Below are 57,671 nucleotides of genomic sequence, written 5' to 3'. Positions count from 1 at the left end.
CCGGACGAGTCGTCCGACCCGGGGCCGGAGGAGCGGTTACTGGCCGATTGCCGCGCTGCGCGGCTCAGCGACGCGATTCTGAAGCTGGGTTACAAGTACCGGGAAGCGATCGTATTGCATTATTTCAACGGATGGAAAGTGGCCGACATCGCGGCGCAGCTCGGCTGCAGCGACAACACGGTCAAGTCGCGGCTGGCCCGCGGGCGAGCGATGCTGCGTGAACTGCTGGAGGAGGATGAAGAGGATGGGTTCGGATCGGGAGCGGATTAACGAAAAGCTGCGCCAAGAGCTGGAGCCTTTGCGGTTCGAGCGGGCGGAGCAAGTGCTGGAGCGGACGCATCCGCGCACATGGAAAGCCCGACTCGCCGCGCTGTGGAACAAAGAGCTGGACATTGCGCTCGTGCCGGTCGGCGCCGTCGTGTCAGTCGTCGCCATCGCGCTTATGGCTGTTTTGCGGCTCGGCCAGCCCGATGCCGGCATCGGCTGGAACGACGCGGGAAACTCGGACGACCGGCGGTCGAAGCTTGTGGAGGCGGGCGGAAATACGTATTGGAAGGAAGATTACGAGAGGGCGGTGGCCAAACTTGAAGCGGACGATCAACATCAAGGTTAAGCATCTCGTCGTCGGGCTGCTCGCCGCATCGGCCGTCGTATGGCTGTACGCCGGGCTCGTACAGCCGAAGGCAAGCACACATCTGGCCGAATACCGGTACCGCCAAGGCGGCGGCGACGCCAAGCCCGCGCTGTTTCGGGCGATCGACGAAGCACCGGCGGCGGAGCGGTGGCGGCTTATCCGCGAATATATGATCGAACCGGGCGCGGATACACCGTTGGGGGTTTACAACGTCGTCGTCGGCCTCGGGTCGACCTATACGACGTATCGGACAGACGACTCCGGTCCGCCCGCGTTTACCGTGGAAGAAAAGCTGCCGTACTTGACCGATTACGTGCGGCGGGCTCCTGTTGACGGTTATATGCGGCGCGCCGCCGTGCAGCAGGCGGTGTGCTACCTTGGGCTCGGTGACCCGAAAGCGGCGTTGGAGGAACTGGCGTCAGCAGAACGGCGACTGAGCAAGAACGAGGCCAAGTCGCTGAAAATGATGCGCGCCACACTGCTGGCCGATCGGGGGGAAGATGAGCAGGCGCTGGCGCTGCTGGAGGAGCTGTCGGCCGATTTAAGCACGAACGACGCGGACTTGAACGGCCAAATCGCCGCCTTGAAGGCGAAGCTGCTCGTCCGGCAAGGCGATGTCGCGTCCGCTCGCGAGGAAGTTGCGCGGCAGCGGAAGGCGCATGAGGAGCAGTGGGAACAGCTGCGCCAACAGCACCCGAACGGATCCGGGATGCGGTCGGTCATGCTGGAGCAGCTTGGACGACTCGACGAACTGTTGCGGCAAACAGCCGCCGTGGGCGAGCCGGCTGCCGTATCCGGCACAGTCGTTCGCGGCGACGGTTCGCCGATGGTCGGCGTTGGCGTCTTTTTGCGCCATCGGGACGATGTGTATCACAGCGTTTTGGAAAACGAGCCGTACCAGACAATCACGGACGCCAGCGGGCAATTTCGATTCGACGGCGTGCTGCCCGGCAGCTACGCGCTGTACCTCGGCTTTACGTTCGAGCAGATCGACGGCTGGACGTGGCCGGTCGGCGGCAATGACTGGATCGATGTCGCCGCGGGCAAGCAGTTGACGCGGCAAGTGACATTAAGAAAGCTGATGGACATCGTATCCCCGGTCGATTCCGAGGCGGTGACCGGCGATGAGATCCGCTTTCGGTGGGAGCCGGTCGACGGAGCCGCGACGTATCGAATTGGCGTTCATATCCCGCTCGGAGAAGGAGGCACGGCCGGCATGACGCTGCGCGAAGGAGTGCGGGAGACAGAATTGACCGTCCCGATCGAAGAGCTGTACGACGAAGCGTCTCTCCTCGCCTTCACGGAGAAGGACGGCAAGGATATGCCGAGCCCGCTATCGCTGCTCGGTTTGGCGAACCCGGACAACCGTTTCTACTGGAACGTTGAAGCGTTGGACGCCGACGGCCGGCCGATCACCCGCAGCAACGGCTACCGGCTGGACGAGAGCACGATCGGGCGCTTTCCGTTTTTTTACGTAAAAGCGCGCGAGCTTGCCCCGGAAGACCGGCTGCTGTTGGACGGCAGGCTGGACGAAGCGCTGGCCGGATACAAGGCGGCTTTCGCGGCGAACGAGGCGGACCGCCACAGCTTGCGCATGATCGTGCGCGTGTACCAGGGGCTGGCGGCGGTTTCGGACGATCCTCGTCCGCTGGAGGACGAGGCGCTGCCGTACTTGCTGCGCATGGCGGAGCTGTATCCTACCAAGTCTGCCTGGTCCCGGGTGTTTGACTATTATTACAGTCGGGAAAAATGGGAGGAGACGAACCGGGCATACGCGGAGCTGGCGAGGCTGGAAGGAGGCGTGAACGGATACACGTCGTCCGTCTACGCTACCTCCCTGCTGCACCAAGGGCGGCTGCGGGAGGCGGAGGAGCTGTTCGCGAAAGCGATGGAGCTGGACGATTCGCACCGCTTTGTCGGCAGCTACATCGCCGTTCACCTGTACCGGCACGGTTCGATCGATCGGGCGGCGGAACTGGCGCGCCGCTATCCGGAGCGCGAACTGAACCCGGGCGGTCCGGTATGGGCGGAGCTGATGGCCGCGCTTGCCGACGAACAGGCGCAAGCCGCCGCACCCGACGCGTATTGGCGGGAGCTGCGAGAGCAACTGGAGTGGGTGTTCGCCGGAGAGAGCGAATCCGTCCGGGAATGGTCTGCGACGACCGGCTATACCGGAATGAAGCGGTTCGTGGAGGCGCTGTTGCAAGTGGATTGAAACGCGAGGGACGAGTGCAGGCAAGAAGGCGCCCGTCCCTCTTTTTGCGGCTCTTTGTTTCTTCTACTGCCAATAGGAAGTCCCGAGTTCCCATCTGATGGACAGGAGGGGGGCTTAACGATGCAGTTCTTTGGCGGATTTAGCACCCTGGTTGCGCAACCACTGAACCACTTCGCCGGCAGCGCTTCGTTGTGCCGCATCCAAAGGGGTCAGTCCGTCCCATACGGAAATCCAGTTCAGTTCGACCCCTCGTTCGAGCAAATGCTCGGCACAGTGCCGCTGTCCGCCGTGGCAAGCGCACCAGAAGGCGACGGTAACTTCATCCGGGGGTGGATTGTGGCTGGCTCCCCACGGATATCGCCGTGAAAGTGTTCTCCCGGCAAAGTGGGCTTCCATATCATCCAACAGTCCAAGCGCGGCCGCGTGCCAGAGCGTGAACTCTGCACCGCGCTCAACTAACCGGTGTGCGGCCTTCCACTGCCCAAACGCCACTGCATCGTCCAGCGGCGTTCCACCGGCGATGACCGCACCGGATGCCTCAATATCAGCGCCGACATCGAGAAGCGCGTCGAGCACCTCGATATCATCGCTGCTCGCGGCCCAATGAAGGGGTGTCTCACAATGAGGGCGGCCGGTGATTCGGGCGTTCACCTCAGCTCCAGCTTTGACCAATTCGGCCACCGTCGCCGCACCGTTTGGAAAATGGCCGGGCCAGTCGGTAGCCACATGCAGCAGCGTACGCGACACGTTCCCGTTGCACGTATCGCCTCCGATAATTCTCACCGCAGCAAGTCCAGGGTTCTCGGTGAGCAGTCTCTGCAATCCCAGGACATCGCCGGTGCGGATTGCCTCGACCAAGGTAACCGCAAGAGGCTCGTTTTCGGAAATGACCAATATGTTCATCCCTCCTAAATTTGTTAATTCTAATTATAGCTGAGTACATAGGTAATCTGGAGAACCCAACCACAAATAACTGCAGTTTTTTGGGGAAATCCCTCAGCTCGCCGTTCGGGAAAGGCAAGCGGCTCACCGGCTTTAAGACCGTGGTTCGCCCCCTAAGAGTCGGTAAATTCCATTGCCCTTCTATCCTCCCTTGCGTTCCGAAGCCTTTAAACCCCAAACCGACGAAGTCTGTAAAAGGAATTGCACGATGTGTGTCCATAATGGACATCGCTCTGTTAGCCCGTCTAAGTATGCCCGTCTAAGTATGCCCGTCTAAGTTCGTCCGTCCAAGCTTGCCCGGCCAAGCCGTCCGCCAATTCGTCAGCGCCGTTCGTCTCCCGGCTGTACGTCATGGATTCTCGAACCGAACGATCGGACAGACGCCTTTGTTCATCTTTTCCGGGTAACGGCAGAACAAGAGTCAAACAAAAACAAAAATACATATTCAAAAATAAACAAAAATATATTATACTGAACCCAGTACTGATTTCTTTTGGATAAAAATCAACTGGGGAGAGTGCTGTATGCCTGCGAATTTATGGGATCAAGCGAAAGCCAAAGAATTGAAGCAAGGACTGGACGAACTGGTATACCGCTCCAATCTGCTCGGAACCGACCGCTCCGTTGCGAACTGGGGCGGCGGCAACACGTCGATGAAGACGACGGTAACCGATTTCAGAGGCCGTGAGGTCGAGGTAATGTGGGTCAAGGGAAGCGGTTCTGACCTGGCGACGATGAAAGCCGGCAATTTCACCGGCCTGCGCATGGAGGACATTCGCCCGCTGATCGAGCGCGAAGCGATGACGGACGAGGAGATGGTCGCCTATTTGGCGCACTGCATGATCGACAGCAAGCATCCGCGTGCGTCGATCGAGACGCTGCTGCACGCGTTTTTGCCGTTCAAGCATGTCGACCATACGCATCCGGACGCGATCATCAGCCTGTGCTGCGCGGACAACGGCCGGGAGCTGGCCAAAGAAATTTACGGCGACCGCTTCGTCTGGGTTCCGTACGTGCGCCCGGGCTTCACGCTGTCGAAAATGATCGCCGAAGGCGTCCGCAGCAATCCGAACGCCGAGCTCGTCCTGATGGAGAAGCACGGTCTGGTCACTTGGGGCGAGACGTCGGAGGAATGCTATCGCAAGACGCTGGCCATCATCCAGGAGGCCGAGGACTTCATTGAAGCCCGCGTGAACAACGATACGCTGTACGGCGGTCCGAAGCACGAGGCGCTGCCGGAGGAAGAGCGGCGCGCTTTGCTGGCTCAGCTGTTGCCGATCGTGCGCGGCGAAGTGGGCAAGGAGAAGCGGATGATCGTCACTTACGACGACGCGCCCGACGTGCTGCAATTCGTCGGCAGCCGCGACGCCGCCGAGTTGTCCCAGGTCGGCGCAGCCTGCCCGGACCACCTCGTTCATACGAAGATGAAGCCGCTGTTTGTCGATTGGGACCCGTCTTCCCGCGACGCGGACGCGCTTGTCGAAGCGGTGAAGAACGGCATCGCCGCTTACAAGGAGGACTACCGCGCTTACTTCGAGCGCAACAAGAACGAAGGCGACCAGATGTTCGAAGCGGCTCCGCGCGTCATTCTGATCCCGGGGATCGGCATGATCAACACCGGCAAGTCGCATGCGATGTCCCGCGTCAGCGGCGCCCTGTATCATCGGGCGATTGCCGTTATGCGCGGCGCAACGAGCCTCGGAAAGTTCGTCTCGCTCAGCGAGAACGAGTCCTACAACGTGGAATATTGGCCGCTGGAGCTGTATAAGCTGACGCTCGCTCCGGCGGAAGCGGAGTTTTCCCGTCAGGTCGCCTTCATTACCGGCGGCGCCGGCGGCATCGGCAGCGCGGCCACCCGCCAGCTGCTGAAAGAGGGCGCGCACGTCGTCATCGCCGACCTGAACATCGAGGGCGCGGAGAAGCTGGCGGCTGAATTGAACGCCCAGTACGGCGACAACCGTGTGCTGGCCGTGAAGATCGACGTGACGAGCGAGGAGCAGGTACAGCAGGCGTACAAGGAAACGGTGCTGGCCTACGGCGGCGTCGACATCGTCGTCAACAACGCCGGCCTGGCCACGTCGAGCCCGTTCGACGAGACGTCGCTTAAGGAATGGAACCTGAACATGAACGTGCTCGGAACAGGCTACTTCCTGGTGGCCAGAGAAGCGTTCAAGCTGATGAAGCGGCAAGGCACAGGCGGCAGCATGATTTTCATCGGCTCGAAGAACTCCGTCTATGCCGGCAAGAACGCTTCGGCGTACAGCACCGCCAAGGCGGCCGAGGTGCATCTGGCGCGCTGCATCGCGGCCGAAGGCGGCGAATACGGCATTCGCGTCAACTCCGTGCTGCCGGACGCGATTTTGCAGGGCTCCGCGATCTGGAACTCCAGCTGGCGCAACGAGCGCGCAGCCGCTTACGGCATCGAGCCGGATCAGCTGGAAGAATATTACCGCAAGCGCACGACGCTGCTGGTCAACGTGTTCCCGCAGGATATCGCCGAGGCGATCGCTTTCTTCGCTTCGTCCAAAGCGGCGAAAACGACCGGCTGCATGCTGACCGTGGACGGCGGAGTGCCGGCCGCGTTCACCCGATAAGATAAGCGCGCGTTAATCGCGGTCAGACGGGTGTTGCGCCTGTCTGACCGGCCAGCGCTTCCTAAGTTTATAGCTGCGAGGAGGAACGACCGATGAGCGTAGCGAAAGGACATACATTGTGGTTTATTCCCGACGGGTATATTCCGCCGACCAGCTCGGGGGAGCTGGAAAGTCACGAGTCGATCTGCGTGCTGAACTGCGGGCACGAGGACGCGGCGCTGTCCATCACCGTCTATTTTGAAGATCGCCCGCCGATAGAACGCATCGAAGCGGTTGTCCCCGGCCGGCGCACGATGCATATCCGCACGGCGGGGCTGTCCAAAGACGGCGAGCGCATTCCGAAGGGCGTGCCCTACGCCATGGAGGTCGAGAGCACGGTGCCGGTCATCGTCCAATACAGCCGGCTCGATTCGACCCAGGCAGCCAATGCGCTGATGTCGGTCATGGCCTATCCATATCCAAACGAGACGAAAGGGTGAACGAACATGACATTGTTCGACCGGGCTTATGCGCTGTTCGAGGAGCAGCAGCGGGCGAGAGGCATTGATCTGGAGCAGGTGAAAGCGAAACTGAAAGCGCTCAAAGTGGAGACGCCTTCCTGGGGCTACGGCGATTCCGGCACCCGCTTCAAGGTGTTCCAGCAGGCGGGCGTTCCGCGCAATCCGTTCGAGAAATTCGAGGATGCGGCGCAGGTGCACAAGCTGACGGGGATTTGCCCGTCGGTGGCGATTCATATTCCGTGGGACAAAGTGGACGATTACGCTCAGCTTAAAAAGCATGCGGCCGACCTCGGCGTCAGCATCGGCGCGGTGAATCCTAACCTGTTCCAGGAGGACGAGTACATCTTCGGCAGCGTGACCAATTCGAATCCGGCGGTGCGCCGCAAGGCAACGGAGCATCTGCTCGAATGCGTGGAGATCGCCAAAACCGTCGGCTCCGACGTGCTGAGCCTGTGGTTTGCCGACGGCTCCAATTACCCGGGGCAGGTCGACATCCGCAAGCGCAAGGCGTGGATGTACGAGGCGCTGAGCGAGATGTACCAAGCCATGACGCCGCAAATGCGGATGCTGATCGAATACAAGTTTTTCGAGCCGGCGTTCTATCATACGGATTTGGCGGATTGGGGCATGGCCTTCAACATGGCGAACAAGCTCGGCCCGCAGGCGGAGGTGCTGGTCGATACCGGCCATCACGCGCAGGGGACGAACGTCGAGCATATCGTCGCTTACCTGCTGGATGAGAAGAAGCTTGGCGGCTTCCATTTCAACAGCCGCAAATATGCGGACGACGATATGATCGTAGGCTCCCACAATCCGTACGAGCTTTTCCTGATCTTCTATCAAATTCTCGATGCGGCGGCGGACGAGGACAGCGGCGTCCGGAAGACGGCGGAAAATATCGCCTACATGATCGACCAAAGCCATAACATCGAGCCGAAAATTCCGGCGATGATCCGCTCCGTGCTGAATGTGCAGACCCAGTACGCCAAGGCGCTGCTGATCAACCGCGACCAGGTGCGCGAGGCCCAGGAACGCCAGGACGTGCTGGATGCCGAGAATGCGGTGCGCGAAGCGTACGAGATCGACGTCACGCCGCTCTTGCTCGCCGTCCGCGAGGAAATGGGCGTGCCGGCCGATCCGATGAAGGCATACAAGGAAAGCGGATATGCAGACAGCATTCTGCCCCGCGGCAAGGGCGGTGCCAGCTGGTGAGCAGCCGGACCGCCTGCGTGCTCGCCTTCGATCTCGGAGCGTCCAGCGGACGCGCGATGATCGGCGAGCTGACGGACAGGGAGGGCGGCGCCCTCCCGCGCCTTGAGCTTAAGGAAATTCACCGCTTCCCGAACGATCCGGTGCAGGTCGGCAAGCACTTGCACTGGGATATTTTGCGGCTGCTGCACGAGGTCAAGCAGGGCATTCTGAAAGCCCGTCAGCAGGGCTATGATGTTCAGAGCCTGGCGATCGATTCGTGGGCGGTCGATTTCGGCCTGATCGGCAGAGACGGGCAACTGCTCGGCAATCCGTATCATTACCGCGACCACCATACCGACGGCGTGATGGAACAGGTGACAGGCCGGCTCGGGAAGGAGCGCATTTTCTCTTCCACCGGCATTCAGTTTTTGCCGTTCAATACGATCTATCAGCTGGCGGCGCTGAAGCAAGCCGGTTCGGAGGCGCTGCGGCAGGCCGACAAATTGCTGATGATTCCGGATCTGCTGCGCTATTTTCTGACCGGAGAGATGAAGAGCGAGTACACGAACGCTTCGACGACGCAGCTGCTTCAGGCGACCAGCGGGAAGTGGGACGAGGGGCTGCTGGAGGCGCTCGGCATCCCGGCCGGGCTGCTGCTGCCGCCGACCGCTTCGGGCACGCAGGTCGGAAGATTGACGCCCGAGGTGTGCGCGGAGCTCGGCGTTCCGCCGATTCCCGTCATCGCCGTCGGCGAGCACGATACCGCTTCGGCGGTCGTCGCCGTTCCCGCGTCCGACGCCGATTTCGCCTATCTCAGCTGCGGCACCTGGTCCCTGCTCGGCACCGAGCTTCCACACCCGGTGCTGACGGACCAAGCGCTCACCTGGAACTTTACGAACGAAGGCGGCGTGTACGGCACGTTCCGGCTGCTTAAGAACATCATGGGCTTATGGATCGTTCAGGAATGCCGCAGAGCCTGGGAGAAGGCGGGCCAGGCGGTCACGTTCCCGGAGCTGGTCAAGGCTGCGGAGCAGGCGGAGCCGTTCCGCTCGTTCATCGACCCGGACGACGACCGCTTCCTGAACCCGCAGGACATGCCGGAGCAGGTGCGCGAGTACTGCGCCCGCACCGGGCAGCCGGTACCGGACTCCATGGGCGAGGTCATCCGCTGCGTGCTGGAAAGCCTGGCGCTCAAATACCGCGCCGTGCTGGAGAAGACGGAGCAGCTGGCCGGCAAGCGGTTCGCCGGTCTGCATATGGTCGGAGGCGGCATTCACAACGAGCTGCTCTGCCGCATGACGGCCAGCGCTCTCGGGCGTCCCGTGTGGGCCGGACCGGCGGAGGGTAGTGCGCTCGGCAATGTTGTTGTACAATATATTGCGTTGGGCTTGATCACCGATCTGCGGGAAGCGCGAGCCATTATTCGCGAATCGTTCCCGCTGAACACCTATGAGCCGTCGGCGGCCGCCGAATGGAACGCCGCATACGAACGGTTCAAGACGCTGTTATCGTGAAGCTTTGACAGCGGTCATCGGCATCTAACATGTTGAAATCGAGGCGGGAAAGGAATGGGCTAACGTCATGCTGGCTGCGGAAAGATGGCACAAAATCGTACAGTTAGTCAACGAGCGGGGCAGTATCCGCGTCACCGAGCTTAGCGAGCTGTGCGAGGTAACCGAGGAGACGATCCGAAGGGATCTCGACCGGCTGGAAAGCGAGGGGAAGCTGCTGCGCAGCCACGGCGGCGCAGTCAGCATACAGACGGAGCAAACCGTCGAGACGCCGTATCGGGAGCGGGAGACCGCATATCCTGAAGAGAAGCGGAAGATCGCCAGCGAAGCGGTTCGCTTCATCCAGGAGAACGACCGGATTATTCTCGACGCCAGCTCGACGGCCTGGTATATGGCGCAGCGCATCCCCGACATCCCGCTGACGGTGCTTACGAATTCGATCAAGGTAGCGGTGGAGCTCAGCGCGAAGGAGAAGATCCAGGTCATCTCCACCGGCGGTCTGCTGTCTCCCCGGTCGCTATCGTATGTCGGCCCGCTGGCGGAGCGGTCGCTCAGCACGTATCACGTCGATAAAGCGTTCCTCTCCTGCAAAGGGCTGCATGCGGACAAAGGACTCAGCGAGTCCAACGAGCTGCAGGCCTTGATCAAGCAGGCGATGATCGGCATCTCCGACGAGGTGTTCGTGCTGGCCGACTCCAGCAAGGTCGGGCAGCAATCGTTCGCCCGGGTCACCGGGTGGGAGCGGGTGAACTGCCTGATTACGGACGATAAAGCGGACCGCGAAGCGCTGGCGGCCATCCGCGAGCGTGCGGTGCAAGTGATCCAGGTTTGATGAAACAGATTGGCAGCCATTAAAGCGAGCGATTCTTCGTCTTCTGCGGGAGCGGGGAATCGCTTTTTTAACGTTGCTAGAAAGTTTAACTTCGCTAAAGCATTAAAGCGAAGTGCGACTTTCTGTACCAAGAAAAACTACCTCTAAATCGCGGTCGCTCATCCTTGAAAGGACGTCGATAGTCGTTTTTCTTATCGTGCCGCGCGGAGCGAAATCATCCCGCGTCCCATTTGACCGGCTCCACATCGCCCGTCTAGCGCAAGGAACGGAGGGCAGGGAGCATGCTCCCCGCCCTCCGTCACCGTGGCGATGGAGGCTTATTTTGTGCGCTGGCGCGGCCCTGATAGCTCATCGGCTGCCCGAGCAAGCCGTTTGGCCGAAGCTTCCTCATGCCGGCTTAAAGCTGCTGGCAGCGGGGGCCCATGGCGGCCAAAGCCTCGGGCAGCGGGGGCCCATGGCGGCCAAAGCCTCGGGCAGCAGGGGCCCGTGGCGGCCAAAGCCTCGGGCAGCGGCAGTCTCCTGCAGCTTAAGCCGCTGGAGCGGCGGCCTTGGTCGGCTTAAAGCCGCTGGGCCGCTGGCTACTGGCGGCCTATGGCGGCGCAAATCCGACGCCGCTGCCGCGCGCTTAAGGTCGCAGGCAGCGGCAGCCGCTACTGCACCGGGTTGCCTCCGGTAGTCTGCAGCCACTGCTCCCGGCTCCATTGCAGTTGGCCGGCTCCGGCTCCTTCGCCGGAGGTGAGTCTTGCGGACAGCGTTTCCGGCTGGGCGACGGCATAGCTGTAAGGCAGGGTCGCAAAGCCGTTCCAGGAGAACGGCAGGGCCGGCGCCGGTCCAGGGGAAAGCGGGCTTCCGGGCGAATCGCTGCTGCCCTTGAAGCTGCTTCCGTCCATGGAATAGAGCGTGTTCACGGCTTTGATCTTCCCGGTATATTGAGACTTGGACGGGTCCTTCTGATTGTTGCGCAGCGGGTACTTGATATCGACAAAGCTGGAGCCCTCGATCAGCACCGCGCCGTTCTCGGTCGAGATCGCCCCGTTGCTGGTGACGCCGAATTTGTAGCCCTTGGCGGAGAGCGCGCTCTTCATGCTCGGCGTCAGGAGAGCGGCGGCGGCATGGGCCTGCGAGCTGTCGGCAACGATATTGTACACATGGGCATTGCCCCCGCGCAGGCGCGGCAGACGGTCCATCACATCCTTGTAATAGTTATGGTGCAGCGTAATCGTCAGCTCGCTGTTATCGGCGGCCAGCTCGTTTGCGCCGACCAGATGCCCTTTCTTCTGCCCGGCGGATATGGCGATAATATCCTGCGTTGTCAGCCCCAGCCCGCGCAGGTAATTGTACATCGGGTAGGCGCTGCGGTTGGCCTCAAGGGCATGAATCTGCTGCGCCACCCAGCCGTCCGCGCTGCCGTCGTCGCCGCGGAACAGCGACCAGGAGATCGTCACTCCCTTCGTTCCCTTCTTGGAGTCCACCACGCCGTCGTACGCCTTATTGAAGGTGCAGTGGTCGATCCAGATGTTGCTGGATGATTCCAGCGTAATATAGTCCCAATCCTTCTCGTCGTAATCGCCCTTGGACAGCTCATCCCATTCCCACAGCTCGTCGAATTCGAGGTTGCGGATGATGATATTATTGCTGCGCTTGATGACAAAAGCGGCATGCTTGATCTTGGCGCCATGGCGCGAGAAAATCGTCAGCCCGTCAAAGCCGTCCAGCTCAATTTTGCTGACGCCGCTGGCAAGCAGTACGGGATGGGAGCTGGGGGCGTTATGTTGGCGGAAAGGAGCGGTTCGGGCCGCCGGGCTGATCTCGTTCCATCCCAGATCGAGATCGTTCATGATTTCCACCACTTTGACAGGCGATTTGCGTTTTAGCGCGGCGCCCAGCTGCTCGGCGGTATAGACCTTGGCGTAGGCCGGATCGCTCTCGGAGAGAACGCCTCCTCCGGTTGTGCCGGCGGACGCGAAGCCCGTCAGATCATATTCGCGCAGCGTCGCTCGGCTGCCTGCAGCCGCGCTGGGGCTCTCGCTCAGCGCGGCGCCGGGATAGGGCACAGCGCCGAAAAGCTTCGCTACGGCCGCTGCCGCAAGCGGCGCCACGCCGGCGCTGCCGCTTGGGAAGCGCGCGCCGATATCCGTGCCGGCCGGCGTGCCGGCGCCCTTCAGGCTGCTGCTGTCGGCCAGCTGCAGGAAGCCGCCGATGACAGGCGCGCCGTCGGCGCTGCGGCTAATGCTTGGCGTCAGACTGATAAAATCGGCTGCCGTTACCTTCAAGTTTTTGGCGTTTACGCTGCCTTTCTTATTGTGCCACCACAGGTTGGAGCCGTCGATATCCGTGCTGGTGGCGTACTTGTCGCTGGACGAGGCCTGGAAGGACAAGTTGTTGGCGAACAGATGCGTTCCTTTGTCAAACGCAAAATTGCTGCCCGAACGGGTGCCGTTATTCCAGCTCGTATTGTTCGTCATTCGGATGGAGCCGGGATTGCTGTTATAGGTGAAGCCGTGCTTTTTGTTGCCGAAGGCAATATTGTTCTCGATAATATGGTTGACCGGAATATTGGAGCCGCCCAGCTTGAAGCCGTTGCCGTCGCTGTTGGAGGTGGAGTGGCCCGCTTCGGTCGAACCGTTGTTATACGCGATGCTGTTGCGAATAATGACGGGACCGATCGCGCCCGTATCGCTCTTGGTGTACAGATCCCAGCCGTCGTCGACATTGTAGGCGGCGATGCAGCCGTCGAACACATTGCCCGGCCCGGACGTCAGCTTGGCGGCGAAGCCGTCGGCATCCTCGCCATTGTCCGGATCGTAGTTGTTGTGGGAATAGACGTTGATAATCTCGTTGTAGCTGGGCCACTCGTCCCGCGTAGCGGTGGACGCGTACCGGGAAATTTGCAGGCCGCTGTCCCGGTTATGGTGCGTCTCTACGTTTTCGATCCGGTTGTAGCTGCCGCCGATAAAGATGCCGTTATCCCCGGCTTCCTTGACCTCGATGCCTTGGATATGCCAGTAATTGCCGTTGATCTGCAGGCCGCGGTTCATCGGATCGAACGCCTGCGCAGAGAAGTCCAGCACGGGCTTCTCGCCGTTGTAGCCCATAATCCGCTTGCGCGCTCCGTCCTGCCCGTTGTTGCCACGCTCGATCCGCACCGTCTCGCTGTAGCTGTAGGTGCCTCCCCGCATGTAGATCGTACGGCCAGGCTGAATGCGGGTGATGGCGGCCGTCAAGGTGGTCGGCTGCTCCAGGGTGCCGGGGTTTCCGTCCTGCCCGTTCGGGGCTACAATCAGATCGCCCGGTGCAGGCTCCGGCGAGCCCGGATGGGGATTTGTGCCCGGGTCCGTGCCTGGGTCCGTACCCGGCGCGCTGCCGCTGTAGACGCTCAGATTGTCGATATATTGGCTGATCGCCGGACTGTTCTGGGAGTAGATTTTAAGGCGCTGCACCTGCCCTGCGCTAGCCGAGGCAAAGTCGACCTGCTCCAGCGTCAGCACGCCGTTGACGTACGTATCGACCTTTTTCGTATCGGTATTGATCACAATTTTGAATTGATACCAGGTGTCTGTGGCAAAATCGGTAATGAGCCGGTGATGCGTCCCGCGAACGGACTGGGCGAGATGCCGACCGCCGTCCCGGGTCTGAAGCTCGACGATCGTTGTTGAGGAAGACTCCGAAGTTGAGGAAAAAATTTTCATCGGGCGAAGCGAGCTTGCCCGTGCGTTTCCTTCGTGATACCAGTCGAATTGGACGGTTACGATGCCGGTCAGCGGCTGATCCAAATTGCGAATGAGCTGTGTCTGGGTCTTGGAAGAACGGTCTTCGATGTAGAGGGCCTGGCCGCTGCGCTTGGGAGCGGGCGCTACCGTGACCCGGTTATCCGCGGTAGGCGGGTTAGGAGAGACGATGTAGCCGCTGGGCGGCTGTCCGCTAGGCGCGGAATCAAAATCATCCTGCAGAGCGTACGAGTTGTTAGCGTTTACAATACTGGCCGGTCCAAAAGGCAGCGGCGCGCCTGTCAGAACCAGCAGCAAGCATAGCAGCAGAGACAGTAGGGCCGTCCTTCGCTTTCTCCTTCCCTTCCTCAGAGGAGGCGTCTCTTCCGTCTTTCGCATCAGCATTCCAAATCATCCTTTCTCTATAATGTATAGCGCTTTCAATTCGTGTATACCGATGCTCCGGGAGATGTTTTCAACGAAAGCGCACCTCGAATTTACAAAAATTCCAGAATTACCGCAATAATCATTGTCTCACATATCGGGGAATTGGCCCTGGAGCCGGAACGGAATGGCTGCTGTAAAGGCATCGGACAGAAAAAAATAAAAAAACATATTGCAAACGGATTCAAACATAGCTATAATTACTACAAAGGTAGTGATGTTATAATTCGTTTCTAGTTATTTACTACAATTATAACATCATGATCTTTTGCAATATAACAATATGTTTTGCGAAAGAGAAGGGAAATTTCTACCACGAGAGACGAAAGGGTGTAAGCAAACGTATGAAGAAGCTTGTCAATTCGGCGTCGTTTGTCGTGATTCTGGCCATGATGGCGGCAGGCTGCGGCGCGAATTCAGGGAGCGCGGGCAATGGGGCGGAAAGCAGTAACGGCGGCGGCAGCGGAGAGAAGCAAACGACGATCAACTTCATTCACTGGCGCGGCGAAGACGTGAAAATCTTCGACCAGCTGATTGAGGATTTCGAGAAAGCCAATCCCGACATCAAGGTGGAGATGAACGTATTTCCTTCCGAGCAGTACCTTGCCAATCTTCAGACGAAGCTGATGGACGGCAAATACGGCGATGTGTTCGCCTCGTATCCGGGCGCACAGTTCGAAACGCTGTCGAAAGCCGGTCTTTATGAAGATTTGACCGGTTCCGAATACATTGCCGCATACAGCGCATCGCTTATTGAGGCAGGCCAGAAAGACGGCAAGCAGTATGCGCTTCCCTATCAGCTTGTGTACAACCAGCCGGTGTACAACAAAGGGATTTTCGAGAAACTCGGGTTAACCCTTCCGCAAGACTGGGATGAGTTCCTGGCGCTGAATGAGAAGCTGAAGCAAAACGGCTACATTCCGATCGCTTTCCCGGGCGCCGACATCGGGCCAGGCCAATTCATCAACTCGATGATGATGAATAACAACACGGATGAGCAAATCTGGGCGAAGGTGGAGAAGGGCGAGGCCAAGCTGACCGACGAATGGTTTGTGAAGACGCTTTCCCAAATCAAGGAGCTGGCCGATAAAGGCTATTTCCAGAAAGACTCGCTTGGCACGAACAAAGATATCGCGGGTTCGTTGTTCGCGCAGGAAAAAGCGGCGATGCTCGCTACAGGCTCCTACATGATGGCCGGCATCAAGGAGCAAAATCCGAATATCAGCCAAGGCTTGCTTGCCCCGATCACGGTAAGCCGGGACAAAGCGGTCTACGAGGGGATTCATACGACCACGTTCATGCTTGGCATCAATGCGAAGTCGAGCAAGAAGGAAGCCGCGGAGAAATTCATTGCCTTCCTGAGCGATAAAGCGGTTGCCGAACGGTACGCGAATGGAACCGGCCAGCTAGTCACCATCAAGGATGTCCAGTACTCGACGCCGGAGCTGCAGGAATCGGCGGTGTGGGTCGACAAGAAGACGCGTTTCCAGCCGCGGTACCTGATATCCGACGCCAAAATCGAGAAAGCGGTTACTACCTCCGTTCAGGCGGTCGTATCGGGGATGGACCCGGCCAAAGCCGCTGCGGATGCGCAGAAGATCGTCGATCAAAATGTGAAGAAGCAATAGCTTACTTAAGCGGGGCGCTTCAGCGCCCCTCCCACGATAGAACCGGAGGGCAGCTATGAAGCAGAGTAAAACGCTTTATCTTTTTATCATCCCGGGCTTGTTTCTGTATCTCTTGTTCTTCGTCTATCCCACGGTCAACGGACTGATTCTGTCCTTCACCGATTGGGACGGATTTTCTCCAAAAAATTGGATTGGGCTGGAAAATTACAAAAAGATGCTGGTAGATGACAGCATCTTCATGAAGGCGCTCACGAACAATCTGAAGTTCATGCTGGGCGTCGTCATTTTCCAGACATTGCTGTCGCTCGGTTTTTCCATATTGCTCGTCAAAAATTCAAAATCCAATATTTTCTTTCGGGCTCTGTACTTTTTCCCGACGATTCTGTCGTCGATCTCCGTCGCGTTCATCTGGGGCTTCATGTACAACCCGAATGTCGGCGTCGTTAACAATGTGCTGGGCCGCATCGGGCTCGAGGCGCTGGCGCAGAACTGGCTGGGCGATCCGGAGCTTGCGCTTTACTCGATCGTGTTCGTGCAAGTATGGGCGCATACGGGCCAAATGCTCGTCCTTTTCGTTGCCGGGCTGCAGTCGATTCCCGAGGAGCTGTACGAAGCGGTCTATCTGGACGGGGCGACCAAATGGCAAGCCTTCAAGCACGTCACCTGGCCCATGGTGACGCCGGCCGCGACGATCGTCGTCGCTTATACGACGATTCAGTCGTTCAAGGCGTTCGACCTTATTTTTGCGCTCACGGGCGGGGGGCCGGTCTATTCGACCGAGATTTTGTCCACTTATATTTACCATACCGCTTTCCAGAGCTCCGAATTCGGCTATGCCGCAGCGCAATCGATGGGCTTCATGCTGATTATTGCTATGATCACGTTCGGGCAGTTCAAGCTTCTTAAAGGAAATCGCGCTTCGTAGGCACGCGAACAGGCAGCATGAAAGGATGAAAGACCATGAATCATTTGAACAAGGACACCGCAGCAGGGAGGATGCTGAAGCAGACGGCGCTGATCGGCTTTGCGCTGCTGATTCTCGTGCCGGTGTCGATCGTCATCCTGGCCTCGTTCAAGCAAATGACCGACCTGTTCGAGAATCCGCTTGGTTGGCCGGAGACGTTCTCCTTGACGAATTACGTCCAGATGTTCAGCGAGCAGCATTTGGGCCGCTACTTTCTGAACAGCACGCTCGTTACCGTAACAACGATCGCCTGCATCCTGTTCTTCTCCAGCCTGCTGTCCTATGCGATCTATCGCTTCACCGGCTGGCTCGCGCTGGTGCTGTACGGGCTGTTCTCCGCAGGCATGATCGTGCCGCCGCAGGTGAATATGATTCCGATCTATTCGCTCGTCTCGGATCTCCATCTGACCGATTCGCTGATCGGCCTGATCGCGGTGTCCATCTCGGTCTTTATGCCGGTGTCCGTTTTTATTTTGTCCGGTTTCATGAAGTCGTTGCCCAAAGAAATGATCGAAGCGGCCGCCATCGACGGAGCCAGTGAATGGCGCACCTATGCGCAGATCGTATTGCCGATCTCCATGCCTTCCATCTCCGCCTCGGCGATCTTCCTGAGCGTGATGGTATGGAACGACCTGCTGTTCCCGCTGCTGCTCATCAACTCCGGCGACAAGAAGACGCTGCCGCTGGCGCTATTGCAGTTCCAGGGCGAGTTCATGACCAATTTTCCGTTGATTTTCGCCGGCGTCATCATCGCCTCCGCGCCGATGGTCATCGCCTATATCGCGCTGCAACGCTACTTTGTGGAAGGCGTTACGGCCGGATCGGTCAAAGGTTAATCAAGCAAACATCACAGTCATCCGGAGGGGATACCGAATGAAATATTTTTTGGACAGCGCCAAAATCGATGAAATTCGCTATGCGTATCAAAACTGGGCCATTGACGGCTTGACGACGAACCCGCGGCACATTCAGATGAGCGGCAAGCCATTCTTGACCGTGGTCGATGAGCTGGCTTCCGAATTTGCCGGCGTCAAAGGATTCCCGATCTCGCTCGAAATCAACCCGCACCTGGACGATGCGAAGGAAATGGCCGCCGAGGGCAAAAAGCTGGCGGCGAAATCCGCCAACTTCGTGATCAAAATTCCGTGTACGGAGGCCGGCCTGATCGCGGCGAAGGAGCTTGCGGCAGAAGGAATCAAGACGAATGTTACGCTGGTGTTCTCCGCTTCGCAAGCGATCCAGGCGGCCCGCAGCGGTGCGGCGTTCGTGTCGCCGTTCGTCGGCTGGAAGGAGAACAGCGGGGAGGAGACGGAAGCGTATATTGCCGATATCGCGAGCATCTACCTAACCTATGGCTTCAAGACCGAGATCATCGTCGCCGCTCTTCGCAACGGGGCCCAGATCGCCAAGGCGGCCAAGGCGGGCGCGCATATCGTCACTTGCGGATTCGACGTGTTTAGAAGCAGCTTCTATCATCCGTTTACGGATTACGGTCTGGATGTATTCCGCAAAGCATGGGACAATACGGTTGTCTGACAGCATAAGCGCTACGCGCGGGGGGAGGTCTCATCCTGTGGAAAACAACCGATTGCGGCGCATTCAGGCGCTCAATCCGCATATTCCGATCCATTCTGCCTTTGACGACGCGTTTCGCCCGTTTGGCCGCGTGCTCGCCGGGTTTGATTTTTCCGAACTGATCGGTCTGATGGAGCATAAAGATGTCCCGGCGGACGGCAATGTCTATGTCGCCTCCGATCCGGAGCTGGAGCACACGAGCGTGCGAACCGCTGTGCAAAATAACCTGTACGGCGCGATGGATATTCAGATCGGCTATTGCAACGGCCGGAATTCGACGCTGAACGGGCTCGAGTACCACAAATGCAGCGAAATCAATATTGCCGCGACCGATCTTGTGCTGCTTCTGGGCCGGGTGCAGGACATTCGCCGCAATCAATATGCGGCAGAGCAGGTGCTTGGCTTCTATTTGCCGCGGGGAACGGCCGTCGAGCTGTACCAGACGACACTGCATTTTGCGCCGTGCAAGCTGGCGGATGACGGGTTCAAATGTATCGTTATTTTGACCAGAGGAACGAATGAACCGCTGACCGGGCCGGTAGAGCGGGTGAGCGAAGAGGACGAGCTGCTCTTCATGCGCAATAAATGGCTGCTGGCTCATCCTGAGCGCAAGGCGCTGATCGAGCGGGGAGCCTATCCGGGCATTACGGGAAGCAATATTGAAATCCGCTATGACAGGCAAAACTGGAATGAGGAGTGAACGGAATGCGCGACGCTTTCGACCCGAACAAGCCGGCGATTGAACTTGCGCCCGACGGAGACGGCGGCTTCTCGCTCTGTCACCGCGGGCTTCTGCTGCTGAGGCACAGCAGGCAGTCGCCGATGCTCTTTGCCGGTTACGGCGAAGAAACGATAGAGATGTACCGGGGCAATTTTGACATTCGGGACTATGTGACCGAGCGTACTCCCCTTCGTCATGCCGAGATTCGCCCTTCGCAAGGAGCCGCCGCGAAAGTGGCCTTCTCCTATGCTGCCGGCGGTCCGGTTTATCTCGAGCTCGCGTTCCGCGAAGAGGACGGCAAACTGAGGATCGATTTTGCCCAGGGCGAATCGACTCCGCTCAACCGCATCTGGCTTCGCGTTCAAGCCGGCCGGGAGGAGAAGGTGTACGGCTGCGGGGAGCAGATGTCGCATTTCAATCTGCGGGGCAAGCATTTTCCGCTGTGGACCTCGGAGCCCGGCGTTGGCCGAAACAAGAAGACGTATGTCACATGGATGTCCGATGTCAACGACAAGGCGGGCGGCGACTATTATACGACCAACTATCCGCAGCCAACGTATATTTCAAGCAGAAAATATTACTGCCATGTGCAAACGACGGCTTATGCGGACTTTGATTTTCGCCATGACCGCTTCCACGAGCTGCAGATTTGGGACGTGCCGGAATACGTGCTGATTGACGCGGCGCAGACGTTCCTCGAGCTGGCCGAGAAAATATCGGCGCAGTTCGGCCGCCAGCCGGAGCTTCCGGAGTGGGTCTACAACGGCATTTGGCTCGGCATTCAAGGCGGCACGGAGGTTGCCGAGACAAAGCTGGAACGGGCGCTGGCCGCAGGTCTCGCTGTCGGAGGCGTATGGTGTCAGGATTGGCAGGGCAAAAGAATTACCTCCTTCGGCAAGCGGCTCATGTGGAATTGGCGCTGGAACCCGGAGGAGTACCCGCATCTCGATACGAAGCTGCAGGAGTGGAAGGCCAGGGGAATCCGCTTCCTCGGCTATATCAATCCGTATGTGGCGGTCGAAGGAGATTTGTACCGGACGGCCAAGGTCAACAACTATTTGGCGCGGAATGAAAGCGGCGATGTCTACCTCGTAGACTTCGGCGAATTCGACTGCGGCGTGGTCGATTTTACGAATCCCGCGGCGGCAAAGTGGTACAAGAGCGTGATCAAGGAGAATTTGATCGGCTTCGGTCTGGACGGCTGGATGGCCGATTTCGGAGAGTATTTGCCGACCGATGTCGTGCTGCATAACGGCGTATTGGCGAAGCTCATGCATAACGCATGGCCGGTGCTGTGGGCGAAGGTCAACTACGAGGCCGTCAGCGAAGCGGGCAAGCTGGGCGAGATCGTCTACTTTATGCGGGCCGGCTACTCCGGGATTCAACGGTACTGCACCCTGCTTTGGGCCGGCGATCAGAGCGTCGACTGGACGCTGGACGACGGGCTGGCCTCGGTTATCCCTGCGGCACTCTCCGCCGGGATGCTGGGCAATGGACTGCATCACAGCGATATCGGCGGTTATACGAGTCTGTACGGCAACAAACGAAGCAAGGAGCTGTTCATGCGCTGGGCCGAGCTGGCCGCGTTCACGCCGGTGATGCGGACGCATGAAGGCAACCGTCCGGACGACTGCTGGCAGTTCGACAGCGACGATGAGACGCTGGAGCATCTGGCGCGGATGACCCGCGTATACGTCAAGCTCGCTCCATATACGAAGGAGCTGGTGCGCGTCAATGCGGAGAAGGGGATTCCGGTTCAACGGCCTCTCTTCATGCACTACGAAGCGGATGCCGTCTGCTACGATATTCAGTACCAATACATGTACGGTCCCGACCTGCTGGTCGCCCCGGTCTATTCTCCGCAGCGGGAGACATGGAAGGTGTATTTGCCGCCGGATGAATGGGTGCATTTGTGGTCGGAGCGAAGCTATGCGGGTGGCGGCTATGTCGAAGTGGAGTCGCCCTTGGGCTGTCCGCCGGTATTTTATCGCTCAGGCAGCGCCTATGCGGAGCTGTTCCGGACAGCGGCAAGGGCTGCGGGCAAAATGTGAATGTTTTTCAATAAAACATCGTAATGTATTAAAATTTATAGCGATCTATGGTTAAATAGAAGGAGAAGGATGTGAGCCTCGTGATTGCGACAACGATCTTGTATTTGCCGATCGGCCGCAAAACTTTCGATCTTGCGGCAGGCGAAGAGGTGCGGGCAGCGTCGTCGGCATGGCTAAGCCGCGTCTGCGAGCAGGTGATTGAGCCGGATGCGATTTTGACTTCCGTTGACGAGCTTGCCGCTTTCCTCCGGACGATTGACGCGTCGTCCGTCGATGCCGTGCTGTATCAAAGCGTCACTTTCGCCGACGGCGAGTTTGTGCGCCGCGCGCTGGAGGACGTCGAGGCCCCGTATATCGTCTGGTCTGTCCGGGAGCCGAGCACCCGCGGCCGGCTGCGGCTTAACTCGCTGACCGGCGGCAACAGCACGTGCAATGTGCTCCGCAACTTAAGGCATCCGTTCTCGTTCGTCTTCGGCAACCCGTCGGAAGAGGAGCTGCAGAACAGTCTCGTTCAGCAGTTCGGCGTCAACCGCCTTCTCCGCAAGCTGCGGGAGCTGACGATCGGCGTCATTGGCGAGCATCCGCCGGGCTTCTTCTTCTCCGATGCGGATGAATCGCTGCTGGCCCGGACGTTCGGCGTGCGGCTGCACAAGTTCGATCTGGAGCGGGCGTTTCGGGAGTGCGCACGGCTGCCGGAGAGCGAGTATACGGCCGCTATGGAGCGTGCCGAGCGGCAGGTCGCCGGATTGAACCGGTCGGACGAGACGGTGAGGAAATTCGCCCAGTTTTACACGTATGTGAGGAAGCAGATTGAAGCGGAACGCGTTCGGGCGATCGCCGTGCGCTGCTGGCCGGAATTTTTCACCGAGCTCGGGGCGGCGGCTTGCTCGACGCTGTCGCAGTTCACTGAAGACGGCGTGATGTCCTCGTGCGAATCCGACATCCACGGAGCGCTGTCCATGGTCATTCTCCACGAATTGAGCGGCGGAGCCGCACCGTATTTGGGCGATCTCGTCCATGTGGATGAAAGCCGCAATTCGGTGGTGTTCTGGCACTGCGGCGCAGGGGCGTATTCGCTGGCGCATCCGGCGACAGGGGCCCGCGCGGGCGTGCACCCGAACCGGAAGCTCGGCTTCGCGATGGACTTCGGCCTGAAGCCCGGCGGAGTGACGATCTTTCGCGTCAGCTGCGGACCGGACGGCTACCGCCTTCTCGTGATGAAAGGCGAGGCGCTTGATTCGCCGCAGTCGTTCCATGGAACTTCTGTCGAAGTCAGGCTGCCATCCGATGTGCGGACGACGCTGACCCGATTAATGCACGAAGGATTCGAGCCCCACTTCGCGCTTGTCTATGCGGATGTTTCCGACGCGCTGGTCGAGCTCGGCCGGAGGTTAGGCATCCAGACGATGGTGCTCGCTTAAGTGAAAGGATGAACAACTCATGCGTAAAATCGCCGTAGGGCAAGCCGGCGGACCTACTGCCGTATTTAATGCCAGCCTGGTCGGCCTGATGGAATCCCTGTACGAGGATGCCACGCTTTTCACCGTGACGAACGGTTACCAGGGACTCGTTCAGGATGACATGGAACAGGTCGACGGCGCTCTTTATGAATGGGTGCGCAGGCATCGCCGGGTTCCCGGCGCCTGCCTCGGCTCGGGCCGCTATCCGTTTACGCCGGAGCGGATGGCCAGGGCGGTAGCCAACCTGCAGAAGCGGGATATTCATACGCTTGTCCTCATCGGCGGCAACGGAACGATGGCAGGTCTGCAGCGGATGAGCGAGATCGCCCGCTCCATGAATTACGAGCTGCAGGTGGTCGGAATTCCGAAGACGGTGGACAACGATTTGGCCGGCACCGACCATGCGCCCGGCTTTGCCAGCGCTGCCCGGTACGCGGCGATGTCCGTGCGCGATATCGCCAAGGATCTTGAGGCGATGCGCAATTTCGAGCAGGTGCGGATCATCGAGACGATGGGCCGCAACGCCGGTTGGCTGGCGCTTGCTTCCGGATATTTGAAGGCGTCGGAGCTGGACGGCCCGCACTTCATCTATTTGCCGGAAGTGAAGGTGAGCAGGGAGCAGTTCCTGACGAACGTGCGCGATTGCGTCCGCGAGCTCGGCATGGCGACCGTCGTCGTCAGCGAAGGCTTTGCCTTCAGCGGCTCGAACGTGGTGATGCGCGGCGTCGTCCACAACCGCGCCGTGCTCGGCGGCATCGCGGCGGAGATGGGACGGCTCGTTCGCGACGAGCTCGGGCTTATCGCCAGATGGGAGAACATGGGCATGAACCAGCGCAGCTGCTGCGCCGCCGTGTCGGCCCAAGACCGGCTCGAGGCTTACGAGGTTGGCAAGAAGGCGGCCGAGTATGTAAGAGACGGCCGCTCCGGCGTCATGGTCAGTATTCAAAGAACGGAAGCGATCGGATATAATTATGAATTAATCGATAAGCCGGTCGAAGAGGTGGCCCAAGCCGGCGAACGGCTGCTGCCGCATGATTTTATAGAGAATCGCACCAAGTTCTACTCCTGGCTCGAGCCCATCATCGGAGAGGACATGGTGAAGTATCCGCCGATGAGGAGAGTGAAGCAGGCATGACGACATCCTCGTTTCAACCCGAAGCCGTCGATCCGAGCAAGAACGTATCGCTTTACATTCAGGTCAAGAACGAACTGGTCAAAAACATCATGAACCAGACATGGCGCCCGCATACGCTGATACCGACGGAAACGGAGCTCATGGAGATGTTCGATGTCAGCCGCACGACGATTCGCCAGGCGATCTCGATGCTTGTGCAGGAGGGGCTGCTGGAGAAGCGGCAAGGCAAAGGGACCATCGTGCTGCCGATGAAGCTCGTCGGCGATCTCGGCAGGCTGCGCGGATTTGCCGAGGAAGTGATCGAGCGGGGCATGGTGCCGCGTTCCGAACTGATCCGAGCCGAATTTATCCCTGCGCTCAACTATGAGAAGTCGGTGCTTCAACTGCCGGATAACGAATCGCCGCTGCTGATCGAGCGCATCCGCTTTGCCAACGATATGCCGATTGCGGTCGAGCGCAGCTGCTGGCCGGAGAAGGTCGGGCGCATTCTGATGAAGCACGATTTGAATTCGGCGAAATATTACGAAATTTTGGAACAGAACGGCATTTATTTGAAGAATGCCAAGGAGAAAATATCGGCGATCAACGCGACGATTCACGAAGCGGATTTGCTCGGCATCCGCGCCGGAGAGGCGCTGCTGGAGATGACAAGGCTCAGCTACGGCATCGACGGGAATCCGCTCGAATTCACGAAGACGAAATTCAGAAGCGATCAATACAGCTACGATATCGAGCTTACACGATAGACGCCTATGACGATCGCTTCCTTCGTCATCGGTCGTCACCTGCGGTGTTGAAAAATTTGCCTAAGGACTTCGCCAAATTTTCAAGATGGGATGGAGAGGAAAACATGCCGTTTATTTCGGGGAAAGAGCTGCTGGATAAAGCATGGCAGAACGGCTATGCGGTAGGCGCATTCAGCGCCCACAACGCCGAGACGATTCAAGCGATTGTTATGGCCGCGGAAGCCGAGCAGGCGCCGGTCATGATTCAAGTCGGGCAACGGGCCATCCAATACATGGGCCTTGAGCCGATGAAAGCGATGATCGATATTTTTGCCAAAACGGCAACCGTGCCGGTATGCATTCATCTCGACCACAGCCGTCAATATGAGCAAACGATGCAGGCGATCCGGCTCGGGTTCCAATCGGTCATGTTTGACGGTTCCGCGCTTCCGTTCGCCGACAACGCTGCGATAACGCGCAAAGTCGTTGAAGCGTCCCGCGCGCTCGGCGTCGGCTCGGAAGGCGAAATCGGCAAGATCGGCGGCACCGAGGACGACATTACGGTCGCGGAAGAGGACGCGATGATTACGTCCGTTCAGGAGGCGATCCAATTCGTCGATGCGACCGATGTCGATTATTTGGCCGTATCGATCGGAACGGCGCACGGCATATACAAAAAAACGCCGAAGCTGGCGTTCGGGCGGCTTCAGGAGATCGCCGCGGCGGTGCGCCGCCCCATCGTCCTGCACGGCGGCTCGGATGTGCCCGACGATCAGATCCGCCAGGCGGTGAAGCTGGGCGTAGCGAAGATCAACGTAGATACGGAGCTTCGCCAATCGTTCACGCTCGGCATGCTGGAGGTGCTGAATCAGGATCAGGAAGAGTACCACTTGTCCGTCACGCTTGGCCGCGGGCGCGAGTGGACGATGCGGAAGGTGCAGGAGAAGATCCGGGTTTTCGGAAGCGCCGGTAAAGCCAGAGACTTCGTTTAGGAAAAAAAACGTCGCGATATCATATCGTAAAGGTCGTAACGTTATTATGTATATGAGGTGATCAATCATGGGATCGAATACGACGAGGCCGGCATACGGTCTGTACATTAACGGCCGGCAGGTCTCGACGAAGCAGACGATGGATGTGCTTGACAAGTATACGCTTCAGCCGGCATACACCGTGGCGGTGGCGGAAAAAGAACATGTGCACGAAGCCATCGCCGCCGCGCGCGACGCGTTCAAGCAGCCTCTCTCCCCTTACGAGCGCTTCAGCATCTTGGCCAAAGCGTCCGCTCTGCTTAAGGAGCGTCGCCAGGAGTTTGCCGACACGCTCGCGGCGGAAGTCGGCAAGCCGCTGCGCGATTGCTTCGGCGAAGTGGACCGCGCGGCGATGACGCTGTTGATCTCGGCAGAGGAAGCGCGGCGCATTCACGGCCAGGGCGTCCCCGTCGAGGCCGCGCCGGGCTCCGAGAATCGGATGGCCTTCTCGATCCGCGTTCCCGTCGGCGTCATCGCCGCGATTACGCCGTTCAATGCGCCGCTCAATCTGGTGTGCCACAAGGTCGGTCCGGCGCTTGCGGCAGGCAACAGCGTCGTGCTGAAGCCGTCGGAGCTGACACCGGTAGTCGCCTTGAAGCTGGCGGAGCTGTTCGCCGATGCCGGCCTGCCGGCAGGCCGGCTGAACGTGGTGACCGGAGACGGGCCAGCCATCGGCGCCTGCCTCGTCGAAAGCCCACTGGTGAACATGTTCTCCTTCACGGGAAGCGTGCGCGTCGGGCTGTGGCTGAAGCAGCAGGCCGGACTCCGCAAAGTATCGCTGGAGCTTGGCAACAACTCGGCGAATATCGTGCATTTCGATTGCGATCTCGATCACGCGGTGGAGATGGTGGCCAATAAAGGCTTCAATACCGCCGGTCAGGTTTGCATTTCGGTGCAAAGGGTGTATGTGCACGAGTCGGTCAAAGAGGAATTCGTCAGCAAGCTGAAAGCGCGGACGGAGGCGTTCGTCGTCGGCGATCCGCGGGATGACAGGACGGATATCGGCCCGATGATCGCGGTGAAAGAAGCGGAGCGCGTAGAGAGCTGGGTGCGGGAAGCGATAGAGCAGGGCGCCGTGCTCGTTACGGGCGGCAAGCGCGAAGGCGCGCTGTACTACCCGACCATTTTGACCGAGGTCAAGCCGGACATGAAGGTATGCCGCCAAGAAATTTTCGGACCGGTCGTGGCGGTTGACACGTATTCGCAGATCGACGAAGTGATTGCGAAGGTGAACGACTCCGACTACGGCCTGCAGGCGGGGTTGTTCACCAGAGACCTGAATTTTGCGATGAAGGCGGCCAAGGAGATCGAGGTCGGCGGGCTGATCGTCAACGACGCTTCCGCTTATCGCGTCGATCACATGCCGTATGGCGGCGTCAAGAACAGCGGTACGGGCAAGGAAGGCCCGGCTTATGCCATCGAAGAGATGACGGAAGAGAAGCTGATCGTGCTGAATCTGTAATGCGTGGCGCTTACTGGCCGGACAAGGGGATACGCTTATGCAAGCTTTGCTGAAAACGAACGGATTCATCGAGCGGTGGATCTTTCTTATCATGCCGGCGATGATGATCGGCGGCATGGGGATGAGCGTCCCCTTATCCCGCTGGGTGGGATGGACGCCGCTGCTGTTCATGCTGCTCACGTTTTTGTCTGCGTTGAATGCCGATTATCGCAAGCTCTCGCAGCTCGGCCGGAGGCCCGTGCTGTTGATCGCTTTCTTCGCGCTCATTCATCTTGCGATTCCGTGGATTTCATCGCTATATGCGACGCTCCTGTTTCGCTCGCAGCCGGATTTGGCGGCAGGCATGACGCTCGCTTCCCTGCTTCCGCTCGGCGTCACCTCGATCTTCTGGGTGTCCTACAACAAAGGCAATCTTGAAACGGCATTGTCGCTCGTCACATTGAATACGCTGCTGAGTCCGCTCATTGTGCCGCTCACGATCTCGCTCATTCTCGGCTCGCAGGTGAAGCTGGATACGGCAAGCCTGTTTTTCAGCTTGCTCAAGCTTGTGCTCATACCGACCGTGCTTGGCATGCTGGTCAAAGAATGGATCGCCAGGCTGGGCAAGGCGGAGCGGGTGTGGAGCTGGGGCAGGCCCGGCGCTTCAGTGCTCGGCAAACTGTGCCTCTGCCTGATTGTATTGCTGAACGCCGCCTCGATCGCCGGCCAGCTGGACGCCGTCTCCGGACATGCCGCGCGACTGATCACCTCGGTGCTGGGCATGATGGCGCTCGGCTACGCGTTAAGCTATGCGGTGGCGCGCCTCTTTACGGCGGATCGCAAGACGCATATCGCGCTGGCCTATGCCGGCGGCGTTCGCAATTATACCGTCGGCGTCGTGCTCGCCTCCGCCTTCTTCACGCCGGCGACGGGCCTGCCGGTACTCGTGGCGATGCTGCTCCAGCACCCGCTGGCGCTTCTGGTTCACTGCGCGTTCCGCAGACGTTCGCGGCCCCAGGCAACGAATGCTGCGAGCTGATTCGGCGGCAAGTCCGCAGGCGAGCTCGTTCGCTTGCGCAGGCTGCAATCGTTCTTCGTTATAACGGCAGGGAAACCGTAAATTCGGTTCCCTCGCCCAGCCTGCTGCTGACTTCGATCGAGCCGCGGTGCATCTCCGTAATTTTGTGCGCAATGGACAGTCCGAGGCCGCTGCCGCCTGCAGAACGGGTGCGCGATTTGTCCGCTTTGTAGAAACGCTCGAAAATGCGCGGCAAATCCGCTTCGGCAATGCCTGCTCCCGTGTCGGCGATGCGCACGACCGCGCATGCTCCTTGACGCATCGCGGACACGCTGATTGTTCCGCCCGCTGCTGTGAATTTGATGGCGTTATGGATAAGGTTCGTCCATACCTGACCGAGCAGCATTTCGTCTGCCGCGATCGTGATCTCTTCCATCTCCACATTCATTTCGATGCTTTTGCTTGCCCATTGCGGCTCGCAGGCAAGGATGACCGCTGCAAGCTGTTTGTCCAGGCGATAGGGCGCCGGTTGAAACGGATGCCGCTCCGAATCCAGAACCGCCAGCTTGAGCAGATTGTCGGCAAGCTTGGACAGCCGCAAGCATTCCTCCTCGATAATCGTTAAATACCGCTGCCGCAGCTGAGGCTCGAGCTGCTCGTTTTTGAGCGCCCTGGCGAAGCCGCTGATCGAGGTGAGCGGCGTGCCGATTTCGTGCGACACGTTTGAGATAAACTCCTGCCGCAGCTCCTCCATCTCCTTCAAATTGGCCGCCATATCGTTGATGCTGGCAACCAGCTGGTGCAGCGGATGCCTGTTGCGCTGCTTCCCGCTTCGGTCGCCGAATTGAGGCTCGAGATTGACGTGAAAATCGCCCCGCGAAATTCGCCGGATCGCTTCAAGCAGCTCCGTCCAAAAACGATGCTCCCTGGATCGGATGAAACGCCCCAATATCGCCATCGCGAAACCGAACAGGAGAAAGCCGAGCAGCGCGTTGATGATGAGAGCAAGCAAATCGTGGGGCTCCCGGCCGATTCGCGAATATGCCGCAGCCGTCAAGTAGAACGACGCCGTCCAGCTGAGGAGCAGCCCGGCCAGGACGAGCAGGACGTTCAGCGTAAAATGGGCGAAAGGCGGGAGCCGCTTCATTCCAGCACCTCCAGGCGGTAGCCCAAGCCCCGGATGGTCCGAATGCGAAAGGCATGACGCTCCTCCGGAAAGCGGTCCCGCAGCCTTTTGATATGCACGTCGACGGTTCTTTCGTCGCCGTCGTAATCGTATCCCCAAATCTGCTCGATCAGGTGATCGCGCGTAAAGGTTTTGCCAGGGTAGCTGGCCAGCTTGAACAGCAGCTCGAATTCCTTAAGCGGAAGCGTAATCTCCTGATCGCCGGCCTGGCATTGGAAGGTGTCGCGGCGCAGAGTCACGCTGCCGATCTGCACCGTCTGCGAAGTCATGATCCGGTAACGCTTGAGCAACGCTTTGACCCGCGCGACAAGCACCATCGGATCGAACGGCTTGACCAGGTAGTCGTCCGTCCCCAGCTCGAAGCCTTTGACAATTTGCGAAGGCTCGCCTTTGGCCGTAAGCATGAGCAGCGGCAGATCCGTCTGCTCGCGCAGCTGTCGGCACAATTCCCAGCCGTCCATGCCAGGCATCATAATATCGAGGATGACGAGATCGACTTTAGCTTCGTCAAGCGCGCGCAGCGCCTCCAGCCCGTCGGCAGCTTCGAGCGCGACAAAGCCCTCCAGCCGCAAAAAATGACCTACCAATTCGCGGATATGCGGATCGTCGTCGACGACGAGGATGCGCGTCATTCCGGTTCCTCCAATCGGGTTGCCGTCAAGCCATCAGGCCGGGGCAAAGTTGTTTGGCTGGCGCCTTGCTTTACGCTCTGCGCATATAAGCTTTGACGGTAAGCGGCGCAAACAGAGCGACAATAACAGCGGCGCCAATCAAGGAATAGGCAAAGTCCATGCCGATCGTCCCCGCATTAGCCAGCTCGCGCACGGCGTTGACCAGATGCGAGACCGGATTGACGCTGGCGAACCAGCGGAGCCAATCGGGCATCGTCTCGACCGGCACGAATGCATTGGAGACGAAGGTGAGCGGGAACAGAACAATCATCGATATACCGTGCACGCTCGAAGCGGTGCGCGCAATGACGCCGAAAAAAGCGAAAATCCAGCTGATCGCCCAGGAGCATACAATGACGAGCAGCGCGGCCATCGCGACATGCCCAGGTCCGCCGCCAGGCCGGTAACCCATCATATACCCCATGGCGAAGGTCAGCACAGTGGCAATTGTATACCGGATCGTGTCCGCCAGCAAGTCTCCCGCCAAAGGGGAGATGCGCGCAATCGGCAGCGATTTGAACCGGTCAAACACCCCCTTGTCCATATCTTCCCGCAGCTGCACGCCTGTGACGATCGAGCTGGTGACGAGCGTCTGAACCAGGATGCCCGGGATAATGACCGGCAAATAATCGAGCACATTCCCCGAAATAGCCCCGCCAAAAATATAGGTAAACATAAGGGTGAAAATGACCGGCTGAATCGTCACGTCGAATAACTGCTCGGGCGTGCGCCGAAGTTTCAGCAAGCCGCGGTAAGCCATGGTAAGCGAGTTAGCCAGCAAGAAGTTTTTAACCGTCACGCACACAAAAAAGCAGCAGGGCAAATTGCTCCTGCTGCCTGAGCTGCGGCCGCTTAAGGGCTCGCCGACGCTGACGCCGACGCGGCGGGCAAAGTGATGCTGACGCGCGTTCCTTTGCCGCTTTGACTGTCGATCTCCAGCCGTCCCCGGTGCAGCTCGATGATTTTGAGGGCGACCATATATCCGAGTCCGGTTCCCTTGTCCTTCGTAGTATAGAACGGTTCGCCGATCCGGCACAGCACCTCGTCGGGAATGCCTGCGCCCTGATCGAGAATGTCGGCTTGCAGGCTTCCGTCGTCGCTGCGGGACAGCGATATTTCGACCGTCCCGCCGTCAGGCATCGCTTCAATCGCGTTGGCGATAATGTGGACGAACACCTGCTTGAGCTGGCCGGCGACGCAGAGCACGTTCGGGACGTCGGGCTGGATGCGCGAAACGATGCTGACGTTGCTGCATACGGCCTGCGGCCCGAGCAGCGCGAGCGCCTGGCGCATGATGTCCGCCGGCTCCGCTTCCTCGAACTGCACCGCCTGCGGTTTGCCGAGCACGAGCAACTCTGCGGCGAGCATTTCGATGCGAGACAGCTCTTCCTGCATAATATCGAAGTAATACTTGTCGCATGGGGGAGCCTTCGCTTCGAGCAGCTGCAAAAATCCTTTCAGGGACGTCAGCGGATTGCGCAGCTCGTGAGCGATGGCCGCTGCCAGCTGCCCGACGATCGCCAGCAGTTCGCGCCTGTGCAGCGAAGAAGCGTCCGGCTCGGCCGGCTTCCCGCTGCCAAACCGGCCGGCCGGCTCGCGCTCGGCTGCCGCTTCCCGGCGCAACCCGGAGGCGTCTTGGCACAGGACGGTCATGCCGCTGAATGAAGGGTACAGCCGAATATGCAGCCACCGCTGCCGCGGCCTGAAAAAATCGGTAAAATCGCAAGCTTGCTGAGCAAGGATCGATTGCTGAGCCATTTCGTAGAAACGGGTGCCGACAGCCTCGGGGATGCATTCCCACAGATTGCGGCCGGACAGCTCCTCTTTCGGCTTGCCGAGAAGCCCGGCGCCTTCGTCGTTGATATAGGTAACCGTCCAATGCGGGTCCAGCGCAAAGACAGGGTCGGTAATACGTTTCAATACACTCAAAATGTCGGCGGGGTAAAGATTCGGACGGTTGCTCATCGTCTATCCCTGCTCTCTGTACATTGAGTTATAAGCCTTTATTTCAAGAATGGCGATAACGTATGAAATTCGTCTTCCTTCGTCACAGGCCGTCCGAACCAACGGTGCGGAAGGCAGGCGACATTATTTCAAATGTTTGATTCCATTATATCATTATTTGGTTCTGAATTAAGAAAAATTTCTTCAAAATTGCAAGAATTTTTGTCTAAAAAAGTCGAAATGTGGAAGGGGGCGTTCGATTTTTTCTGGAGATTTGTATGGAACCCCTTATTAAAATAAACGACAAAAAAACTTGAAAAAACGATAGGACTTTCGATCGCTTTTTCAAGTTTTTCATTGAGTTTTTCAATGAAATATAAGAATTTATCAATATTCGGGCCATAGGGCTATCCGGACTCGGTGAAGCGAATCTGTCCTGGAGCATCACGGACATGGGGCGCGCGTCGCTTGCGGCAAGTACGATAAGCAGCTGGGGCTGGAGTGGAATCAAGGAAGTCGCGGCATTGTCGGGGATGGGAGAACGGAAGAATGACTTGCAGCTATTGGTCTGCAAAGGAGGCCGAGGAAGAAGGCTTAGGGCCGCTGGAATGCGAAGGAGGCCGAGGAAGAATGTCATGCCCTGCGGTTCGTGTCGTAAATGTTGTATTTTGTACAACAAAAACGGGGGAAACACCGCACTTGCCGCTCATTGTTGTAGAAAGTGCAACATTTCGGGCGTTATTCCCCGGGTTTGCAGCCAATCACGCCTAAATTGTTGCACAAAATACAACATTACCCTTCCGATTGCGCAAGGAATGCCAAAAATGTTGTATTTTTTGCAGGATTCGCCGCCTCCTGTGCTTGGGTGTGTCCGGGGAGGAGCAGCGCTAACGCGAAGGGGAGCCGCCGGCTGCGACACGATTTTCGATGCTAGAGCTTCACCATCGGCGAGTTCACCATTCGGCTTGCGCGTCCATCAACGGCAAAGGTTACGATTGTTTTAACGTTACAGAAAGTTTAACTTCGCTAAAGCATTAAGAGAAGTGCGACTTTCTGTACCAAGAAAAACTACCTCTAAATCGCGGTCGCCCCTCCTTGAAAGGACGTCGATAGATGTTTTTCTTATAGCGCGGCCGGCTTTCCGCCGATCCATACGCCGTTAAGATGAAGCTCCTCGTCCAGCAGCAGCACGTCGGCCCGCATGCCCGCCTTCAGGCTGCCGGTTTCGTGGGCGGCGCCGATGACTCGCGCCGGATTGGCGCTGGCCATGCGGCTTGCTTCGGCTACGCCGATCCCGGCGTGCCTGACGGCGAAGCGGAAGGCGTCGATCATCGTCAGCGTGCTGCCGGCGAGGCTGCCGCCGTCCTTCAGGCGGGCCACTCCGTCCTGCACCGCAACGTCCAGACCGCCGAGCCGGTAATCGCCGTCGCCGAGGCCGGCCGCGGACATGGCGTCGGTGATGAGCACGAGCCGGTCGGGCCCTTTGGCCCGCGCGAGCAGCCGGATGCAGGCCGGGTGGACGTGATGGCCGTCGGCGATCACCTCGGCCGTGATCCGGTCGTCGGTCAGCACGGCGCCGACGGTGCCCGGCTCGCGGTGATGGACGGGACGCATCGCGTTGAATGTATGGACGGCGTGGCGCAAGCCGCAATCGGCAGCTTCGCTGAGCTGGCCGTAAGAAGCGTCCGTATGGCCGCAGGCCGCCACAATGCCGGCTTCGTTCAGCTTGCGGATGTAGGCCAGGGCGCCTTCCGCTTCGGGAGCGAGCGTCTGCATCCTGATCAGGCCGGGGAAGCGGGCCAGCCAATCGTCCAGCCAGGTCGGGTCGGGCCTGGCGATATGGGCCGGATTTTGCGCGCCGGGATATTTGGCGCTGATGAACGGCCCTTCCAGGTGAACGCCGAGCAGCCGCGCATATTCCGTCTCCGCCTGAGCGTATGCCTTCACCCGCGACAAAACCTTATCCAGCGCGTCCTTCGGCGCCGTCACGGTCGTCGCCAGCATCGCGGTCGTCCCATGGCGCGCATGAAACCGCGTGATCGCATCCAGGCCTTCCTTGTCGGCATCCATGAAATCGTGGCCGAAGCCCCCGTGCACGTGAATATCGATAAACCCCGGAAGCACCCAGCCGCCGCGGCCGTCGATGCGCATATCGGCTTTCTCGCCAGCAAGTTCTTCCGAAGCGCCCGGCATCGAGCCGAGCGCTTCAATGCGTCCTCCCGCCAGCTTGATCCAGCCGTCTTCGATGACGCCCCCGGGGGCGGCCAAGCGGACGCGGGTAATTAGCACCGTCGGGATGCTCATCGAAATCGCCTCCCCGCTTCAGCATCCATCAGCACCGTCAAGTTCGGATGCGTCTGCAGCAGCGACGCCGGACAATCTGTGGTGATCGGGCCCGTCAGCGCGCGGTGGACGATATCCGCTTTGTCTTCTCCTTTCACGACAAGCACGATCGTCCTGGCTTTCAGGATCGTCGCGACGCCCATCGTCAAGGCGTGCGTCGGCACCGCTTCAAGGCGATCGAAAAATCTCGCGTTCGCCAGCCGCGTCTCCTCCCGCAGCGCGACGACATGGGTGCCGCTGATCAGCGCATGATCCGGCTCGTTGAAGCCGATATGCCCGTTATGGCCGATGCCGAGCAGCTGCAGATCGATCTGGCCTGCCCGCTGCAGCAGGGCGTCGTAGCGGCGGCATTCCTCCTGCGGGTCGGGGGACATCCCGTCCGGAATGTGAGTACGCTCCGGGGCGAGATCCACTTGGCTGAACAAGTGCTCGTTCATATAATAGCGGTAGCTTTGGGGATGCGTGCCGGGAAGTCCGACATATTCGTCCAGATTGAAGGTCGTCGCTTCCTTGAAGCGGACAAGTCCGCGCTTATGCGCCTTTACGAGCTCTTCATAGATGCCGACAGGGGTTCCGCCTGTCGCAAGGCCGAGGACGGCGGACGGTTTCGTTTGCAGCAGGCCGCCGATAATGCCCGCTCCGGCCTCATGCAGCTGGTCCGGCGAGTCGAAGATTTGCAGGTTCAAAGCCAATCCCTCCTGATGTTAGTTAAGTATACTTGCGAACCATCTGGAAGGAGCGTTCCAGACGCGGGACATATTCCTCGAACTGATCGCTGATCAAGGCGACGAACAAAATATCGACCAGAAACAGCTGCGTGATGCGGGAGGCCATGTCCCCGCGGCGCATTCCTTCCTCCAGCGGCGAGGTGAATAAAGCGATGTCGGCCAGATCGGCCAGCAGGTTGGAGCCGAATTTGGTTAGCGATATCGTCACCGCTCCGCTTTCCCTGGCGCAGCGCAGCGCGGAGATCGTCTCGGCCGTCCGTCCCGAGTACGAGATGCAGATCGCTGCGTCGTCCGCTGTCAGGTTGGAGGCCGAGGTCAGCATCATATGATGGTCCGTGAAGGCATGGGCGCTTCGGCCGATTCGCACCAGCTTCTGATGAAAGTCCTGGGCGACCAGCCCTGAGGTCGCCATGCCGTAGACGCCGATCTGGCGGGCCGAACGCAGCGCAAGAACCGCCCGTTCCAGCGCTTTCCGGTCGATCAGCCGCGCCGTATCGCCGATCGCGCGGAGATGGTTCGACTCGACGGCGGCGATAATATCGGTTAACGGCCTGCCGGCGACGATATCCTGATAAGCGGGAGCGGCGGCTTCCCCGGCCAGCTCTGCCGACAGCTTCACCTTAAACTCCGCGTACCCCGAAAAATGAAGCTGCTTGCAAAACCGGGAAATCGTCGCCGTGCTCGCCCCGGAGCGCTCCGCCAGCTCGGTGATTCCCATATGAACGATTTCCCGCGCATGCTCCAGAATGAAATCGGCCAGCTCTTTTTCCTTTCGGTTCATACTGCTCGTCTTTTCGTGAATTGCGTTAGTTATGGCGGACAACGGAATCACCTGAATGATTAAAATAATTTTAAATAAAACGTATAGTAACAAGAAAATTATTTACATCCATCATACACGGAAACGCCGACCTGCGCAACAATATCCGTGCGGCCGGATAACTTGGAGCGGCGGCGGTTACGCTAACGTTAGGAGGATGATGAGCATGGCAAGAAGAAGAAGCCCCGGACGGCTGGTCGTGCCCCAGGCCGCTCAAGGCATAGAGCGGTTCAAGGCGGAGGTGATGAAGCGGGAGGGCTACGCCGCCGATCCGAATCGGCCGGATCTGGTCAAATACGAGGTGGCGAAATCGCTCGGCATTCCGCTTCGGCCCGGCTATAACGGCGCTTTGTCTACCGAGCAGGCAGGCAAGGTCGGCGGTCAAATCGGCGGCTCCATGGTTCGCGAGATGATCCGCCTGGCGCAGCAGCAGCTGTCGAAACGGTCCCCTTAAAGAAGAAGCTTCACGGGCCCGCCGGGAACGTGGACAGGAATGACGCTCGGGCATGTCAATTTTCAGAAGCTCCACGCGCCCGCCGGGAACGTGGAGCTTCTTGCAGCTTGTCGGTCACGGCCGATCAGGATTGCACAAGCCCTTCGTTGTTCGCTCTCGCATCGTATTCTTCGGCATACTCGGCCAGCGCTTTGATTTTACCGTGCGGCTGCTGCGTCTGCTTGCGAATTTTCCATGCGTTTTCTCGGCGGCGTTTCGAAGTGCTCATCGCTTCATGTCTCCCTCCTGATAATGGTGGCTGAGGCCTGCGCCGTGACGGCAGGCTGCCGTATTAGCATGGGGGAATGAAGGGCGGTTTATTCCCGGCAGGCCCAAAAGAACCGCCTGGCGCAAGTTGTGCAAAATTATTCATGATTAAACCTTGCCTAGCCTGTCCGCCGCAATGTATGATGAACGGTAGAGTTTATTTTTGCGATCAGGCGTTCAAAGGGGGATGGGCATGACCTACGACAGCATTTATTGGCTGATCATGGGCATCGGCTTCGTTCTGACAGGGGTCGTCGGAATCGGGGTCATGCTGAAAACGCGCAGGCTGGGGGCGTCCTTCATTGCCGGCTCGGCTGTCAATACGCTCGTATTTGCCGCTGCAGGCATCTGGTGGGCGCAAGTGTTCTCTTCGCCGGAGGACAGCTTTTCGCTGATGTTCGGGCTGTTCGGCTTCGGCATCGCTTTCGTGAACAACGAGGTGTTGCTGTTTTTCGCGCAGCTGATTATGCGCAATCGAATGTAACATAACTGTAATCTGTTTTTCATCCGGCATTAATCAAAAGGGGATATACTAATCATCGACCCCCTTTTTAATATATATATCCCTTGACGGCCTGCAGTCCGAGTGATTGCAGGTTTCTTTTTGCCGCTGGGCGGGAAGTAGAGCAAAAGCCCCGCCTTAAGCGGAGCTTTTTGTCGGTAACGTTAGAACGTGCGGGCGACGCGGGCGGCTTCCTGCAGGCCTTCCTGGATGATCGCTTCGGCGCGGTCCGGGAACTGATTGTGCCCTTCGACGACGACTGTCTCGATGTTGGTCACGCCGATGAAGCCCATGATCGTTTGCACGTATTTGAGCGACATTTCCAAGGAAGCCATCGGCCCTTCGGAATAGATGCCGCCGCGCGCATTCAGCAGAGCGACCTTCTTGTTGCCGGCAAGTCCTTCCGGACCGTTGGCCGTATAGCGGAACGTGATCCCGGCTTGCAGAATGTAGTGCAGGTAAGTGATCAGCTGAGCGGGCACCGTAAAGTTCCAGAGCGGGAAGGCGAAGACGACTTTGTCGGCAGCCATGAACTGGTCGAGCACGCGCTTTACCGTCTCTGCGCCGCTGCGCTCTTCCGGCGTAAGCTCCAGGTCTTTGCCCAGCTTGAACATGCCGGTGATCATGTCGTTATCGTAATACGGAAGCGGGTTGGCAAACAGATCGAGCTCCGTAATTTGGTCCTGCGGATGCGTTTCTTTGTACGCTTGCAGGAAAGCGTCGTATAGCTTGACGCTGACCGCCTGGGAAGCAGGCCGGCCGTTCGCTTTAATAAACAGGACATTGCTCATTTGAGTATCCCTCCGAATAATTATTACATGAATGTGACTCACATTTATGTATAATACAATATTAACTTATAAAAGTAAAGTAACTTATTTTAATCTTCATCATCGCGTTGATGTGCCGGCTCCTCGCGAGCCCGCGCCGGCTGCGAAGGCTGCGCTCCCTTTACGGATTGTGCTGCTTGAACAGACGCTCCATGGATTCCCAACGGAAATTGGCGATGAGAAATCCGGCGAACCCGAATACGAAAAAGCGGATATAAAACCACAATGGAGTAAACGTCTGCTGCGTCAGCCATTCGACCAGCGTGAACGCCACAGTCAGCGTAATTCCCCACGCGGCGACGCCGAACAGCATCACGTATTTGCCTTTGCCCATCTCTCTCGTTTTTTTCCATTTCTGCGCTTTTGCCTTATCCATTTTGTCTGGCCCCCTGTTGATTCTTCCCGCCGCTGCAAGGCGGTGTGCTGTTCTTACTTGTTCGCGACGGCTTCCGCCGATTCCTGCTTGCTCGCGCGATTTGAGGCCATTTTAGCGGTTAACAAAGCAAAAGCACTTTCCTGTCCCGAGGCCGCATCCTCCGGCAGAAAAGCGCTCCGCATTATGTATGGCTGAGGAACTAGGATTCGAACCTAGGGATGACGGAGTCAAAGTCCGTTGCCTTACCGCTTGGCTATTCCTCACCGATGCCTTTATATTGGACAGAAAGGGAAAAAATTATACGATGGCTCAAAATGGCAACACAAGGAAATCGACGAGGGTTGCCGTGCAAAATCGTTCGTAACGCCCGGTATAAGCATTTGCGGCAAGCGCTGGTGCTGGTGCTAATGCTTGTGCAGCTTAAGCGGTAACCAGGGAAATTTGTCAGCGAAAAAGCTCATATGGTAAAATACACCGGATATGCACATGTTTTGTCGAGGCCGTTTTGTTTCGTTATACGATGGGATGAAAAAAAAGGAACAGGAGGAGACCATGGGGAAATTTTCTGTTTTTTTGCTCTTGACGTGGATTACCGGAAATCCGCTTGTGGCCGTAATCGTACTGCTGGCCATCTTATATTTGCTGGATCGCCGGTTTGTCGGCATCACGCCCAGTTTCCTGAAGCCGGTCCGCCGGGCGCGCCGCATCAGCCGGCTGAGGGACGAGCTCAGGCTAAGTCCGCACAACACTTCGGCCAAGCTCGAGCTCGCGCGGCTGCTGATGGAGCGAAGCAGCTATGGCGAAGCGAAGGAGCTGCTCGAGCAGGTGCGGCTCGTGATGGACGATTCGGCGGAGGTTCTCTGCGAGCTCGGATTTTGCGAGCTGAAGCTCGGCCGCCTCGAGCAGGGCGAGCGGCTGATCGGGCAGGCGCTCCAACTGAACCCGCGCGTCAAATACGGCGAGCCGTATTTGCGGCTGGGGGAAGCATTGGCCGAAAGCGCGCCGGACCGGGCTGTCGGCTATTTGCAGCGCTTCGGGGACGTCAATTCGTCCTCTTGCGAAGCTTATTGCCGGCTCGGCCAGCTGCACAAGCGGCTCGGCCGGAACGAGGAAGCCGCGCGGGCGTTCCGCGAAGCGGTCGATATTTACCGCGGGCTTCACAAGTTCAAGCGCCGAGCCGAGCGCAAGTGGGCCTTGCTGGCGTGGCTGCAGCTGCGCTCAGCCTGATACGCCGGCGGCCCCGGCAGCGCGCCCGGGCGCGAACGCCGTCAGATCGAGCGCCGGCTGCTCGCCGAGGGCAAGCTGCTTGACGAGCAGCCCTGTGCCCGGCGCGAGCAAAATGCCGTTGCGGTAATGGCCGGCGGCGAAGATGAGCCCGGGCGCCTCCGGCCACGTCCCGATGAAGGGGAGGCCGTCGCGCGATCCCGGCCGCAATCCGGCCCAGGTGCGGACGAACGCCGCGTCGCGCATCGCCGGCAGCAGGGCGCACGCCTTGCGGTAAAGCTTGGCGACCGCCTCGGCATCGGTCCGCTTGTCGAAGCCGACTTCGAGCTGGGTCGCGCCGATCAGCGCCGTGCCGTCGCGCTTGGGCACGATGTAGCAGCTTTTGGCAAACAGCGTCGAGCGGTTGAGCGGCGCCTCGGGCCGCAGCGAGATGCACTGCCCCTTGACGGGGAAGACCGGCAGCTTCAGGCCGAGCGGTTCCGTCAAGACCGGCGCCCAGGCCCCCGCGGCAAGCACGGTGACATCCGCGTAGAGCGGCCCTTCGGCCGTCTGCACGCCCGCGATGCGACCCTGATGCTGCAGCAGCCGGTAGGCCGGCGTCCATTCGCGGATGCGGCAGCCGAGCTTGACGAGAGCGGCCCGCAGCGCGCCCGCCAGCGCGGTCGGCATAATATGATGGTCGCGCTCCAGCATCAGGCCGCCGCGGACCTCAGGCGCGAGCATTGGCTCGGCTGCGCGAATCTGCTCCGCGCTCAGCCACTGCGCGCCGCGCATCCAGGACAGCCGGCTGCGCAGCTGGGCTTCGTCCTCTTCGTCCAGCGCCACCCGCAGTATTCCTTCGGCCACGTACTCCGCCGTGATGCCGGTCAGCTCCTCCAGCTCTTCCGTCCACGGCCGGTACAGCTCCTGGCTATGGCGGCAAAGCTTGTAGAACGGCCCCGGCTCGTGAGTCTCCACCTGGGCGCCGAGCATGCCGGCGGCGGCTGTCGACGCCTCCTGCATCAGGGCTCCCTGGTCCAGCACGGTGCAGGCGAATCCGGCCTTGATGAGCTCCAGCGCCGCCGCGCAGCCGATGATGCCGCCGCCGATGACTATGGCGGCAGGACGATCCGAAACGTTCGAACGATCTTGGTCATGATTAGGCATGAGGGAATGCGCCTCCTTCAAGGTTAGGAACAAACAATAGCATAGCTTGGCCGCAGCCGGCGCGCTTGACCGGGAACGGCCAGGCGGGCATGTTACTTGCGGCTTGCCGGGGACAAGATCCGCAGCGCTGCCTTCGGCGGGCGGCGGAAGCTGTCCAGCGCCTTCCGGTAGCGGACAAGCTGGCCCGCGGGGTCCTCGTGCTCGAGAATGCCGGACAGCACGGCGACGCCGGCGCAGCCTGTCGACAGCACCTCATCGATTCTCTCCGGCGTGATGCCGCCGATCGCAATAACGGGGATCGGCGCCGCCTCGACCGCCGCGCGCAGCGCGTCAACGCCTCGGGGCGTCAGGCCGGGCTTCGACCCGGTGGCGTATACGTGCCCGAAGACGGCGAAATCCGCCCCTTCCGCGGCCGCTTGCGCCGCCTCGGCCGCCGAGTGCACCGAGCGGCCGATGGCCAGGCGGCTGCCGGCAATCGCCCGGGCTTCGGCCGCCGTCAGGCTGCTGCCGCCGAGCTGCACGCCGTCCGCCCCCGCGGCCAGCGCGGCGTCCAGGCGGTCGTTCACGAAGAGCGGCGTATCTGGCATCAGCGGCCTGAGCGCATCGTGCCAGGCGATCAGCTCGCGAGCGCCGCGCTGCTTCTCGCGCACGTGAAGCGCGTCCGCCAGCTTTGCAGGGCAGCGGGCGAGAATGTCCCGTACCTGCTCCAGCGGCTGGCGTCCCGTTGTGATCATATGAAGCGAATGAGCCTTCATGTCGCCACTTCTCCGATCGTGTCCAACTTTCTACCATCATAACCCGCAGGCGCAAACAGCGTCAAAGCGTTGCCCTGGATTGTCATAAAAATATCAAGAAAACGAAAGCGAAAGGAACCGGCCCAGCTTGACGCTGCCCGTCCGGAATAATACACTTAATGTACAAGTTTTGATGTACAAGTTTTGCGATTTTACACTGCGCGGTGAACGGCAGGCGGCAGGAAGTGGAGGGTAACGACCGAAGTGAAGACGATTGCCAAAGCATTGACGATTGCCGGCTCCGACAGCGGAGGCGGCGCGGGAATCCAGGCCGACCTGAAGACGTTCCAGATGCTGGACGTCTATGGCATGTCGGCGATTACCGCGGTAACCGCCCAGAATACGCTCGGGGTGCACGGCATTTACGATATTCCGTTGGAAGGCATCGCCCGCCAGATCGAGGCGGTGTGTGAAGATATCGGCGTCGACGCCGCCAAGACGGGCATGCTGTCGAGCCCGGACATCATCGAGCTGGTGGCCGGGCAGGTCGAGAAGCAGGGGCTTACGCGGCTCGTCGTCGATCCCGTCATGATCGCCAAGGGCGGCGCCCGCCTGCTGGCCAGCCACGCCGAGGAGGCGCTGCGGACGAAGCTGCTGCCGCTGGCTGCCGTCGTCACGCCGAACATTCCCGAGGCGGAGACGATCACCGGGCGCGCGATCGATTCGCTGGACGGGATGAAGGATGCCGCTCAGCGGATTGTCGAGGAGTACGGCGCCCGCGCGGCCGTCGTGAAGGGCGGGCATATGCCCGGCGAGCCGGTCGACGTGCTGTATGACGGGCAGCAGTTCCACCTGCTGACGGGCGAGCGGTACGAGACCCGCCATACGCACGGCACGGGATGCACCTTCTCCGCAGCCATTACGGCGGAGCTGGCCAAGGGCCGGCCGCTGCTGGAAGCCGTGAAGGCGGCCAAGCGGTTCATCTCGCTGGCGATCAAGCACGAGCTCGGGATCGGCGGCGGGCACGGGCCGACCAATCATTGGGCGTACGTCCGCTACGGCGGGGCGGAGCGGGCGGGGCAAGGTGAGCGCATATGAGCAGGGAATATTTGATGCAGGCGCTGCTCTTGATCGTGATGCTGGTGCTCTGCATCCCGGCCTTCAAGCTGTGGTCCAAAAGCCGCCAAAAGAAACGGAGATAAACGCATGTATTATGTAGATCATGAGCAAATCAAGCGCAGGCTCGACTTCATTCCGAGCTTGAAGCAGGGCTGCGCGGAGCTGATGTCCGCATGGAGCGGCAAGTCCGGCGCCGGGAACGGGACGCTGCTGCTGAGCTGGGCGCAGGAGAGGCTGCTGCATCTGGCGATCGAGACGGTGACCGACGTCGGAAGCTTGTTGATCGATGCCTTCATGATGCGGGATGCGAGCAGCTACGAGGACATCGTGGACGTGCTGTACGGGGAAGGCGTGTTCGACCGCGAGACGGCTGCCGTGCTGAAGGAGCTGGTCGCTCTCCGCAGGGCGCTCGTTCAGGAATATACCGACCTGCCGCGAGACGGGCTGCATGAGCTCGTCGCGAAGCTTCCCGGAGCTCTGGAGCGGTTCGCCGAAGCGGTCCCGGCTTTTATTAGCAAGGAAATGGTTTGACTTGCGGGCAGTCCGTGTACCTTGTACCGGGCTGCTATTCTATTTGTTTGGGGATTCACGGGTAATGCGGCAGTTCCTCCGGGAATCATCGGTATGCGCTGCGAAGCGGCACGTTCATTGCGGAGGAATGGCTTGCCGCGACCGGGTATTTACATACATTTTAGTATAGGAATTTACTTATGCCTGCCGATCGTATACAATGACAATAGCGACACGGGCCGTCTGGGCGGCCGCCGGTTTGCGGAACAACAGGAGAGGCGGTGAGACCGGATGAACCGGCAGCAGGATGCTTCGACGCGCAAGATCATACTGACGATGCTGAAGACGCAGGGCCCTTTGACCGTGGGCGAGATGTCCAGGAAGCTCGGCATTACGGAGATGGCGGTGCGCAGACATTTGAACACGCTGGAGAGAGACGGTCTGATCGACTCGCAGCTGGTGCGTCAGGCGATGGGCCGTCCGACCCATATGTATTCGCTGACCGACAGCGCGGACGAGTTGTTCCCGAAGAAGTACCACCATTTGACGCTGGATTTGCTGGAGGAGCTTGCCGCCGTCGCCGGGGAGGACAAGGTGGAGATGCTGTTCGAGCGGCGCAAGGAGCGGCTGATCGGGCGCTACGAGGAGCGCATTGCCGGCAAGCCGCTATCCGAGCGGGTGAAGGAGCTGGCCGACATTCAGAACGCCAACGGGTATATGGTCGAATGGCAGGCCGAGGAGGACGGCAGCTATGTCCTGCACGAGCACAATTGCCCGATCTCGCAGGTGGCGAGCCGCTATCAGCACGCCTGCAGCTGCGAGCTGGCGATGTTCCGCCAGCTGCTCGGCACCGAGGTGGAACGGACGGAATGTCTCGCCAAGGGCGGCAACCGCTGCACATATCGAATTATGGAGCGATAGGCGACAGATGCCGGTAACGAACGAATCGCTCGCTTATCGGCCGCCGCCTTGAAGCTTGCTGGAATGTTGCCGGCGGGTGACCGCCAAATGTTCGGAGATAGGGCGCGCATAAGCAGGGGCCGGGTTCCGGCAAGCCGGTGGTGGGCTTGGGGAACCGGCCTCTTTTTGCAGCTTGCGATTGACAAACACAATATATTGATTTAAATTGATAAATATCAACTACATATTGTAACCCGCAGGTGACTTACCCGACCGGCCGGCAGCGGCGGCGGGAAGGCTTAATAGGGAAGTCCGGTGCGAAGCCGGCGCGGTCCCGCCACTGTAAGGGGAAAGCTTCGATCCACGCATGCCACTGGCTGGCCGCCGGGAAGGCGGATTGAAGCGCTCGGATCCCCGAGCCAGGAGACCTGCCTGCGAGAGGTTCGACACGTTCTCCTACGGACGATAGGAGGTGTCCGGTACGTCCTGCCGACGCAGGCTTTTTCGGCTGCGCGCATAGGGGCGCATCCGGCCTTTTATCGCCGGGTGCGCCTTTTTAAACGTCCCGTTCATCCTTCCGGAGGAGGAACATGTTGTATTTCGTACATATCGATTTCCGCCAGGCGCACATGTTGGGAGAGGCTGATGGCGGACGAGCATTTGCCAGCGGCAAAGATAGAGAGGGGAAGAGGACCATGCTGATCGCCTACGATTCCCGCACGGGAAATGTGCGAAAATTCGTAAGCAAGCTGAACATGAGATCGGTGCAGATCGAGGAGTCGATGACGTTGGACGAGCCGTTCGTGCTCGTCACCTATACGACCGGATTCGGCCAGGTGCCGGAGAAGGTGGCGTCCTTTTTGCGGCGGAACCATAGGAGGCTGCAGGGCGTCGCGGCCAGCGGCAACCGCAATTGGGGACATAACTTCGCGCTCAGCGCGGATCTGGTCGCCAGGCAGTACGGCGTGCCGGTGCTGGGCAAGTTCGAGCTGGCGGGAACGCCGGGCGATGTGCAACGTTTTATGACGGAGGTGAACGCAGCATGCGGCACATTGAGCTTAACAACCTGCTGATGCAGCGGGGGGAAGACGGATTTTACCGCTTGGAGAAGGACCGCGAAGCCGTGCAGGCGTTCATGGAGGAGGTCGCGCAGCGAAGCGTTTCCTTCCCCGATACCGCGTCGAAGGTACGGTATATGATCGAGCATGACTATTACGAGAATGTATACGACCGGTATACGGAAGCGGAGGTCGAGGAGATTTACCGGCTGACGCACAGCTACGGCTTCGAGTTCCCGTCCTATATGGCGGCCTCCAAGTTTTATACGGATTACGCGGTGAAGAGCAACGACCGTTCGCAATATCTCGAGCATTACCCGGATCGGGTTGCGATCGTCGCCCTTCATCTTGGCCGGGGCGACGTGAATACGGCGCGGGTGCTGGCCGCTTCGATGATGGAGCAGCGGCTTCAGCCGGCGACGCCGACCTTCCTCAATGCGGGCAAAAGCCGCCGGGGCGAGATGGTCTCGTGTTTCCTGCTGGAGATGGACGATTCGCTCAATTCGATCAACTATTGCCTGGCTACGTGCATGCAGCTGTCGAAGATCGGGGGCGGCGTCGCCGTCAACCTGTCCAAGCTGCGCGGGCGCGGCGAGCCGATCAAAGGCGTCGAGGGCGCGGCCAAAGGCATTATGCCGGTGCTGAAGCTGATGGAGGATTCGTTCTCCTACGCCGATCAGATGGGCCAGCGCAAAGGCTCCGGAGCGGGCTACTACAACATTTTCGGCTGGGACGTCCTGGAGTTCCTCGACAGCAAGAAGATCAATGCGGATGAGAAAACGCGGCTCAAGACGCTGTCCATCGGGCTGATCGTGCCGGACAAATTCTACAGGCTTGCCGAGGAGGACCGGCCGCTTCACGTCTTCGCCCCGTATTCGGTCTTTAAAGCGTACGGCGTTCATCTGGACGATATGGATCTGGACGAAATGTACGAGAAGCTGCTGGCCGACGACCGCGTGCGCAAGAAGGAGATTATGACCGCGCGGGAGATGCTTGTGAAGATCGCTACGATTCAGCTGGAATCAGGATACCCGTACATCATGAACCGCTCGAACGCCAACCGCGTCCATGCGCTGAAGGAGCTCGGCACGATCAAGATGTCCAATCTGTGCACGGAAATTTTCCAGCTGCAGGAGACATCGGAGATCGGCGACTACGGTCAGCCCGACATCATCCGCAGGGACATCAGCTGCAATCTCGCTTCGCTGAACATCGCCAACGTGATGGAGCGCAAGAAGGTGCGCGAATCGGTGCACGAGGGCATGATCGCACTCACGGCGGTCAGCGACATGACGCGCATCACGAACGCGCCGGGCGTGCTGAAAGCGAACGAAGAACTGCATTCGGTCGGGCTCGGGGCGATGAACCTGCACGGATATTTGGCCAAAAACCGGATCGCCTACGAAAGCGAAGAGGCGAAAGATTTTGCCCGCACTTTTTTCATGATGATGAACTATTATTCTTTGGAAAAAAGCATGGACATCGCCCGCACGCGCGGGGTGACGTTCGCTGGCTTCGACCGTTCGGAATACGCCAAAGGCACCTACTTCGACAAGTATACGGAGACGGATTACCGTCCGGCGACAGAGAAGGTGAAGCGGCTGTTCGAAGGGATCGACGTGCCGTCGCCTGACGATTGGCGCAAGCTGAAGGAGGAGGTGCAGCGCCACGGTCTGTATCACGCTTACCGGCTGGCCATCGCTCCGACGCAGAGCATTTCGTATGTGCAGAACGCGACCTCGAGCGTCATGCCGATCGTGGAGCCGATCGAGACGCGGACGTACGCCAACTCGACCACGTATTATCCGATGCCGTTCTTGAACCGGGACAACTATTTCTACTATAAATCGGCTTACCGAATGGATCAGCTCAAAGTGATCGATCTGATTGCGGAAATTCAGGAGCATGTGGATCAAGGGATCTCGGCGGTGCTTCACGTCAACAGCGACGTGTCGACAAGGCAGCTGGCCCGCTGCTACATCTATGCCGCCAAGAAAGGTCTGAAATCGTTGTACTACACCCGGACGAACCGGCTGTCCGTGGAGGAATGCATCAGCTGCTCTGTCTGACGGGCGGAAGAACGGGACATTTCGGGGGCGGCGGCGCGCCCCTGCTGCTTGCAGCAGCGGTTACGAGAGGAGACGAACTAGCGATGACGGTAATGAAAGCGGTGAATTGGAACCGCCCGGACGACGATTTTACCGGGACGTTCTGGAGCCAAAATCTGATGCAGTTTTGGACGGATGAGGAGATTCCGCTGTCGGACGACAAAATGTCCTGGCTGACGCTGAGCGAAGTCGAGCAGGAGCTGTACATGAAGGTGCTCGGCGGGCTGACGCTGCTCGATACGGTGCAGGGCGGCGTCGGCATGCCGAAAATTATGGAGCATGTGGACGGACTGCAGCGAAAGGCGGTGCTCGGCTTCATGGGCATGATGGAGCAAATTCACGCCAAATCGTACAGCAGCATCTTTACGACGCTGGCGACGACCGAGGAGATCGACGACGTATTCCGCTGGGTGGAGCAGAACCGCTGCCTGCAGACGAAGGCGGACACGATCTCGCGCTTTTACCGCAGCATCCATTCGAAGAAAGAGCTGTATTTGGCGATGGCCGCCTCGGTGCTGCTGGAGAGCTATTTGTTCTACAGCGGATTTTTCTACCCGCTCTATTTGGCCGGGCAGGGCAAGATGACGAGCAGCGGGGAGATTATCGATCTCATTCTGCGCGACGAGAGCATCCACGGGCTGTACGTCGGAGTGCTGGCCCAGGAGGTATTTGCCGAGTTGACGGAGAGCGAGCGGGAGGAAGCGCTGGCGACCTTCCATCAGCTGCTGAAGCTGCTGCACGAGAACGAGGAGCGGTATACGGAGGAGCTGTACGCCGCTGTCGGGCTTGTCGACGAGGTCAAGACGTTCGTGCGCTACAACGCCAACAAGGCGCTGATGAACCTCGGGCTCGATCCCGTATTTCCGGAGGAGGAGATCAACCCGATCGTCTTCAACGGCATCAGCACGCATACGAAGCATCACGACTTTTTCTCGAAAAAAGGAAACGGCTACGTCCGCACGATTCATGTGGAGCCGCTGACGGACGACGATTTCCGGTTCGAGCTTTGATTCGTCCGTCGACGCGAGGTGCGGCTGACGGCACAAAAGGGGCGCCCGCAGGCCGAGCGATCGGCAGGCGGGATGCCCCTTTTATAGTTTGTTTGGACAATGCGTAGCCGGTCTTATTCCTTCAAAATGGCTCGATGAGCAATCATTTCCTCCGGCAGAGAGCGATGGCGCCGTCGCACAGGGTGGAGCGGCGACCGGGCTTCCTTGCCCATTCCCCGCCCAAGCACGCCGCATCGTCAAGCGTATGGATGTTTGTTTCAAGGACGCCGCAAGGCGTCTTCTCATAGATGGCGCTATACGCTTTGCTGGCGCGAACGCTCGATCAGCCGGGCCGCTTTGTCGCGGACCCAATCGTAATTGCCGGCGGCAATCTCCTTCAGGTTAACGAGCGAGCCGCCGATGCCGACGCCGTAACAGCCGATGCGCAAATATTCGCCGATGTTGTCTTCGGTGACGCCGCCCACGGCCATCAGCGGAATCCGATTCAGCGGAGCGAGCAGCTCCTTCATGTAAGCGATGCCGAGGCTGGCGCTCGGAAACACCTTCACAGCGGTCGCGCCGGCTTTCCACGCCTTGACGATTTCCGTCGGCGTCATCGCGCCGGGGAAGATCGGCACATCCCGCCCGGCGGCGAGGCGGATGACCTCCTCGTCCATATTCGGCGTGACGAGATATGACGCGCCCGCGTCCAATGCTTGCCGCGCGTCTTCTGCGTCGAGCACCGTGCCCGCCCCGATGAACATGCGGTCGCCGAACGCTTCCTGCAGCCGGCCGATCATTCCGAGGGCGCCCTCCGTGTTGAGCGTCACTTCCATGACAGGCACGCCGCCGTCCAGCAGCGCCTGCGCCACCCCTGCGATATGCTTCTCCTCCACGCCGCGCACAATGGCGATCACCCTTACCGATTCCAGCAGCGCCAAGCCTTGTTCCTTGTTCATGCTCAAGCCATCCCCCGTCCCGATTGTTCTGCGTTCTTATCGCTTCTATTATACATTCTTTTTTCTATCTCGGTATACGCTGACAAAATTTCAACACCGCAGGTGACGACCGATGACGAAAGGAATTGTTTGTCATAGGCGTCTATTGTCCATTTTGCCAAAAAAACTGCGAACATTGTGTCAAATTAGGCGGATGATGACTATACTGTACTATCTCCTGGGCATTCGTCCAGAAGCAGTTCCGGCAGCGGCGGAGGTGACGGTCCATGTGGTGGCAAATCGGGCTAGGCGCAGCGGCGCTCGCTTTCATTGCGCTTACGGGCTTTGCGATCCGATTCCTTCATGCAGCGCAGCAGACGTTGGCCCGGTCAGAAGCGGTGCTTCAGCAGGCGCAGGAGCAGTGGAACGGGACGATGCAGGAATCGCAGCGCTTTCTTCGCCAATCGATGGCGCATATGGAGGAGATGCGGGCCAAAATCCGCGAGTTCGACAGGCTGCTTGCCGCAGTGCAGGAGACGGGGGATGCGGCTTACCGCGTATCGCGATCCGTTAAAGCCGTGTCTCGCACCGTGGAAGAGACGTTGGAGGAAGCGCGCAGGGCTGTACATAACCGCCGGGAAGCTGTGAGCGAGCTGATGGAGTTTACGGCGGCCGGCATGCAGCTGTGGCAGCGCTGGCAGTCCTGGCGGCAGAGCAAGCCCAAGGGGATGGCGGACGACCGCGAGCCGACTGAGCGATCGGAACGATCGCAATCATAAGAAGGAGTGAGGAACATGCAAAAGCAAACGAAAGGCAAAGAAATGATCATCGGCGCAGTGGCCGGCAGTGTGCTGGGAGCGATCACCGCGCTGCTGCTTGCTCCCAAGTCGGGGAAGGCGTTGCGGACGGACATTGCCGAAGGCGCGAAGCTGGCGAGCAATAAGACGCAGCAGGCGGCGTCGAACGTCGTGGAAAAGACGCTGCGCATCGCTTCCGCTGTCGGCGAAAAGACGCAGGCAGCCGCAGAGACAATCGGACGGCAAGCATCCGGCTGGGCGAACAAGGCGAAGCAAGCGGCCGCCGGCACGAAACGGGAAGCGAACTGGCACAGCATCCAGAGAGAGGAGGAGCTGACGGCTGAAGCGTCGGTCGCGGCGACGACTGCTGAACGAGACGACAAGTAACCGGATGAAAAGCTGGTAACGAACGAATCCGTTATCAACGCTCGTCGCCTGCGGTATTGAAAATTCAGCGTGTGGATAACGCTGAATTTTCAAGATTGACGCCTATGACGAACGATTCCTTTCGCCATCGGTCGTCACCTGCGGTGTTGAAAATTTCGCCGAAGGATTTCGTCGAATTTTTCAAGAGTGTCCGCGAATGTTGTATTTTGTACAACAAAAACGGGGGAATACACCCTATTTGCGGCGCAAAGTTGTAGAATGTGCAACATTTCGGGCGATATTCCCGGGTTTGAAGCCCATCGCCCCCCAAATTGTTGCACAAATGCAACATTCTCCTTCCTCTTGTGCGAAGAGGCCGGAAAATGTTGCATTTTTTGCAGGATTTGTCGCCTCATGTGCCTGGGGAAGGGCCGCGGATCCGAGGCCGGGGACACGTTTGTCCTCGGCCTTCGCGCGGGCCGCCCGCGCAGCCTGCGCAGCTTACCACTTGGATGCGTCGATTTTGCTCGGGTCCATGCCGGCCCAGATGTTGCGAATGTCTGCCCGTTCCGGCTCGTCGAAGACGAGCCAGGCGGTCGGCAAATACCGTTCGCCGTATTCGCTGGAAGGGCGGTTGACGATCTTGTCGCCGTGCACGAGCACGGTGGAGGAGCCGCCGTCCAGATTGGCTGCAGTGACGACGCCCTGCTCCAAAAATATGTTCTGCACGTCGTAGAGCGTAGCCCCGATGCTGTGTCCCGGCTGTCGGCCGTCGATAATCGCGAACAGTATCGTGCCGTCTTCCTTTTGGCCGATGCAGGTGCGGGGAGCGATGCCCCAGCCGTCTTTCGCATTCTTGATCATGCCGACGCCGTTAACGATAAATTTCGGGGCAAAGGTGACCGCTTCGCGAATGCCCATTCCTTTGAGCTCGGAAGGCTTGTACTTGCCTGCCACGAGCCGCCCGTCCTCGTCAATGCCGACGATATTGACCGGCGTATTCATGTCGGCATCGTTGTAGAACATCTGGCCGCCGGACATGACGACGCCGGTCGGCTTGAACCCGTTGCCCTTCCATCCGGGATCGTCGAACCCTCCTCCATTGACGCCGGCTACGGCGTGCAGCCGCTTGACCATGTCCGATACCTTCTCGCCTTTGCCCGCTTTGCCCGGCACGGCGACTCTGAGCGACTTCGGATCGTTCACGAACAGCAAATGCCCCTTGAAGTTCGTCCCGGAGATCGGCTCGATCTTCACCAGTTCCTTCTTCTCCTCTTCGACAGGCGGCTTCTCCTCAAGGCGGACAAGATTCAAGTCCTTGACCTGGGAATAGGCGTCGAACTGAGCCATATAGCGGGCTACCCGCTTGTCGAGCTCCTGCTGGCCGATCAAATATTTGGCCCAGTGTCTGTGCTGCGTCGTAATCAGCGTATCGGCCGCTAAAAAGCGCAGCTCCGATCCCGACTTGGTCAAGAAAAACCAGATGCCGAAGATCGAGCCGAAGACGAACAGCCAAAAAACAATATACAGCAATAAAGTAACGGCAACGGAGCCGCCTCTCCGCTTCTTGGCCGGAGTTCTGCGGGTCTTGCGCGTCTTGCGGGCGGAGCGATGCTTGCCAGAACGCGGAACGCTTGTCAGATTAGTGTCCATTCTTTGCCCCTTCGGCCTAGTATCGTTTGGACCTTTTCACCTACCATAATGACGAGAAGGGGTGAAAAAAGTTGCAGTCTTTACAAAAACTATACTTTCACTGCGAACCATAACGTCCATGAATCTTTTTCGATGATCGGCGCTGCGCTGCGATCCAATTTATTTTTGATAAACAATACCAACTCCCGAAGCTCGCCGTCTGTCAATTCATGGAGAATCGAACGCCCTGTTCTTTGCATGATTTCGTTACATAGCGAGTCCAAGTCATGGTATACGCGTCTTGTTTCCTGCAATTGCACTTCTTTAGAGACGAAAAATCCGTTCGATTCCAGAGATTCGCGGACCTTATCGGATGCGTGCCGGCGAGCGATTTCCTTGCTTGCCAACGCAGGATACTTTTCGAAAAAGTAGCCTCGAATATGATTCACATCGCCCGGCAATAAGCAATCTTCTGGTGTTCTATCTTGAATGATAAGTGTGCCGTTTCTTTTCAGGATGCGGGCGGATTCCCGGAAACAGCGGTTCAAATCCTTCAGATGGTGGATCAAGGCCCTCTCAAGAATGATATCGAAACGATCGTCGGGCAATCCCGTGTGCTCGGCGCTGCCCTTCAACAAGGAAACATTGTCCAGAGCCTTGCAATTCTCGGCAGCTCCCTTCAGCATTTCCTCGGAAAAATCGATTCCCGTAACATGGGAGGCGCCAAGACTGGCCAAAGCCTTAGTGTATATGCCTCCGCCGCATCCAATATCGGCAGCTTCTTTGCCGGATATATCGATATTTTCTTTGATCAGCGAGATCCATGATTCATCGGCGATTCTTGTCGCATAGGTCATTCTGTTGTTTTTATCGTGAAAGTTCATCGGCACGAAAACCTCTCCTTTGTTCCGTTGTATGAAACCTGGTTTCATTTTTCATTACCTATTGTACCACATTTTAGCATGTTATTGAACATTTGGAGAAGCAAAACCCTGTGCCGCGCTAACGATGGTCACAATGCTTAATTAGCTCGGAATGATTGATTTGGGATTGTAACGCTTATAGGTAACTTTATTGCGCATTTTTGGCGGTCGAAATCGGGGTTTCAGATAGAATAGCGTTCCTCGGTTTCGTTATATTTGAAATAGCGTTTTGATTCAGCGAAATAGCGTTCGTCATCAGCGTTAGCGCTCATAGCGATCAGGAAGGCCTGGCGCGAAGGGGGGGCGGATCGTTGAATAGGGAACGACAGTTCGATACTAGCAAGGCGAACAGAGCTTGAACCAAAAAAACAGCGCGCAAATTGATTGTCAATTTACACGCCGTTTGGCACGCTGCGTTCCCTGCAGCAAGTCGTTCTACGATTCAATGCAGGGACAACTGCCGATTCTCTTTCATGAGCTGCTCGAAATCGGCGGCAGGCATCGGCCTGCTGAAGACGAAGCCCTGAATTTCGTCGCAGCCTTGGGCGATGAGAAACTCCAGCTGTTCCTTCGTCTCGACGCCCTCGGCGAGCGACTTCATCTTCAGACGGCGCGACATGGCGATCAGCGCCGTAACAATCGCGGCGTTGTCTTCATCGGACGTGACGTCGCGAATAAACGATTGGTCGATCTTCAGCGTATGCACACGGAATCGCTTCAAATAGCTGAGCGAGGAATAACCGGTGCCGAAATCGTCGATCGAGATGCGGACGCCAAGTTGCTTCAGCTTCTGCATAGTTTCAACAATGTGCGGTACGTTGGCCATCGCCACATTTTCCGTAATTTCCAGACAGAGCAAATCCGGAGGCAGCCCGGATTCCCGCAGCGCGTCCGTCACGAGCTGCACAAAGTTGCTCTGATGAAACTGGATGGCGGAGATGTTGACCGACACGACCAGCGGAGGAAAGCCCATCAGCTGCCAAGCTTTGTTTTGGCGGCATGCTTCCCGAAGCACCCAATTGCCGATCGGCACGATGAGCCCGGTTTCCTCGGCAAGCGGAATGAACTCGCCCGGAGGAATCATTCCCCATTCCGGATGATGCCAGCGCACCAGCGATTCCGTCCCGAACACGGAGCCGCTGCTGAGGTCGATGATCGGTTGATAATGAATGCGGAATTCTCTTCTTTCGAGCGCCTTGCGCAGGTCGATCTCCATGTTGAGGCGGCGCAAGGAGCGCCTGTTCATCTCCGGATGATAGTAATGGTATGAATTCCCTCCCTTTTCCTTGGAACGGTACATGGCATTATCGGCATTTTTCAAAAGCGTATCGCTGTCCCGGCCATCGTCCGGATAAATGCTGATGCCGATGCTGGCGGTGACGAACAGCTCCTGGGTTTCGATCACGAAGGGGTCCCGCAACAGCTCGAGAATGCCTTGGGCGAACTGCGACGCTTCGTCCTTGTGCGCCAGGCTCGTCAGCAGGATGAACTCGTCTCCGCCAAACCGGGCGACAACGTCCTTCTCCTTGACGTATCCCCGCAGTTTGTTGGCCAGGCAACGCAGCAGCCGGTCTCCGATATGGTGTCCCAGCGTATCGTTGATCACCTTGAAGCGGTCCAGGTCGAAGAAGAGGACGGCCAGTCTGCCGCCGGTTTTCTCTGCCTCTTCCAGGTAGAGTCTCGATTGCTGATCGAACAGGAGCCTGTTCGGCAGGTCGGTCAAGGCGTCGTGATAAGCCATATGCGTGATTTGCTCCTCGGCCCGCTTCCGTTCGTTGACGGCGCGGAGCGTGGCGTATGAGCGCAGAAACTGATCGTCCCTCGTCTCGCTGATCAGCTTCGCGAACAGCTGCTCGTATCGTTCCGGGTCGTGATGCTTGGAGGCGGAATCGGCCGTGCTGATCAATTCGATGACATTCTTGATATGATCTCGATGAATATGGGCGGCAGAGGCGGTGATGGCGCCGTTTCGATCGCTTGTCCCAAGATAGACGGTTCCCCGTCTGGCGTCATATTCCTTGACATGATTCATATTGACGATATTGGCATTGTCGAGCAGCCGGAACCCGTCCTCGAACAGCCATTCTTCCAAATTTTCAAACGAAAAATCTAGGTAAAAAGAACCATCCAGGGTATGAATCACGACGTCGCGGCCGCGCACTTGTTCAATTTTTAGCACATCGCTGGAATCGATGACGATGACTTCCGAACCTCTCTTGCCGTCGCGGGTGACGGGGATTTTCTGCATGGATGTCAGCTCCAATGGGTTATATAAGAGATATGGCTTGCCGGAAGAGATGAAGCGTAATTTCCAATTATAGAAAAATAAGGGTCAAAAGAATCATTTCATCTTTTAAAAATATTGTACGACATAAGACAGGGGTGATAAATAGTAATTAAGAATCATTTGGTTGTAAAACTTTCCAAGTGGAAATAAAAAAACGATTTCCCACTGCAGAAGCTAGGAAATCGTTTCCAAAATAACATTTACGATTCGGTTCCCAGGCGCTTGTCCAGGGAATGCGACGTCCCGCAGTTTTCAAAGCTGAATTCCAGAGCCGAATTCGTATTGGCGGCCACAGAACGCAGGATCAGCGTGTGGTATTTTTTTTGGCGGAGCGATGAGAGAGGAACGAAGGGGCCTTTGCCGTCTTCATCAAAATACAGCTTCCCGCGGGCTTCGTCATATTTCCGGATTTGACGAAAATTCGCGTATACGTCGGCATCGGTTTTATAAAATCCGTTCTCCTCCAGCTCGTCCAAAAACGTGCTGAAATCGAGCAGCGATTCCACCGCGACGCTGGCCGTGCCTTCCCGGGTGCGATAAGTGATCGCTTTCCGTCCGATTTCGATGTACAGCACTTCGTCCAGGGGAATCTTCGCGTTCTCCGCGCGGAACGCTTCGGTATTTTGCACGTCTTCGCTCTTCAAATGGCCTGCTTTGATCATCAAATCCGTATACGGATATGAGTAGGCGATGGACAGCTTCTTCAGCGTATCGGGCGAAGGGGTAATCCTCTCGTTCGTCGAACGGTTCCTTTCCAACTCGAGATCTCTTATATATGCATGAGACAGACCGCTGCGCTTGGCAGCCTCGCGCAATGACATGAAGCCTCTTAGGCTTTCGAGGAATTTGCCGAATTCGGGTATCGGTTGAGACAGCTGAATCACCTCTTTCCATGTTTATTTTATAGGAGCGCCAACCGCTTGAAAATAGCGAATCGAAAAATTGTGAAAAAACTTTAAGAAACGGGGACAAGCCTTGACGTGACGTAATATTCATACTACATTTATAGTAGTTACAGCCTATGACAAGCGATGCTTTCGGCATCGGCCGTCGCCCGCGGTTGTTGGCATTGGCTGGCGAACACCGCTATATTGAAGGCTCGCGTTCGCGTCGGCGCTGCGGCAAGCGTTATCTGGACAGCAAGAAGGGGGAATCCATGCTGAAGGACAAAATCATGAATCGATGGAGTACATACGAACCCTTCTATGTTCCTTTTAACGGTTACAAGGTGGCCGACATTTTCATTACGAGCCACGCGCTGAGCCGGTGGGAGGAGCGGGTGGACGCGGACAGCGGCGGCATCGAGCCGATCTGCGATTTTTTGTGGGCGAAGCTCAAGGCCGGTTGCGTTCAGCCGTATTACACCAACGAGAAGGATGTCTACCTGATCGACGACGATCTGGTCATGGTCGCAGAATTCAGCGAGATCAAGGATGAAACCGATATCGCCGGAAATCCGCTGCACAAGATGATTGTCGTAACGTTCCTGGGGAAAGTATCCGAGGACATTCAGCTTCGGGATCTGAAGGCGTATTATTCATGGCTTAGGCATTCCCGGCGAATGACGCTGGTGAAGCACGGTCGCAAGCATAGATAGTACCATTATCCGGCGGGCAAGCCGGTTTTTTCGTGCCTGCCGCAAGCTGCCGGACGCGGTCGGCTCGTTCGCTATATGGTTCGAAGACGCCCTCCCGCTTCTGTGGGTATGCCGCTAGCAAGCGGTCGGCGCTATCTTGAAAATAGCGCTTAGTGCGCGGCACATTTTCATCATCTGATGGTGCTGCGCCAGCGGCATGGGGGTCTATCTTGAAAATAGCCCGGGGCTCGATGCCCCTTCCTGCGCCCCTGCCGAAGCTTCCAAATCTTTAACGCTCGTGACAAACGCTATTTTGCTGAATCGTACTTTTTTAAAATGTAACGAAACGTCGTAACGCTATTTGGCCAGAAACGCTGAATCGGATAGCCCAAAATGCCGAAGTAAGGCTGCTCATTTGCGTTAGAATGTCAAATCGATCGTTTCGAGGGAAATAAGCTCTCTGGTTAGCGTTAGCCCGGCAAAACAGCACCCTGGGCTAACGAGCATGAAAAGACGCACCATGTCAGCATTCGAACTCCGTGTTAGCGCCGCCCCTCCCCGGGCACACCCCAGGCGCATGAAGCGACAAATCCTGCAAAAAATGCAACTTTTTCTGCCCCCTTCGCACAAAAGGAAGGGGAATGTTGCATTTTGTGCAACAATTTTTGGGGGCTTGGCTTAAAAACCGGAAACATCGCCCAAAATGTTGTACAAAGTACAACATTGAGCCGCAAATAGGGGTGTTTGCCCCGTTTTTGTTGTACAAAACACAACATTTGCTCACTATCTTGAAAATTTGGCGGTATACGCCGACAAAATTTCAATACCGCAGGTGACGACCGATGACGACAGGAAGCGCTCGTCATAGGCGTCTATCTTGAAAAT

General features: G+C 58.3%; 51 protein-coding genes, 1 tRNA gene, 1 pseudogene and 1 riboswitch (1 of these 54 running past the window's edge). Of the genes and pseudogenes, 32 read left to right on the top strand and 21 right to left on the bottom strand.

What is annotated here, in order from left to right; genetic code table 11:
- The 3 genes in view from F591_RS0114975 to F591_RS0114965 are tightly spaced (each overlapping or abutting the next) and all read left to right on the top strand, a layout consistent with a single transcriptional unit that may run on beyond the window.
- Positions 1–270, top strand: partial view of an RNA polymerase sigma factor gene (locus F591_RS0114975; RefSeq protein WP_019535435.1) — the end only. Its footprint begins 369 nt before the window's first position; the window shows 270 of its 639 coding nt (coding positions 370–639); its start codon lies beyond the left edge, outside the window; it ends in the stop codon at positions 268–270.
- On the top strand, positions 245–613 hold the full coding sequence (locus tag F591_RS32035) for a hypothetical protein (protein ID WP_019535434.1): 369 nt from the start codon (positions 245–247) through the stop codon (positions 611–613). The genes F591_RS0114975 and F591_RS32035 overlap by 26 nt, the downstream gene beginning before the upstream one ends.
- Complete coding sequence (locus F591_RS0114965; protein ID WP_019535433.1) at positions 585–2,849, top strand: carboxypeptidase regulatory-like domain-containing protein; 2,265 nt, start codon at positions 585–587, stop codon at positions 2,847–2,849. Before F591_RS32035 ends, F591_RS0114965 begins: the two co-directional genes overlap by 29 nt.
- A gap of 114 nt (positions 2,850–2,963) precedes the next feature.
- On the opposite strand, the gene F591_RS0114960 is transcribed toward F591_RS0114965, so the two are convergent.
- Positions 2,964–3,752, bottom strand: coding sequence for an ankyrin repeat domain-containing protein (locus tag F591_RS0114960; protein ID WP_019535432.1), 789 nt, complete (start codon positions 3,750–3,752; stop codon positions 2,964–2,966).
- A gap of 563 nt (positions 3,753–4,315) precedes the next feature.
- Here F591_RS0114960 and F591_RS0114955 point away from each other — a divergent pair.
- The 5 genes from F591_RS0114955 to F591_RS0114935 all read left to right on the top strand — a co-directional run bounded on the left by F591_RS0114955 (position 4,316) and on the right by F591_RS0114935 (position 10,419).
- Positions 4,316–6,385, top strand: coding sequence for a bifunctional rhamnulose-1-phosphate aldolase/short-chain dehydrogenase (locus tag F591_RS0114955; RefSeq protein ID WP_019535431.1), 2,070 nt, complete (start codon positions 4,316–4,318; stop codon positions 6,383–6,385).
- A 92-nt stretch (positions 6,386–6,477) separates the two neighbouring features.
- On the top strand, positions 6,478–6,864 hold the full coding sequence (locus F591_RS0114950; RefSeq protein WP_019535430.1) for a sensory rhodopsin transducer: 387 nt from the start codon (positions 6,478–6,480) through the stop codon (positions 6,862–6,864).
- Positions 6,865–6,876: 12 nt separating this feature from the next.
- Entirely contained in the window at positions 6,877–8,097 is a 1,221-nt protein-coding gene (rhaI, locus tag F591_RS0114945) for an L-rhamnose isomerase (protein WP_026326638.1), read from the top strand.
- Entirely contained in the window at positions 8,094–9,590 is a 1,497-nt protein-coding gene (rhaB, locus tag F591_RS0114940) for a rhamnulokinase (protein WP_019535428.1), read from the top strand. The genes rhaI and rhaB overlap by 4 nt, the downstream gene beginning before the upstream one ends.
- A 67-nt stretch (positions 9,591–9,657) precedes the next feature.
- Positions 9,658–10,419 carry a DeoR/GlpR family DNA-binding transcription regulator gene (locus F591_RS0114935; RefSeq protein WP_019535427.1) on the top strand — a complete coding sequence of 254 codons (762 nt, stop codon included), beginning with the start codon at positions 9,658–9,660 and terminating at the stop codon, positions 10,417–10,419.
- Between the two features lie 650 nt (positions 10,420–11,069).
- Here F591_RS0114935 and F591_RS0114930 read toward each other — a convergent pair.
- Together F591_RS0114930 and F591_RS33565 are read right to left on the bottom strand one after the other, a co-directional pair.
- Positions 11,070–12,473, bottom strand: a complete 1,404-nt coding sequence (locus F591_RS0114930) for a pectate lyase family protein (protein ID WP_156829585.1) — start codon at positions 12,471–12,473, stop codon at positions 11,070–11,072.
- A gap of 390 nt (positions 12,474–12,863) precedes the next feature.
- Positions 12,864–13,457, bottom strand: a pseudogene (locus F591_RS33565) (right-handed parallel beta-helix repeat-containing protein); the annotation flags it as partial.
- A gap of 1,457 nt (positions 13,458–14,914) precedes the next feature.
- Here F591_RS33565 and F591_RS0114920 point away from each other — a divergent pair.
- The 12 genes from F591_RS0114920 to F591_RS0114865 all read left to right on the top strand — a co-directional run bounded on the left by F591_RS0114920 (position 14,915) and on the right by F591_RS0114865 (position 28,340).
- Complete coding sequence (locus F591_RS0114920) at positions 14,915–16,198, top strand: ABC transporter substrate-binding protein (protein WP_019535425.1); 1,284 nt, start codon at positions 14,915–14,917, stop codon at positions 16,196–16,198.
- A 55-nt stretch (positions 16,199–16,253) separates the two neighbouring features.
- A complete protein-coding gene (locus tag F591_RS0114915) occupies positions 16,254–17,123 on the top strand; it encodes a carbohydrate ABC transporter permease (protein ID WP_019535424.1) in 870 nt (289 codons plus the stop codon).
- Between the two features lie 35 nt (positions 17,124–17,158).
- A complete protein-coding gene (locus F591_RS0114910) occupies positions 17,159–17,998 on the top strand; it encodes a carbohydrate ABC transporter permease (protein ID WP_019535423.1) in 840 nt (279 codons plus the stop codon).
- 37 nt (positions 17,999–18,035) lie between these two features.
- Positions 18,036–18,698, top strand: a complete 663-nt coding sequence (locus tag F591_RS0114905) for a transaldolase family protein (protein ID WP_019535422.1) — start codon at positions 18,036–18,038, stop codon at positions 18,696–18,698.
- 37 nt (positions 18,699–18,735) lie between these two features.
- Positions 18,736–19,437 (top strand): DUF4867 family protein, encoded by a 702-nt coding sequence (locus F591_RS0114900; protein WP_019535421.1) that lies wholly within the window; start codon positions 18,736–18,738, stop codon positions 19,435–19,437.
- A 5-nt stretch (positions 19,438–19,442) separates the two neighbouring features.
- Positions 19,443–21,509, top strand: coding sequence for an alpha-glucosidase (locus tag F591_RS0114895; RefSeq protein WP_019535420.1), 2,067 nt, complete (start codon positions 19,443–19,445; stop codon positions 21,507–21,509).
- A 71-nt stretch (positions 21,510–21,580) separates the two neighbouring features.
- Positions 21,581–22,930 carry a sulfoquinovose isomerase gene (gene sftI / locus F591_RS0114890; protein WP_019535419.1) on the top strand — a complete coding sequence of 450 codons (1,350 nt, stop codon included), beginning with the start codon at positions 21,581–21,583 and terminating at the stop codon, positions 22,928–22,930.
- A gap of 19 nt (positions 22,931–22,949) precedes the next feature.
- On the top strand, positions 22,950–24,104 hold the full coding sequence (locus F591_RS0114885) for a diphosphate--fructose-6-phosphate 1-phosphotransferase (RefSeq protein WP_019535418.1): 1,155 nt from the start codon (positions 22,950–22,952) through the stop codon (positions 24,102–24,104).
- Positions 24,101–24,850 (top strand): GntR family transcriptional regulator, encoded by a 750-nt coding sequence (locus tag F591_RS33300; RefSeq protein WP_019535417.1) that lies wholly within the window; start codon positions 24,101–24,103, stop codon positions 24,848–24,850. The genes F591_RS0114885 and F591_RS33300 overlap by 4 nt, the downstream gene beginning before the upstream one ends.
- Before the next feature lie 104 nt (positions 24,851–24,954).
- Complete coding sequence (locus F591_RS0114875; protein ID WP_019535416.1) at positions 24,955–25,821, top strand: class II fructose-bisphosphate aldolase; 867 nt, start codon at positions 24,955–24,957, stop codon at positions 25,819–25,821.
- A 67-nt stretch (positions 25,822–25,888) separates the two neighbouring features.
- Entirely contained in the window at positions 25,889–27,322 is a 1,434-nt protein-coding gene (locus tag F591_RS0114870) for an aldehyde dehydrogenase family protein (RefSeq protein WP_019535415.1), read from the top strand.
- A gap of 37 nt (positions 27,323–27,359) precedes the next feature.
- Positions 27,360–28,340: a bile acid:sodium symporter family protein gene (locus F591_RS0114865; protein ID WP_019535414.1), complete on the top strand. Its 981-nt coding sequence runs from the start codon at positions 27,360–27,362 to the stop codon at positions 28,338–28,340.
- Positions 28,341–28,398: 58 nt separating this feature from the next.
- On the opposite strand, the gene F591_RS0114860 is transcribed toward F591_RS0114865, so the two are convergent.
- From F591_RS0114860 to F591_RS0114830, 7 genes are all read right to left on the bottom strand, one after another.
- The gene (locus tag F591_RS0114860) at positions 28,399–29,466 is read right to left on the bottom strand and encodes a sensor histidine kinase (RefSeq protein ID WP_019535413.1); all 1,068 of its coding nucleotides are present in this window, start codon (positions 29,464–29,466) and stop codon (positions 28,399–28,401) included.
- Positions 29,463–30,137: a response regulator transcription factor gene (locus F591_RS0114855; RefSeq protein WP_019535412.1), complete on the bottom strand. Its 675-nt coding sequence runs from the start codon at positions 30,135–30,137 to the stop codon at positions 29,463–29,465. The genes F591_RS0114860 and F591_RS0114855 overlap by 4 nt, the downstream gene beginning before the upstream one ends.
- Before the next feature lie 70 nt (positions 30,138–30,207).
- On the bottom strand, positions 30,208–30,936 hold the full coding sequence (locus F591_RS0114850; protein ID WP_083935496.1) for an ABC transporter permease: 729 nt from the start codon (positions 30,934–30,936) through the stop codon (positions 30,208–30,210).
- A gap of 92 nt (positions 30,937–31,028) precedes the next feature.
- Positions 31,029–32,141: an ATP-binding protein gene (locus F591_RS29625; RefSeq protein ID WP_019535410.1), complete on the bottom strand. Its 1,113-nt coding sequence runs from the start codon at positions 32,139–32,141 to the stop codon at positions 31,029–31,031.
- 1,101 nt (positions 32,142–33,242) lie between these two features.
- Entirely contained in the window at positions 33,243–34,424 is a 1,182-nt protein-coding gene (gene nagA, locus F591_RS0114840) for an N-acetylglucosamine-6-phosphate deacetylase (protein WP_019535409.1), read from the bottom strand.
- Positions 34,421–35,149, bottom strand: coding sequence for a glucosamine-6-phosphate deaminase (gene nagB / locus F591_RS0114835; RefSeq protein ID WP_019535408.1), 729 nt, complete (start codon positions 35,147–35,149; stop codon positions 34,421–34,423). Before nagB ends, nagA begins: the two co-directional genes overlap by 4 nt.
- A 22-nt stretch (positions 35,150–35,171) precedes the next feature.
- On the bottom strand, positions 35,172–36,014 hold the full coding sequence (locus F591_RS0114830; protein WP_026326634.1) for a MurR/RpiR family transcriptional regulator: 843 nt from the start codon (positions 36,012–36,014) through the stop codon (positions 35,172–35,174).
- A 163-nt stretch (positions 36,015–36,177) separates the two neighbouring features.
- On the opposite strand from F591_RS0114830, the gene F591_RS0114825 reads away from it, so the two are divergent.
- Positions 36,178–36,465 (top strand): alpha/beta-type small acid-soluble spore protein, encoded by a 288-nt coding sequence (locus F591_RS0114825; protein ID WP_019535406.1) that lies wholly within the window; start codon positions 36,178–36,180, stop codon positions 36,463–36,465.
- A 124-nt stretch (positions 36,466–36,589) separates the two neighbouring features.
- Here the strand turns inward: F591_RS0114825 and F591_RS32030 are convergent, their stop codons facing one another.
- A complete protein-coding gene (locus F591_RS32030; protein WP_019535405.1) occupies positions 36,590–36,733 on the bottom strand; it encodes a DUF6254 family protein in 144 nt (47 codons plus the stop codon).
- Positions 36,734–36,964: 231 nt separating this feature from the next.
- Here F591_RS32030 and F591_RS0114815 point away from each other — a divergent pair, with 231 nt between their 5' ends.
- On the top strand, positions 36,965–37,255 hold the full coding sequence (locus tag F591_RS0114815) for a hypothetical protein (RefSeq protein WP_019535404.1): 291 nt from the start codon (positions 36,965–36,967) through the stop codon (positions 37,253–37,255).
- A gap of 182 nt (positions 37,256–37,437) precedes the next feature.
- Here the strand turns inward: F591_RS0114815 and F591_RS0114810 are convergent, their stop codons facing one another.
- From F591_RS0114810 to F591_RS0114800, 3 genes are all read right to left on the bottom strand, one after another.
- Positions 37,438–38,064 (bottom strand): FMN-dependent NADH-azoreductase, encoded by a 627-nt coding sequence (locus F591_RS0114810; protein WP_019535403.1) that lies wholly within the window; start codon positions 38,062–38,064, stop codon positions 37,438–37,440.
- A 160-nt stretch (positions 38,065–38,224) separates the two neighbouring features.
- On the bottom strand, positions 38,225–38,479 hold the full coding sequence (locus F591_RS0114805; protein ID WP_019535402.1) for a hypothetical protein: 255 nt from the start codon (positions 38,477–38,479) through the stop codon (positions 38,225–38,227).
- A 188-nt stretch (positions 38,480–38,667) separates the two neighbouring features.
- A tRNA-Gln gene (locus tag F591_RS0114800) sits at positions 38,668–38,742 on the bottom strand.
- Positions 38,743–39,031: 289 nt separating this feature from the next.
- Here F591_RS0114800 and F591_RS0114795 point away from each other — a divergent pair.
- On the top strand, positions 39,032–39,706 hold the full coding sequence (locus F591_RS0114795; protein WP_019535399.1) for a tetratricopeptide repeat protein: 675 nt from the start codon (positions 39,032–39,034) through the stop codon (positions 39,704–39,706).
- On the opposite strand, the gene thiO is transcribed toward F591_RS0114795, so the two are convergent.
- Positions 39,698–40,849: a glycine oxidase ThiO gene (gene thiO / locus F591_RS0114790; RefSeq protein ID WP_019535398.1), complete on the bottom strand. Its 1,152-nt coding sequence runs from the start codon at positions 40,847–40,849 to the stop codon at positions 39,698–39,700. The genes F591_RS0114795 and thiO overlap by 9 nt on opposite strands.
- Positions 40,850–40,941: 92 nt before the next feature.
- Positions 40,942–41,604 (bottom strand): thiamine phosphate synthase, encoded by a 663-nt coding sequence (locus F591_RS0114785; RefSeq protein ID WP_019535397.1) that lies wholly within the window; start codon positions 41,602–41,604, stop codon positions 40,942–40,944.
- Between the two features lie 243 nt (positions 41,605–41,847).
- On the opposite strand from F591_RS0114785, the gene thiD reads away from it, so the two are divergent.
- From thiD to nrdF, 6 genes are all read left to right on the top strand, one after another.
- Positions 41,848–42,681, top strand: a complete 834-nt coding sequence (gene thiD, locus F591_RS0114780; protein ID WP_019535396.1) for a bifunctional hydroxymethylpyrimidine kinase/phosphomethylpyrimidine kinase — start codon at positions 41,848–41,850, stop codon at positions 42,679–42,681.
- A gap of 108 nt (positions 42,682–42,789) precedes the next feature.
- Entirely contained in the window at positions 42,790–43,233 is a 444-nt protein-coding gene (locus F591_RS0114770; protein WP_019535394.1) for a DUF86 domain-containing protein, read from the top strand.
- Positions 43,234–43,503: 270 nt separating this feature from the next.
- On the top strand, positions 43,504–44,133 hold the full coding sequence (locus F591_RS0114765; RefSeq protein WP_019535393.1) for a helix-turn-helix transcriptional regulator: 630 nt from the start codon (positions 43,504–43,506) through the stop codon (positions 44,131–44,133).
- Between the two features lie 220 nt (positions 44,134–44,353).
- Positions 44,354–44,562: riboswitch (cobalamin riboswitch) on the top strand.
- A gap of 245 nt (positions 44,563–44,807) precedes the next feature.
- Positions 44,808–45,185 carry a class Ib ribonucleoside-diphosphate reductase assembly flavoprotein NrdI gene (gene nrdI, locus F591_RS0114760; RefSeq protein ID WP_026326633.1) on the top strand — a complete coding sequence of 126 codons (378 nt, stop codon included), beginning with the start codon at positions 44,808–44,810 and terminating at the stop codon, positions 45,183–45,185.
- Positions 45,155–47,239 carry a class 1b ribonucleoside-diphosphate reductase subunit alpha gene (gene nrdE / locus F591_RS0114755; protein WP_019535391.1) on the top strand — a complete coding sequence of 695 codons (2,085 nt, stop codon included), beginning with the start codon at positions 45,155–45,157 and terminating at the stop codon, positions 47,237–47,239. The genes nrdI and nrdE overlap by 31 nt, the downstream gene beginning before the upstream one ends.
- 83 nt (positions 47,240–47,322) lie before the next feature.
- Entirely contained in the window at positions 47,323–48,288 is a 966-nt protein-coding gene (gene nrdF / locus F591_RS0114750; RefSeq protein WP_026326632.1) for a class 1b ribonucleoside-diphosphate reductase subunit beta, read from the top strand.
- A 293-nt stretch (positions 48,289–48,581) separates the two neighbouring features.
- On the opposite strand, the gene F591_RS0114745 is transcribed toward nrdF, so the two are convergent.
- Positions 48,582–49,226: a bifunctional 4-hydroxy-2-oxoglutarate aldolase/2-dehydro-3-deoxy-phosphogluconate aldolase gene (locus F591_RS0114745; RefSeq protein WP_019535389.1), complete on the bottom strand. Its 645-nt coding sequence runs from the start codon at positions 49,224–49,226 to the stop codon at positions 48,582–48,584.
- A 266-nt stretch (positions 49,227–49,492) separates the two neighbouring features.
- Between F591_RS0114745 and F591_RS0114740 the strand changes: the two genes are divergently transcribed.
- The gene (locus F591_RS0114740) at positions 49,493–49,984 is read left to right on the top strand and encodes a DUF948 domain-containing protein (protein WP_019535388.1); all 492 of its coding nucleotides are present in this window, start codon (positions 49,493–49,495) and stop codon (positions 49,982–49,984) included.
- A gap of 15 nt (positions 49,985–49,999) precedes the next feature.
- Complete coding sequence (locus tag F591_RS0114735) at positions 50,000–50,389, top strand: YtxH domain-containing protein (RefSeq protein ID WP_019535387.1); 390 nt, start codon at positions 50,000–50,002, stop codon at positions 50,387–50,389.
- A 480-nt stretch (positions 50,390–50,869) separates the two neighbouring features.
- Here F591_RS0114735 and F591_RS0114730 read toward each other — a convergent pair whose 3' ends face one another.
- The 4 genes from F591_RS0114730 to F591_RS0114715 all read right to left on the bottom strand — a co-directional run bounded on the left by F591_RS0114730 (position 50,870) and on the right by F591_RS0114715 (position 55,968).
- On the bottom strand, positions 50,870–52,021 hold the full coding sequence (locus tag F591_RS0114730; RefSeq protein ID WP_019535386.1) for a phosphodiester glycosidase family protein: 1,152 nt from the start codon (positions 52,019–52,021) through the stop codon (positions 50,870–50,872).
- Between the two features lie 89 nt (positions 52,022–52,110).
- Entirely contained in the window at positions 52,111–52,890 is a 780-nt protein-coding gene (locus F591_RS0114725; protein ID WP_019535385.1) for a methyltransferase domain-containing protein, read from the bottom strand.
- A 475-nt stretch (positions 52,891–53,365) separates the two neighbouring features.
- On the bottom strand, positions 53,366–55,171 hold the full coding sequence (locus F591_RS0114720) for an EAL domain-containing protein (protein ID WP_019535384.1): 1,806 nt from the start codon (positions 55,169–55,171) through the stop codon (positions 53,366–53,368).
- 239 nt (positions 55,172–55,410) lie between these two features.
- Entirely contained in the window at positions 55,411–55,968 is a 558-nt protein-coding gene (locus tag F591_RS0114715) for an XRE family transcriptional regulator (RefSeq protein WP_245581050.1), read from the bottom strand.
- 401 nt (positions 55,969–56,369) lie between these two features.
- Between F591_RS0114715 and F591_RS0114710 the strand changes: the two genes are divergently transcribed.
- On the top strand, positions 56,370–56,807 hold the full coding sequence (locus F591_RS0114710; RefSeq protein WP_026326630.1) for a hypothetical protein: 438 nt from the start codon (positions 56,370–56,372) through the stop codon (positions 56,805–56,807).
- Positions 56,808–57,671 lie beyond the last annotated feature (864 nt).

Origin of the sequence: Paenibacillus ginsengihumi DSM 21568 (genome assembly GCF_000380965.1) — a bacterium.
GTDB classification, from domain to species: Bacteria; Bacillota; Bacilli; order Paenibacillales; family NBRC-103111; genus Paenibacillus_G; species Paenibacillus_G ginsengihumi.
This window is presented reverse-complemented; position numbering and strand designations above follow the sequence as displayed.

Coding starts and splice junctions, on each gene's coding strand:
- F591_RS32035 (WP_019535434.1), top strand. CDS start 245: ATGGGTTCGGATCGGGAGCGGATTAACGAAAAGCTGCGCCAAGAGCTG.
- F591_RS0114960 (WP_019535432.1), bottom strand. CDS start 3,752: ATGAACATATTGGTCATTTCCGAAAACGAGCCTCTTGCGGTTACCTTG.
- F591_RS0114955 (WP_019535431.1), top strand. CDS start 4,316: ATGCCTGCGAATTTATGGGATCAAGCGAAAGCCAAAGAATTGAAGCAA.
- F591_RS0114950 (WP_019535430.1), top strand. CDS start 6,478: ATGAGCGTAGCGAAAGGACATACATTGTGGTTTATTCCCGACGGGTAT.
- F591_RS0114935 (WP_019535427.1), top strand. CDS start 9,658: ATGCTGGCTGCGGAAAGATGGCACAAAATCGTACAGTTAGTCAACGAG.
- F591_RS0114920 (WP_019535425.1), top strand. CDS start 14,915: ATGAAGAAGCTTGTCAATTCGGCGTCGTTTGTCGTGATTCTGGCCATG.
- F591_RS0114915 (WP_019535424.1), top strand. CDS start 16,254: ATGAAGCAGAGTAAAACGCTTTATCTTTTTATCATCCCGGGCTTGTTT.
- F591_RS0114910 (WP_019535423.1), top strand. CDS start 17,159: ATGAATCATTTGAACAAGGACACCGCAGCAGGGAGGATGCTGAAGCAG.
- F591_RS0114905 (WP_019535422.1), top strand. CDS start 18,036: ATGAAATATTTTTTGGACAGCGCCAAAATCGATGAAATTCGCTATGCG.
- F591_RS0114895 (WP_019535420.1), top strand. CDS start 19,443: ATGCGCGACGCTTTCGACCCGAACAAGCCGGCGATTGAACTTGCGCCC.
- F591_RS0114885 (WP_019535418.1), top strand. CDS start 22,950: ATGCGTAAAATCGCCGTAGGGCAAGCCGGCGGACCTACTGCCGTATTT.
- F591_RS33300 (WP_019535417.1), top strand. CDS start 24,101: ATGACGACATCCTCGTTTCAACCCGAAGCCGTCGATCCGAGCAAGAAC.
- F591_RS0114875 (WP_019535416.1), top strand. CDS start 24,955: ATGCCGTTTATTTCGGGGAAAGAGCTGCTGGATAAAGCATGGCAGAAC.
- F591_RS0114870 (WP_019535415.1), top strand. CDS start 25,889: ATGGGATCGAATACGACGAGGCCGGCATACGGTCTGTACATTAACGGC.
- F591_RS0114865 (WP_019535414.1), top strand. CDS start 27,360: ATGCAAGCTTTGCTGAAAACGAACGGATTCATCGAGCGGTGGATCTTT.
- F591_RS0114860 (WP_019535413.1), bottom strand. CDS start 29,466: ATGAAGCGGCTCCCGCCTTTCGCCCATTTTACGCTGAACGTCCTGCTC.
- F591_RS0114855 (WP_019535412.1), bottom strand. CDS start 30,137: ATGACGCGCATCCTCGTCGTCGACGACGATCCGCATATCCGCGAATTG.
- F591_RS0114850 (WP_083935496.1), bottom strand. CDS start 30,936: ATGGCTTACCGCGGCTTGCTGAAACTTCGGCGCACGCCCGAGCAGTTA.
- F591_RS29625 (WP_019535410.1), bottom strand. CDS start 32,141: ATGAGCAACCGTCCGAATCTTTACCCCGCCGACATTTTGAGTGTATTG.
- nagA (WP_019535409.1), bottom strand. CDS start 34,424: ATGAGCATCCCGACGGTGCTAATTACCCGCGTCCGCTTGGCCGCCCCC.
- F591_RS0114825 (WP_019535406.1), top strand. CDS start 36,178: ATGGCAAGAAGAAGAAGCCCCGGACGGCTGGTCGTGCCCCAGGCCGCT.
- F591_RS32030 (WP_019535405.1), bottom strand. CDS start 36,733: ATGAGCACTTCGAAACGCCGCCGAGAAAACGCATGGAAAATTCGCAAG.
- F591_RS0114815 (WP_019535404.1), top strand. CDS start 36,965: ATGACCTACGACAGCATTTATTGGCTGATCATGGGCATCGGCTTCGTT.
- F591_RS0114810 (WP_019535403.1), bottom strand. CDS start 38,064: ATGAGCAATGTCCTGTTTATTAAAGCGAACGGCCGGCCTGCTTCCCAG.
- F591_RS0114805 (WP_019535402.1), bottom strand. CDS start 38,479: ATGGATAAGGCAAAAGCGCAGAAATGGAAAAAAACGAGAGAGATGGGC.
- F591_RS0114795 (WP_019535399.1), top strand. CDS start 39,032: ATGGGGAAATTTTCTGTTTTTTTGCTCTTGACGTGGATTACCGGAAAT.
- thiO (WP_019535398.1), bottom strand. CDS start 40,849: ATGCCTAATCATGACCAAGATCGTTCGAACGTTTCGGATCGTCCTGCC.
- F591_RS0114785 (WP_019535397.1), bottom strand. CDS start 41,604: ATGAAGGCTCATTCGCTTCATATGATCACAACGGGACGCCAGCCGCTG.
- F591_RS0114770 (WP_019535394.1), top strand. CDS start 42,790: ATGTATTATGTAGATCATGAGCAAATCAAGCGCAGGCTCGACTTCATT.
- F591_RS0114765 (WP_019535393.1), top strand. CDS start 43,504: ATGAACCGGCAGCAGGATGCTTCGACGCGCAAGATCATACTGACGATG.
- nrdI (WP_026326633.1), top strand. CDS start 44,808: ATGCTGATCGCCTACGATTCCCGCACGGGAAATGTGCGAAAATTCGTA.
- nrdE (WP_019535391.1), top strand. CDS start 45,155: ATGCGGCACATTGAGCTTAACAACCTGCTGATGCAGCGGGGGGAAGAC.
- nrdF (WP_026326632.1), top strand. CDS start 47,323: ATGACGGTAATGAAAGCGGTGAATTGGAACCGCCCGGACGACGATTTT.
- F591_RS0114745 (WP_019535389.1), bottom strand. CDS start 49,226: ATGAACAAGGAACAAGGCTTGGCGCTGCTGGAATCGGTAAGGGTGATC.
- F591_RS0114740 (WP_019535388.1), top strand. CDS start 49,493: ATGTGGTGGCAAATCGGGCTAGGCGCAGCGGCGCTCGCTTTCATTGCG.
- F591_RS0114735 (WP_019535387.1), top strand. CDS start 50,000: ATGCAAAAGCAAACGAAAGGCAAAGAAATGATCATCGGCGCAGTGGCC.
- F591_RS0114730 (WP_019535386.1), bottom strand. CDS start 52,021: ATGGACACTAATCTGACAAGCGTTCCGCGTTCTGGCAAGCATCGCTCC.
- F591_RS0114720 (WP_019535384.1), bottom strand. CDS start 55,171: ATGCAGAAAATCCCCGTCACCCGCGACGGCAAGAGAGGTTCGGAAGTC.